Raw genomic sequence first — 57,671 nt, forward strand, 5'->3', positions numbered from 1 at the left:
ACCTTCCACAGGAAAAGAAGCGCGGGATGACGATTGACCTTGGCTTTGCCTACTTCAAGCATCAGGACGGGACGCCTGTTGGTGTCATCGATGTGCCGGGCCATGAACGATTTATCCGCAACATGGTGGCGGGGGTTTGGAGCCTCGATATGGTTCTGTTTGTCGTTGCTGCCGATGAAGGCTGGATGCAGATGTCAACCGACCACCTAAAAGTGATCGCATCGATGGGGATCGAAAACGTGACTTTGGTGATCTCTAAGTCTGATCTTGTCGATGATGAGATGCTGGCATTGGTCGAGGAAGAAGCCCTTGAGCAGTTTTTAGAGATAGCAGGCTTTATTCCTGACTCCGTGGTGGTCTCTGCTCATCAGCAAAAAGGAATTGATGGGCTACGTCAGCATATCTGCCGTAAGCTGGATAATCACCAGGAAAAAGCTAGACAGCGTATTGCGAGTGAACGCCAGGGCCATTTGTATATTGACCGTGTTTTTACGGTCAATGGTGTCGGTACTACTGTCACCGGCAGTTTGTGCGGCGGTGAGTTTCATGTAGGGCAGAAGTTGATCCTCCAACCATCAGGCAGGGAAGTGCAGGTAAAAAGCTTGCAGTCCTATCATCAAAATATTGATACTGCTGAGCCGGTATCTCGAGTTGCAATTGCCCTTAAAGGGGTGAAGAAAAAAGAGGTTGAGCGCGGCTTTTGCCTGATGGCGTCGAAAGAAACTGGTTTTGTTACCGATGAGTTGATTGTGAGATTAGACAGCCTGCTCTTTGAGAACAAGTGCCGTAATAACAGTGAAGTCGAGGTCGCATTCGGCACCTTTAATACGCTTGCCAAGATCTTTGTGTTTAAAGGGACAAACCTGGCGCGCTTGCGTCTGAAAGAGCCTGCCTGTTGTTTCTGGAATCAACGGGCATTGCTGATCCAGCATGGTGGCAGCCGGATCTTGAATTGTGGGGCTGTTGCCTGGGGAGGAGCGGTTGTTAAGCAGCACCGTAATAAACTCTATGATCTGCTAATGGCGATGCCTGAACATCCAGCATGGGAAGACTATGTAACGATTAATATGTCGCTATATGGTTACGCCAAACGCGGTGATCACCAGCTTGATGAAGTCGGATATAAGGTTTGCGGCGACTGGTTGTTCACCGAAGATTGTTACAACAACTCTCATCGGCAGATAGAGTCAATTCTCAAGCAGGAGCAAATTGATCTGTCTGCTAACGAGCTAAGCGGCAAGCTCCAGCTGCCGATTGCTGTGTTGTCATCCCTGTTACAGCAGTTTGTCGAGGAAGGGAAGCTGAAACAAAGCGGCGAGTTATTCTCACTGGGTAACGGGCGAAGTGAAGCGCAGTTATCGCCTACGGCGAAACAAATTCTAGAACGGATGAGTCAGGCTGAAAAGCAAGGTTATGAGGCGGATAAAGAGAAAATCCCAGGCGCTCAGAAAGAGCTTCGCAACCTTGTTAGACTAGGCTTTGCCGTGCCGCTAGAAGGCAAAATTTACTACGAAAAAGGTCTTTACGATAATCTGGTCAATGACATTATTGAAGGGCTAGAAGTCAATGAGCGCTTTAAGATATCTGATGCCAGAGATCGGACTGGCTTGTCACGCAAATATATGATCCCTGTGCTGAACCGCATGGAATCTGATGGCTGGATCAAGCGTATCGAAAATGATCGTCAGGTGCTAAGAGCTCTCGAGCCGGTTGTAGCGTAAGGTTATTAGCCCGTTATAAATGAAGAAGCCTCACAATGTGAGGCTTCTTTGGTTTTAGCTAATCACTCAAATTACTTAGTTAGGTCGAAGTTCATCCAAACCATACGGTGGTCAGAAGAGACGCCTTTGCTGATACCCAGCTCTTCGTCGTATACCAGGTGGTAGCCATCTTCATCACTAGCAGGCCAGAAGACGCCTGAATCCGTAACAGTAAGATTCTGTGATGGGATAACGTGATCCAAGCGTAGTCCGCTCTTACTCGTAATATGCTCGATGTAAGGGGTATCTTTGTTGTCACCGGTACAGATCCCTAGATCGAAACACTCTTGGCCGCCTTTGCTTGTTGGTGTTTGGTAGCCAATAGTTGCACTGATATTAACAAGTGGATTCTTCAACAGATCATTGATTGCGGTTAAGTCACCATCCCCTTGAATCGGATCCGCGTTTAAATCACCAGCTACGACAAACTTGCTGTCTGCCGGCAAACCACCATAGACATTATTATCGTCATACATGTAGTTTTTTGATTCAACGTAGTCATTCCAGAATTCAATTTCAGCGTGGTTACGCTTGATATTGTGTTCTGCGATGTTTTCCCAGATCGGCGGTGTTGGGTGTGAAACTAAAAAGTGGATAGTCTCCTCACCGGTAGGTGTTGGAATAATGACAGGAATATCTGCGTGGTTTTTAGATGAGAGTGGGAATTGCTCCCAAGCTTCGTCTTCGTACCATTTACTCTTACAAGTCATCCCTTCAGGGAATTTGCTCGGATCGTCACACTGAACGATGCGGATGCTTTCTTCATAGCCAGGCATATCTTTCCATTTGAAGTTCTGGAAAGTGCGCACGTTACTTTCATCAATCTCAAACTGTGAGAATACAGCAAAAGCATATTGGCCGTGATAGTTACCAAAGCCCCATGCGTCATCCTTAATGTCTGTCTTTTCACCGTCATTGTTCAGGTCAAAGCCGCTTGCTTTACCTGTGTTGGTAGCAATGTTTTTGCGGTATTCAAAGCTAATTGGCTCAACTTGGCTATTTTGTGCATAAGCAAGGTAGTTGTTATGGAAGCCATCAAGGGCTCTCATATCTTTTCCTGTACCTTTGTTATTAAATTCTGCCAGCAGGAAGACATTTGGGCGAGTACGTTGAATCGTTTCTGCCACATTTCGGATTTGAATTATTTTTTGTGCGGTTGCTTTTTTAGCTTCTGTCAGTGATTCGTCGTTATTCTTATAGCGATTAATCAGAGCTGTCTGATCATCGCGTGTCATCGACATTTCAAAAACTAGATCTTCATACGTATCACGATCAAAGGACAGGTTATAAGTCGCGAAGCGGGCTTCAGTATACGTTTCGGTTGTGCTGTTGTCGCTGTTACAACCAGTTAGCGCGGCAAGAGCAATCGAAGCAGCAATAACACTACGAGCAAATTTCATTTTCATTTCCGTTAATGTGGTAAGACCACGGCTAATGCTACATTTTTCTATGAAACTGTAATTGGGTGATTATGTGGCATGTGATGAAGATCATGATATTCCATTCCGCATGTATAATATGCAGGCAGTTGGATGCTTTGGTAAACGTTTGCTTGTTGGTTATTTGTGCGAGCAAGCGTTTGCTTTGTTGCTTTTTGATAATGATTGGTTATGAGCTGTGGCCGCGCGTATTAGCTTAACTAAGCACTTTATTGCTATGCTTTTTTTTGGGGTTTGTAAAATCATTGTCAGATTTGCTCTGAATGGGAGTTATCGGCTAGGGGAATAATCGGGATATCTGTATTCTTCTGCCAGGTAATTATTTATTGAGAGTTTTATCAATGCAAAAGTTGGTAGTAGCCGGGCTGGTTAGCCTTGCATTAGTGGGTTGTGGTTCTGATTCGTCAGGTAGTAATAGCAATACAGGGACATTTAATCTGGCTTTCTCAGATGCACCTGTTGATGATCTGACCAAAGTTTGTGTTGCTTTTGATCAGATCTCGGTAAAGCACACCAACGGTAGCGAATCTAGTTGGGGCACGACCTCCTTTGCTGCCGATGAAAGCTCTGAAGAATGTATTCCTGACGGTATGCTCATCCCTGAAGATGCAGACGGTAATCCAGAATTTATGGTGATCAACCTAATGGCCTATCAGGGTGAAAATTCTCTGCAGGTGCTTAGTGACGAGCTCATGCAAGCTGGCAAATATAACCAAATGCGGCTATCGGTATTGGAAAAAGGCAGCTATTCTGACGGCACTCCTTATTCGCATGTTGTGACTGATACGAATGATACTCAGGGAATTCGAGTACCAAGTGGTGAGTTAAAGCTTGATGGTTTTGAGGTTACTGCGGAAGCAACTCAAAGATATACTCTGGAATTTGATCTGCGTAAGAGTATGGTTGAAAACGCTAACGGTTATCAACTGAAGCCGCGTGGTGTTCGCCTTGTAAACAATGAAGATGTCGCGACCATTTCGGGAGCTGTGCTAGAAGAAAGCGAAGCATGCGGTGGTGTTATCGAGGATGCTTTTGTCTATGTCTATAACGCACCAACAGATACTCATGGTGATTTGGCTTCTGAATTCGAACCTTACACTTCAGCGGCGGTTGATCCAGTAAGCCGTGAGTTTGAAATTGGCTATGTGCCTCTGGATAATTACAATATTGCACTTATCTGCAACGGTAGTGAAGATGACCCAGAGAAAGCGGGTGACTACCTGGATATTTACAGTGTCGTGGAAGATGAACCCCTGCCGGCTTTGGGTATGACGATATATTTCTAACTCGCCCCGATATCTAAGCCCGCTGATTCAGCGGGTTTTTACTGTCAATAACTGCCTTAAAATCAACCAATTATTCTCCGAGCTTCACGTTTTTCCGTATCTAAAGGGCGTAGAATCTTTCGTTATCTCCTACGGGAGCCAATGTCAGCCCTCCAATCTTCTGTCATCACCACAGATAAATCATCGAGGACTGATTGCCGAAAATTAGACTGGAGGGATACCATGACGATAGGCAAATACCTGCGTTGGAAAGATGAAGAAGGTAATGAATTTAGACCTGTATCTTTAACAGGGACCGAACTGCTCAACGACCGGACACTCAATAAAAGTACTGCATTTACCTACGAGGAAAGAGAGGCTTTTCAGTTGAGTGGCTTGTTACCTCCGCGCGTGCAGACATTCGATGATCAACTCAATCGCGTTTATGATGGATTTAGAAACGCGTCTACTGATATTGAAAAATACCTTTTCTTGCGTGCACTGCAAGATCGAAATGAAACCTTGTTCTATGCGTTGTTATCTCAGCATATCGAAGAGATGACACCGATTATTTATACCCCTACGGTAGGTAAAGCCTGCCAGGAATTTAGCCACCGTTATCAGAAGGCTCGTGGTTTATACATTACCGAAGACAATGTCGACAACATGGGTGAACAGGCTCGTCACTTTACCGGTAAAGATATTAAAATCATCGTGGTGACGGATAGCCAGGGTATCTTGGGGCTCGGTGACCAAGGTGTCGGCGGTATGGGTATTCCTATTGGTAAGCTATCGCTTTATACGCTGGGGGCGGGTATTCATCCGGCTCACTGTTTGCCGATAGCTTTGGATGTTGGTACCGATAACCAAGATTTGCTGGATGATCCAATGTATCTTGGTGTGCCTCGCAAGCGTATGCGTGGCGAGGAATATAAAACCTTTATCAACAAATTTGTTCGTCAGGTTAAACACCATTTTCCGAAAGCGGTGTTGCAGTGGGAAGACTTCAGTAAATCGAATGCTTTCGATAACTTGTCTGATTATGAGGAATTTCTTCCGTCGTTTAATGATGATATCCAGGGCACCGGTTCGGTGGTACTCGCGGGTATTCTTGGCGCGGTTAAAATTAAAGGCGAGTCTTTGGTTGATCAGACCTATGTGGTTTATGGCGCCGGTGCTGGTGGTGTAGGCGTTGCCGATCAAATATTTGCCGGCTTGTTGAAAGAGGGCTGTTCCCATGCTTCTGCCCGTGATCGCATCTTTATTCTCGACTCTCAAGGCTTGGTATTTGATGATCGTGATGGGCTGGATGAGTATAAGAAGCGTTATGCTAAGCCACGTTCACTGGCAGAAAACTGGCATACGGAAGAGCTTGGCAAAGTGTCTTTGACCGAGTTGATTAATAACCATCCTGTTACCGTGCTGCTTGGCACTAGCGGTATTGGCGGTGCGTTCAAGGAAGAGCATATCCAGAAGATGATGGAATACACCAAGCGCCCAATGGTGTTCCCGTTATCCAATCCGACCGCGAACTGCGAAGCCCTACCGGAAGATATCTATAAATGGAGTGACGGCCAGGCAATTGTTGCGACGGGTAGCCCATTCGACAATGTGATTTACAATGGTCATGAGTACCGTATTGGCCAAGGCAATAATGTCTTTATCTTCCCGGGTGTAGGTTTAGCTGCAATTGCCTCCAAGACGAAGAAAATCACTTTGGATATGTTCACGATGGCATCTTATGCGTTGGCGGAATGTGTATCTGAAGAGGACTTGGCTGCAGGTTGCGTTTATCCGAGGATCAGTGAGCTGAAAGCAGTATCGCTTCGTGTCGCGACGAGTATTTTAACGAATATGCAGGCGACGGATCCGATGAGTATCTTGCGAGGTAAAGATGTTAAGCAAGAGCTAGCTGAACATATGTGGGAGCCGGTTTATTTGCCTTACCGTAGAGTCTAACCCTCTCCAAACTTAGTGCTATAAAGCCCAGCTTTTGCTGGGCTTTGCTTTTTGCGCCAAAGATTTTGCTTTTTAGGTCAGTGGCTTAATACTCGATCTGACTCCTATCAAATAAAGCTCTCAAAATTTAATATTAATTTATTGAGTGCTCAGAATTTATGACATCTCATAAACGAAGCAAAGTCGAGGAGGTGTGTGATGATCATGTCTTTAATCCTTTCAAAGCTTAAGCAGTTAGCCATCTTTAGTCTCTATGCCGTGGTTGCAATAGGACTATGGCTAATGATGATGCACCATATTTTTGCTTTAATCCGATAAAGAGCCATTTCAAGGCGCAGGGTGCTGAGTGGTCAAAGCCTTACATTTGCCTGTTTCTCTGCGCCCATAATCCAACAAAAATAAATGTTACTACCACAATACAAAATAGCCACTGGCTCGGTATTTGGCTTAACTGCCTGGCAAGCCAAGGGGCCGCTGACACAATTAAGAAACCATATCCAAATGCATTGACTAAAATAAAGGCCAAGGTACGTAACACAAAGTTAGTACCAGATAGGTGTCGTCTGAGGAGCCGGTTAATGTCTGCGCCAAATATTACCAGCAGACAGGCAACCATAGCTGTTGAAATTTCGCTTAGCCAGGGGCGTATGAATTGACCAGAGTCGGCGAGCAGTGCAATTAATGTATTCATTATGTATCGATATATAAAGCGGCGGATAATGACCAGAATACTGACTCTGGTTAAACTTAAAAATGACACTAATGCTTGCTTGTAAGGGTGATCACATTTAGCGGGTGGTATCAGAGCAAAAAACAGCCGATACACCTTAGTATGTGAGACGTGATTGAAGTAACAAACTTTGCATCTGTCAGAATAAACAAAGATAATCCGGGATTAAATTACGGCTATAGGCATGCTTTCTTGTTAACTATCTCCAACACTGTCCAACTTGCTGACTGGGAAATTGAAATTACGGCGATTCGTGCTCAGGGGGCGGGTGGCCAGAACGTCAACAAAGTTTCCAGTGCAATTCATCTGCGTTTTGACATTAAGCGTTCATCACTTCCGCCTTTTTATAAAGAGCGTTTGCTGAAGTTGTCTGATCACCGAATAACTAAAGATGGGGTGATCATCATTAAGGCACAGCAATATCGTACTCAAGAGCAAAATAAAGAAGATGCGTTAATGCGGTTGAAGGAATTAATCCAGTCTTCGGCGGTCCAGCAAAAAGCGAGACGGGCGACCAAGCCGACAAAAGGGTCTCAACGTCGTCGAATGGACAAGAAAACCCAGCGTGGACAAACCAAAACCTTACGTGGCAAGGTGAAGTTTTGAGCAGGTTAACACTTTCGCTTATTATTTCGTGAAAGCTCGCCCGATAGCGTTTAGTTTCACCGTTATCATGATGATTTACAAAGGTGATATGGATGTCTGAAAAGAAAACGTGCCAATTGCTCCAGCTTTTTTTCCGAGAGTCTGAGCGCGCAAGATTACTCGACGTAGATGCATTGCCCGAGCTTAACTCACATGAGCAAACAAGCATGCATGAGTGGCTGGCAGGTAAACGGAACTTTTCTCGCGATGAAATATCACCGCAGCATTGGATAAAGACATGTAGTGCGGGTTATATCACTGAATTGATCTTACACCCAGATGGTTCACTGGATGAATTTACGCTATTTAACCGCCAGCGTACGGCGGGTTTCTGGGAATTGGTTGACGGGGTCATCGAAATTGAAATCTATAAAGGTGAAAACCGGTATCGCAGCGCCGTTATTGCCAATAAAAATACCAATATCCACTCTGCCATTGAGTATAAGAATGGCGAACTGCACTCCTACTTAAAACTGGCACAAACCCGACCTGTCATCTTTTAGTGTGTTTTCACTGGCAAATTGTTAATGAAACTGGTATTCATTTTAGTGTATTGAGATGAATATCCAGCTGATAAGTGAGAGCCTGAACTGTGAATACAAGGACGAATACAATCAATTCGGTTGCTGTCGTTGGCGGCACGCATGGTAACGAATTTAGCGGTATCTACCTGCTGCGCAAATGGCAGCAGAATCCCCAAGTGATCTCCCGAGACTCGTTCTCCTCCCAAATGGTTTTTGCTAATCCGAAAGCGTTTGAGGAAAACAAGCGCTACCTCGATTGTGATATGAACCGCCAGTTTAGTCTCGATGATCTGAACAATCAGGATCTGGCCAACTATGAGCAAAGTCGCGCCAAAGCGATTAATGCTCAGTTAGGTCCTAAGGGGAATGCCAAGATAGACTTCATTATCGACTTGCACAATACCACCAGTAATATGGGACCATCCCTGATCCTACTTCAGAGCGATGCGTTCAACCGTAAAATGGGGGCTTATGTTAAAGCTAAAATGCCCGATGCGGTTGTGGTGCTAGAAGATCAATCTTCTGTTGAAGAGCATTATTTTCTTAGCTCGATCACCAACCAAGGTGTAATTGTTGAGGTTGGCCCTCAGCCACAATCCGTGATCCGTCAGGATGTACTCGATTGGATGGAGGAAATGACTCAACATATTCTGGACTATGTCGAACTTCACAATACCGATGCACTGCCTGAACTTCCGGCTAGCTATGAAGCATATAAATATGAAGAGACATTGAAGTTACCGGAAGATGCAAACGGAGAACGTATTGGAATGGTACACAAGAATGTCCAGGATGCCGATTTCAAACCGCTGCATGCCGGTGATCCGATTTTCACATTGTTTGATGGCACTGAAGTTTACTGGGAAGGGGACTACGAAGCATATCCTCACTTTATCAATGAAGCAGCCTACTATGACAACAACCTTGCGATGTCGCTGGCTAAGAAGGTAGTTGTCGAGGTATAGCACGCGGTGGTGAAGTAAAGCAGTTCCTAGGGGCTGCTTTTTTGTATTCATCTGTGAGCACTTTCTTTTGGCTTAAAGTGCTGGTTATATCTATGCAAAAAAGCCAACTTGATATTCGAACGCTATCAATTCAAATACTGGCTTATGATCCACTGGTATTCTATATTGACGGAAGGAATATGAGATAAATTTTCGCCGTTATTTAGCTAGAGTAGTGATTGTTTTTTAAACTAGAATAAATTCATATTTTGGCTTTAAAGATATATTCGTTTGACTTTTATTGATTGGTAAGTGATTAATTAAACGTATCTATTTATTTAGTAGAATGCTTATAACACAACTGATGCGTGCTGATTCATATCTGTGGGAATAACGGTCGTTTGGTTTTATTTTTGTACTAATGTTCATTGTTAAAGAAAGCAAGGAGTTCAATAGTGAGTTGATGAAAATGGTACAAACAAGAATAATACTTGATGAAATCGACATATTAACTTACTGATATTACCATATTAAACATGTTGAGTAGTGACTTGGTGTTATGTAAGCTATTGCAATAGCAAGCTGGAACTAATGGTCTTCTCGTGACAAATTGCAATTGTATTAATAAAAAAAGAATTAAACGAAATTTTTGGCAACGCATATTTTTCAATGCGGTTTTCCAATGTAAGAAATGCGGTAAGGTATTTAAGCTATGAGTAAGAGCTCATTGTTAATTAAAAAGAAGATTAGATATAAATCTCAGGCCGTATTAATGAAAACAAAAAAGCATTTTTTGAAAAGATATGATGTCAATCAGGAAAAATCTGAGTTCAAATTCTAAATAAATACTATTTTTATATATTTTTATTCGTATTCTAAATTGTTGATCTTTTGTGTTTTATGATTGATTTTAATAAGTGCATTCAAGAAATTAATGGTCTGCAAGACAGTCAGAGAAAAGTAGTCGAGCTTCAGAAGCTTGTTCGACTTTCTATAATGCATTGTAATAGTAAACAGACAGCTGTTTTATTGGATATGTTAGATGGGGCACAAAGAGATTTCGAAGTGACCTACGAGAGCACAAGTGAACATTACTACTAGTGATAGGCTACAGTAACCTCCGTAATCCCAATCCTCCAAAGGCCGCACAAGCGGCCTTATTTGTATTTGAATAAACTAGTCTGTTTCACAGTTTTCAAATATTTCCGTATGTACTGCAAGCTCCTCTCCTAGCCAATAAGCGCCGCTGGTATGATCTGCTAAAGCATTGCTTGTCACCGGGTGAATCAGGACTGAAAGGCCGGCGCGGTGTTGGTCAAGCCATTCGATAAAACCGTATTGATTGTCGTTGAAATGGACCTCGAACATCGGTTTGTCATGTGGGCCGACACGTCTGTTTACCAGAGGGAAAATGGACGTAACGTCGATTCGACTCAACTTGATTTGCTGGTAGATTTGTTCGGCAATGGGCTGTTGAGTGAGATCAAAATAGATATGTGCATGATACATGTCTTCGCCTCAGTGTCTTTTTCATTACTTTTTACTAGTGTATGAAACTGACCGATTGACACCATAGTGATGAGCCGATGAATTTGTTCAGCTATTTTGAACGATTCTACACTGGGAATAGCTGTGAACTGACTCCCAGCGGTGTTCTGAATGGTTAGATAATTAATGGAATTGGTATAACTTAATGAAGTTAATAATCCACTGTGCAACAGAACAAGAATCAGTGGGTTGCTCTAATGATGCGAGTGCTATCTCTGCGGTTTCTTCCGGGTAGTTATCACGGCGGAGTCTGATTAAATCGTGAGAATATTCGGGGGTAAATTCTGGGTGGCCCTGAACACCCAGAAAGTGAGTACCGACTTGGATCATGGCATATGGGCAAAATTCACTGCCTGCCAGCGTAATAGTATTCGGCGGCGGTTCGGCAATTTGCTCCTGGTGGCTGACAATTAGAGAATAGCCACTGTTAGAACCCGTGAGCCAACTATGTTGATTAGCCTCCTCCAGGTTGAACTTTACATCGGCTACGCCAATTCCCCAGCCGTTGGCCGACGGGCAGGCTTCTCCGCCCAGCGCACGGGCAATCATTTGGTGACCGAAGCAGACCCCAATAAATGGAATGTGCTGCTGGTAGAGCTGGTGGATGAAGGCTTCAAATACGCTGATCCATTTGACTTCGTCATTGACGCTGAACTTGCTGCCTGAACTGATGTAGGCATCGCATTCATCCAGTGCCATCGGGTATTGACCGTCGATGACGCGGTAAAAGTTCAGTATTACGCTCGGGTCAACCTGACCGAACAGGTTGCTGAACATTGCTGGGTAATTGCCGTGTTTGGCCTGCAGCTCCGGCCTTACGTCATCGCAAAGTAAGACGCCCAAAATCATACTTTTCCTCGCTTAGTGCAGTCTGCCGTCAACTGCACGGGTAACAATATCGGCATACTGCTCGGCGGTTAATTGGATTGGGTTGCCGGCGGCTGCGGGATCTGAAACGGCCATGGCTCCAAGACGTATAGCCTGCTGGCTATCGATACCTATTTCGGCCAACGTGTTGGGGATATGTAGCTCGGCTCGTAGGGAAAGTATCCAATTTAATACACCGTCAAAGCTGGGGTGCGGTAACGCGAGGTATCGACCGAGCCGGTCCATTTTTTCGTTGATATGGGGTCGGTTGGCCACCAGGACGTAGGGCATCAGAATGGCGTTGAGTAAACCGTGGTGTTTGTTATAGAGCGCACCCAGCGAGTGCGACAGGGCATGCATGCCCCCTAATCCTTTCTGGAAGGCAGTTGCCCCCATTGTCGAAGCAACCAGCATTTGGGTCCGGGCGTTAGTATTTAACCCGTCAAGGTAAGCGACAGGAAGGTAATGCATGATCATTCTCATTGCTTCGAGCGAGATAGCATCCGCCATCGGGTGATAAGTGTGGGAGCAAAAGGCTTCTAGGCTGTGGGAAAGAGCATCCATACCCGTGGCTGCGGTTAGCTCCGGTGGTAGCTCGGTTATCAGAAACGGGTCTAAGAAAACTTGTATTGGCATCATTTGAGGGTGAAAAATGATTTTTTTTACCAGCTTGGCTTCGTCGGTAATGACAGCGGCACGCCCAACCTCAGCGCCGGTACCGGCAGTGGTTGGTATCGCTATTACAGGAGCGATTAATTTGGGGTCTGCCAGTTTCCAGTTTTCACCTTGATCTTCGAAATCCCATAGTGAGTGCGATTGTTTGGCGACTAGTGCTATGGCTTTGGCGGCATCGATACTGGAACCTCCTCCGAAAGCAATAATACCGTCGTGCTTGCCGTTCAGGTAGTGTTTGACTCCCGCCGCGACATTTCCACTGGTAGGGTTCCCTTGAATATCGTTGAAAAGCTCTAGTTTTAACTCGGACTGCCTGCATCGGGTCAGGGTATCGCGAACCATTTTGCTAACAGCCAGGGTTGGGTCGGTAACCATCATGGGATTATTAATCCCGGCCTCCTGACAGTAATCAGCCAGGTGGTCCGTGCAGTGCTCACCAACGGTGATGGATGTGGGGTAGTTCCAATGCGCTTGGTGCATGTCTGTAGCTCCTACAGGTGCTTGATATGGAAAGACTTGGGACGAGTGAGGGTTTCAAAACCTAGCGTTGATAGGGCATAACCGCGTCCGGAATGTTTGACTCCTGTCCAGGCTAGGGCGGGATCCAGATAGTCACAGCGATTGACAAAGAAGGTGCCAGTTTCTAACTGTTCACCAAGGGCTATCGCTTTGTCATAATTTTGCGTGAAAATACTGGCAGTCAGCCCAAACTCGCTGTCATTCATCAGCACTATCGCCTCATCATCTGAGTGGACTTTTTGTACTGCTACGACCGGGCCAAAGGTTTCTTCTTTCATGATACGCATTTGATGATTTACGCCGGTGAGCAACTGAGGCGCCAGGTAAGGCGTGCCTTTTTGGCTCTTGGGGAAATCAGCCTCTTTGACGTGCGCCGTTGCTCCCATATTTACGGCTTCTGTGATTTGTTCGCGGACAAATTCAGCGGCACTGGTACGAACCAGAGGGCCCAGTGTTGTGTGTTGTTCCAGCGGTGAGTCTAACTGGTAGTTGTTGATGATCTGTGTGGCTTTTGCCACAAACTCGTCGTGTATAGACGCGTCGACATACACGCGCTCAATACCGCAACATGACTGTCCTGAGTTAAAGAGTGCGCCGTCAACGATGGCTTCAGCGGCCTGGTTGAGGTTGGCATCTGCCCGAACATAAGCAGGGTCTTTGCCACCAAGTTCCAGACCGATGCCATGAAAGTGTCCTGCCGCTGCTCTTTCGACAATTTGCCCGCCTTTTACTGAACCGGTAAATACCACATGCTGGATATGTTCACTGGCAATTAAATACTCGGTATGAGCATGGCTAAGATAAAGGTGTTGAAAGACGCCATCAGGCAGGCCTGCGTCATTGAATGCTTGCTGAAGGCGCTCCGCGCATAACGGGGTTTGCGAGGAATGTTTAAGGATAACGGTATTGCCGGCCAATAAAGCGGGGATTATTGAATTGATAGCTGTTAGATAGGGGTAGTTCCACGGAGCGATGACAACCACTGTGCCGAGTGGCTCACGTTTGATATACCGTGTAAAGCCTGGTTTAACCTCTAGATTAACCGTCGCTAGCGCATCATCACAAATGGCGATCATATAGCGTGCCCTTTCTTCAAGGCCTGATAGTTCGATACCGCTATAGCGAATAGGCCTGCCCATCATCCAACTTAGTTCACAGGCAATCATTTCCCTGTGGTCTAGCAAAGCGTCAATGGCTCTGCTGCAATAGAATTTTCGTTCTGCCAGTGATGTCAGGCGCCAGTTTTCTTCTGCAAAATTGGATTGTTCTATTGCTTGCTGAACATCTTCTTGGGTGGCTAATTGCTTGCTCACAATAATTCTGCCATCAACTGGTGAGACGGTATGCTGGACTGTGTCTTTCCCGTCGGGTTCTGTCATGCCTGCTATCCTCAGATAATTTCAAAATAGCGGTTTAGCTCCCAGTCGGTCACATGCTTTCTGAATTCCCGGTCTTCCCATTCCCTGGAAGCCGCGAAGTGATCAACAAACGCATCACCAAACAACTCTCTTGCAGCCTGAGAGGCTTTAAAGCACTGCGTGGCATCCCATAGGGTACGGGGCAGCGCTAACTCTCGAGGATGAGCTTGCTCATAAGCATTACCTATTACAGGTGTATGAGGTTCCCATCCATGAGCTATGCCATATAACCCTGAGCCCAATGCAGCGGCCAGTGCGAGATAAGGATTGGCATCAGCCGCACCGATGCGATATTCAATACGCTGGGTTTTGGCAGAGCCGGAGATGACTCTTAGTGCGGTAGTGCGGTTTTCTACGCCCCAAGTTGCATCCGTTGGGGCCCAGAAGCCTGGAATCATTCGGCTATAGCTGTTTACGGAAGGGGCGATCATACAGAGCAGTTCTGGCATCAGGCGTTGCTGGCCGGCAAGAAAGTGGCGCTGTAGTTGGCTCATCGTATGCTCTTGGCCTTGGTCATAAAATGCGGATGAGCCATCTTTGTTTTGTAGCGAAAGGTGGATATGGCCACTTTGCCCTGGGTAGTCATCGCTCCATTTAGCCATAAATGTGGCAAGCAAATCATTCTTTTGAGCCAATACTTTCATATAGGTTTTGAATAGTGCTGCTTTGTCTGCAGCAGCCTCGGCATGGTCAACTGAAATGGCCGCCTCGATGACACCCGGTCCGGTTTCGGAATGAATTCCCTCGATGGGAAAGTCCATGGTTTCTGCCATGGCGAGAATAGCTTTGTACAAGTCAGAGTATGTCGAGTTGCGGATCATCGAGTAGCCAAACCAGTCCGGGGTAATGGTTTCAAGGTTTCTGAATCCTTTCTCCCGTGCCGAGTGTGGTGTCTCTTTGAACAGGAAGAATTCATATTCAAGGGCAGCAAATGCATCAAAGCCCATCTCAGTGGCTTTACTGAGGACTTTTCTTAAGGCGGCGCGAGGGCAGACTGCTTCAGCCTCTCCGGCAAATTCGGCAATGAATAGCAGCATGCCGTCTTCATCGAGTACTTCACGGCAGCTTTCCGGAATGATACGGACCGGGGCATCGGGATAACCGGTATGCCACCCCGTATAGCGTGCATTGTCATACAGCTGGTCTTTGACATCCCAGCCCAGAACGACATCGCAAAAGGCAAAACCGTGGTCGAGTGAAGAAAAGAACTTGCTCTTCGACATGTATTTTCCCCGCATGACGCCATCGTTATCAAACAGCCCTACTTTGACATGAGTAAGTCCACGTTCTCTGATAATGGCCTTGGCATCTTCAGGGGTTTTAACGCTTCTCGGTTCCATATTGCAGGCATCCCTGTAAAGTCTGTTTAGCAAGCCGCCGAATTGGGTTATATCGCTTGTGCGCTTTCTGGATCTTCTGCGCCCAGTCTGCCCATCGAATTTATAGGTGGCTGATATATTTAACCTAGGAAGCAAGGGGATATTAGTCAACTATGAACAAGGGGGATTTTTCTTTGCGCTATAGTTATACCAAACAGAATATTTCTGTTGTGTAGAACTACTATACCTTCATCAATTTGGGGTGTTTGCTAATGGCGGCTACTGCTCTGATGGGAGAGGATGGTGGTTCAGTTGGTATTGTAGTAAGGAGCTAGCCATGTCTAGGAAACTTCTACAAGCTTATTGTCTTCGGCCCGCCCGGGTAGCTTGGTTTAATCAAGACAACCGCCTCTGCAATAACTTTCCTTCTTAATGTCCCTCTTTGATAGTTAGCTACGTTGCATATTTAGTTTATGCCTGTGTATGGATAAACAAATGGGGGTGATGATGAAACGTATTCCAGAGCCTTTTCGAATCAAAATGGTTGAACCTATCCGGTTGACAACCCTTGCAGAGCGGGAAAAAGCCTTGGAACAGGCTGGCTATAACCCCTTCGCTTTAAAAAGCGAAGATGTGTATATCGATTTGCTGACGGATTCGGGGACTGGGGCGATGAGCGATTCGCAATGGGCTGGGTTAATGCTGGGGGATGAGTCTTACGCAGGAAGTCGTAACTATTTTCACCTTAAAGATGCGGTACAGGATATTTTTGGTTATAGCGATTTTGTTCCCACCCACCAGGGGCGAGGTGCCGAGCAAATATTATTTCCATGCCTAGTCGAAAAAATGCAGCGAGAACGTGGCGGAGCCCAGCCGGTATTTATATCGAATTACCATTTTGACACCACGGCCGCTCATGTCGAATTTACAGGTGCCATGGCCATTAACGTGGTTGATGAACGGGCGTTTAATACCGAGCAGCCTTATGACTGGAAAGGTAATATTGATCTACAAAAGTTAAACGACGCTGTCAGCCACTATGGAGCGAGTAATATCGCTGGGATTATTATGACCGTTACCTGTAACAGTACTGGTGGCCAACCTGTCTCTATGGCTAATCTTAAAGCCGTATATCAACTTGCCCAGTATCATCAAATCCCCGTGGTCATGGATTCAGCCCGGTTTTGTGAAAATGCATGGTTTATCAAGCAACGGGAAGCGGGCTATCAGCATACACCGATTAAGCAGATAGTGTCTGAGATGTACCAGTATGCCGATATGCTGACATTATCGGCGAAAAAAGATCCAATGGTTAATATTGGCGGGCTCTGTGCTATTCGAAATGATCGGCCTCTGTTTCAAGTCGTGCAGACACGATGTGTGCCGTTGGAAGGTTTTGTTACCTATGGCGGAATGGCGGGAAGAGATATGGAGGCATTAGCTCGTGGCCTTTATGAGGCTCTCGATGAGGATTTCCTGACTTACAGGATCAAACAGGTAGAGTATCTGGCTTGCCGGCTTAAGAAGGGAGGTGTACCCGTCCAGTGGCCGGCTGGTGGACATGCTGTTTTTGTCGATGCCAAGAAAATGCTACCGCATATTCCCCCCGAGCAATTTCCGGCTCAGGCATTATGCAATGCGCTGTATCTCGAAGCGGGCATTCGTGCAGTGGAGATTGGTTCCTTGCTGCTAGGGCGTGACCCTGTCACAGGTGGGCAGAAGTCTTCACCGATGGAATTTATGCGGCTGACTATTCCGCGCCGGGTCTATACCAATGATCATATGGATTATATTGCTGACGCACTGTTCGAAGTCGCTAGAAAGGCTGAAACCTTGTCAGGGCTGACATTTGAATATGAACCGCCCGTCTTACGGCATTTTATGGCTGTGATGAAACCTCTTTCAATTTAGGGGCTGTCTATTTTTCTCCTCAAGTTTTATCTGAAGGCATTCTTTGCCATACGGGGAAATGCTGAAAGATAAACCGGGCATAATTTCTGTGATGCTAATCCCAACGTGATAAAGGTCTCAGATGAATGTTAACCCACTGACTATATTGGAAGTGATCCATAGCTGACGAGGTGTACTCGTTTGTAATGATGATGACAAGGAGTGTTAACATGAGGAGAAAAGCGTTAGGAACGCAGTGGTTACTTGTTTTGGGGTTATTTAGTGCTTGGTCGTTTAATTCCTGGTCAGCTGATGAAAACTCGGTACAGTTGGTTTTTTCAGAGTCTGGCAAAACTGTTAAATCTTTAGCCCTTAAGAATTTGAAGAAACAACTATCAACACGCCAAGTCGATATCTACGATCCTCAGTATGGTAAGAATAAACGTTATCTTGCATTCTCACTTCATGATGTTATGGCGTTAGCCTATGGTAAAGGCTGGGAAGGCCAATTAGCGACAGATGTGAATTTCATTGCGTTAGACGGCTATCAGGCTGTTGTCTCTTTTGACAAATTACTCGAAGAAGGGGGCTATATCGTTTACTACGATAGGGATTATCCTGACTGGGAACCTATTGGACATAATCAAACTAATCCCGGCCCGTTTTATCTGGTTTGGTCGGGTAGTAAGCAAACGCCGAAGCAGGCCTTTCCCTGGCCATATCAACTAGCAAGGGTTGATACGGTAGAGTTTAAATATCGATATCCTAAGGTATATCCACAAGGTGTTAAAAAAAACAGCAATGTATACAGTGGGTTTAGGTTGTTTAAAGATCGCTGCATGAAATGTCACGCTTTAGATCAAGATGGTGGAAAAGTTGGACCGGATTTAAATGCCCCTATGAATATTCTCGCTTACCGAGAGCCTGCGGTGTTACGTGAATATATTCGTCAGCCATCTAAATTCCGATATACCCAGATGCCGGATCATACCGACTTGTCTTATCAGCAGATAGATAACCTACTTGAATATCTTAAATATCAAGGGAAAGTAACTAAACAATAAATTTATGATTATTTTAAAAGATAGATATGCCCCCAAACAACCTCAAGATGATCGTTTGGGTAGTGATATAAAAGAAAGCTTTGCTTGTTGCTCGTGCTTCAATAGATACCAATGGAATAGAAATTAGTTTTACGTCCCAAAAAACTGTGCTTCAATACCCCTCAAATAATAAAGTTAGTTGTAAAAGGAAGTTTTTATGTCTCTTATCATCCCTATGGTGATATTTATGCAACAGCGGATGGCTGAAGCGGGCAACGCCGAGGATGCAAAGGCGATGCAAGAATATATGAAAACAGAGCAGCCATTTTTCGGGGTAAAAGCACCAGAGCGCAAAGCCATATTCAAACAAGCGCGTGAGCATACTAAGGTGAGCACGTTTATCGAGTATAGCCGCTTGGTGCTATGGCTCTGGTCAGGTGAAAACCGTGAAGAGCAGTATCTGGCGATGGATGCTGCCGAGTACTATAAAGCATTTCGCACTAGAGAAGCGTTCGACATTTATGAAGAAATGCTACTGGGCGCCAACCACTGGGATACGGTCGACAAGATATCTTCAAACTTGATTGGTCCGTTGGTTAAAGATTATCGCGAATTAGAACAAAAATTGATTGAATGGCGCGGCTCAAACAATATGTGGTTACGCCGGGCTTCGTTGCTGGCTCATCTTAAACATAAAACAGAGACAAATGTTCCTCTGCTGGAAGAGACCATATTAATGTTGGCGCATGAAGATGAATTTTTCATTCAGAAAGCGATAGGCTGGGTATTGCGTGAGTATTCAAAGGCGGAGCCTGAATATGTATCTGATTTTGTTGCTAAGCACAGTGACAAGCTAGCCCCACTAAGCAAGAGGGAAGCATTGAAAGTGATTGAAAATGTATAAACGATAAGAGTTATACCCGGTTATTTAGCGCTAAACGTAAAAAAGCCATCAATGATGGCTTTTTTTGCATTCGGGCTATAGCACTTTAGAAGTGCAGGCGAATAACGGACTCTGCGACACATCCTGGGCGACGGATACCTTCAATTTCTACAGTGATTTCCTGGACAATCTCAAGGCCGCGTTTAATCGGCGTGACAGATTGAATTTTGGTACTGGCACGAACACGGTTACCGGCTTTCACTGGGTAAGGGAAGCGAACTTGGTTAAGGCCAACGTTAACGGTCATTTTTGCCGTAGGGAACTTCTGATTGTCAGGGTCAACACTGTCCGTTAGGACTGAAAGCAATGACAGTGTCAGGAAGCCGTGTGCAATCGTTGTTTTAAACGGAGACTCTGCAGAAGCTCGTTCTGGATCAGTATGAATCCATTGGTGGTCTTCCGTTACTTCAGCAAAGTTGTTGATGCGGTTCTGATCGACAGTAAGCCATTGGCCAACATGGATTACATCTCCGAGGGTTGACTCAAGCTCTGCCATTAGCTTTTCAGCTTCAGGTTTCATTACAATCGGAGCCGGTTGAGCAACGGGTGCTGGCTGAGCGTCCGGGGTTGGTTGCTCAACGGCATCATCATTAGATGCGAGTTTGTGATCTTTAATCAACAAGCCAAGCTGGCTATTATTTGCTTTGTTAACAAACTCAAGCCAGTAGTCACGCAGGGAAGGTGATAGAAAGTCTTTAAGTTCAAACGGGTGTAGTGATAGGACATCACGTTTTTGCTTAAAAAAATCGACTACTTTCATGACTATGTGACCTTATTAATATGTGTCTTGAAGTGGCTGAGGCGCAGTATTGTAACGGCTATACAGAACAATAAAAGTCATTTCGTGGCCCAGATCTCATTTCAATGCTCATCGGATGAGTGTTTTTCTTTATATATCAACGCTATATGAATTCATAGTGTTTAGTGTAAAAATTCTAATAGTTTGCGTTAATATCAACTAAATAGCATTAGTTCTCAATAAAACACTATTTTCAGCGAACACTTGTACACGAAAAACGCTATTTTAAGCGAACACTTGTAAGCAGAAAATATGAGGCGAATAAGATAAAAGCAAAAAAACACATCATATTAAAAATACGCAATAAAATAATCATAGTGCAAATTGAAGATGTTTTCTTGAACTATTCTCTAATAAGTGTGCTTTTTTTATTCGCTTGGATTAAGGCGTCTTGTTTTTGTGTGCCGTTCTCAAATCCAAGATGCAGAAGAAGAGTTGATATACCTAGCCACCTTGAAGTCATTTGGGTATAGCGACTAACCTTAAAGGATATCCGACAAGCTTGGTGTCCCTGTGTTGTTCAAGCTTTGCAGACTATATACTGCGATTACTCTAATTTATCTGCCATACGCTTTCGTTCAAGCCGCACCTAAAGATGAAATTGTGTTTGCGCTCGATAGCTATGTGAAGAAGTCAGTGCAGCAAGGTATTCCTGGCGCATCTTTGGCAGTTGTGGTCGATGGTAATATTCGTTTATTACGTGGCTATGGGGTGACGAAGAAAGGCGGAAAAACAAGGGTTAACTCGGCAACAGTTTTTCCTCTGGCTTCTATTTCCAAAACATTCGCTTCGGCTGCGACATCAATACTGGTAGATAAAGGCCTCATCGAGTGGGATACCCATGTGGTCCCTTATCTCGATAACATTGAATTTAGCGACCCAACATTAGGAAAAACCGTTACCCTACGGCATCTGCTGTCACAATCGACAGGCCTAATTGCGCAAGCATACTCTAATTTGCTTGAAGATAACGTCAGGTATACCCGTATTCTCCAGATGTTGAAGCGGGTTAAGTTTGTTTGTACCCCCGGCAATTGCTATAGCTATCAAAATGTTGTCTATAACCTGAGTGCCGACATGCTGGCTTTGGCCTCGGGGACTGACTTTCCAACTCTGGTGAAGGAGCAGGTATTTATCCCGCTTAAGATGAACCATGCATCCTACGGTATGGACGCATTCAAGCAGATGCAAAACCGGGTTGTTCCCCATGTTAAAGTAAAGTCAGGTTTTGCAGCTGTAAAGCCCGTGAATTATTACTATAAAGTGCCTGCCGCTGCGGGCGTGAATGCCAGTGCTCAGGATCTGGCTAAATGGATGTTGGCGCAATTTGGCCACAACCCTTCAGTTCTCCGCCCCGCATCTTTGGAAATCATGCACAAGCCTCATATTCGGGCAAATCAGTATCGCTATCGGGCTAAGCTGAGTAATGTCTACTATGGCTTGGGATGGCGGACGTTTGACTACAGAGGGATCAAGGGGTTTGTTCATCATGGTGGCTGGGTTAAAGGGATCCGAACCGAGATGGTATTTAATCCTCTTACGCAGACAGGCATGGTTTTTTTGACTAACTGTGAAACGGACGTGGCACGAGAGATTGTGCTAGAGTTTCTGGAACTGTATAGAAAACACGTTGAAAAAGAGTGAAGTAAACTCGCAAAAGGTATGATTTTGTAATTACGCATGAACGCTGTAAAATTGAATGCGAGATATGCCTGTATTTAGCGAATGGCAGCTCAGCAATTATTGTTAACCGTAGGAATAATGTTATGGCTAAGAAACGTAAGTTGAAGCTGGTACAAACTGCCAGCGTTGAACAACAAACCGAGCAAGCAACTGAGCTTGGGCGAGGTACCATCCAGGATAATGCCCTGAAAGCCGCTGTTACCAGCAAGCTATTTAGAACCCGTGTTGTTAAGGCGAAAAAAGGCAAGGGGAGTTTTCAGCGTAAAGTTAAGCACGGAGGACGAGAGTCCTATTCAATAGCAGCTTAAAAGCCGCTATCGCATAGGACTTTCGGCCTCTTTATTCAAGATAACCCTTTTCTAAATTAAATTTCTCTATTTTTTAGATGGATAGTACGAATTAAAAAGTGATGTACGATCCAGATCATCAGTGAAGCCACAATAACTACAATAAAGATCGAATTGAACCGATATAAAATCGAGAAAAAAGCATCTTGTTGTTCGGGAACAAAAGCGGTGGTCAGCGGAATAGTAAGTGCTGATATAGCAGAGAACCCGATACTCGCTTTAATGGTTCCTGTGGTTAACCAACGACAGAAAATGCCGGCGGCAATCGCGTAAGCCAGAATAAACAGCAGGCCGTTGTTTGAGAGGGTGTATAAGCCTAGCTGTATCAACATTGCGGCGAAGCAGCCTATGAAAGTGCCGATAATGCGGATTTTGGCCGCGCCGAGAGCACCAACCAGAGTCATAGGAGCAAGAACGATGATGATCGAGGCCTGGGCTCCAGAAGAGTCTTGCAAGTCAGCAACCTGAAATAGAATAAAGGCCGACATTGCCACGATCCAACCGAGTGCTGCTTGGCGAATCATGCCGAGGGGATCTCGGCGTTGATTGTTTACTGTGATAACTGGTGGCTTAACCTGATCAGTCTGAGGCTCTGGAAATAGATAGAATGCCATTGCGGCAATCGGAATCGCAGTGATTGCCGCTATCCACAATCCGATAATAAAGTCTTCCAGGTCAAAGCTGTTATAACTACCATAGTTCAATAAGATAGAACCTATTAATAAACCGACATAGCCAAACAAATAGGTGCTTTTGTGGCCCATCGCAAAGCATTTAAAAAGCAGCATGATGCCGACTGCCACGGTCATGAGCATTGGGTAGGGTTGGAGAAAGCCGATAATGGCTGTGACTTGCAGGCTGCACCAAACAATACTCAGGAATACTTGAAGTAATATGCCCAAATGCCAGTGCTCCATGCGGCTGAGAACAAACATTGGTAACAATGTGGCAAACATACCGTTTGACCAGCCAAAAACCATACTGATGGTCAGGCCTAAGACACAGCCGAACCAGATACGAAATGTCTTCATGATTGATTATCCCGGAATATTAAATGTTGTTTGAGGGTTATCAATAGATGTAGTGAAACAGGCTTACTAGGTATATTTGAGCTTTAGCCAGGGGTGCCCAGATGGCATGGTTTTCCGGGTATAAAACAACGGTAGCTCGTGATCCGACAAACAGTTGTTTTGGCAGCTTTTCATTACTTGTCAGATTGACGCGAACCCGTTGGGCATCCCGAACCCAGCGGTTGTTTGTTTCAACGGCGGTTAAGAGGCCGTTTGGATTTTGCTGTGCAGCGGCAACACCAAAATCTCGGCTATCGATAGCCAGCGAGAAGGTCTGGCCGGGTAAGGCATCAAAGGTGACCAGAGCCTTTGAGTGCTTTGATAACAGTGCGATAGCTTTTTCCCGAAAGTCAGCAGTAACCCATAAGGTGTCGGTGGGAATAAAAGTGAGCAGTGGTTTATTGGCGCTTGCAATGCTACCTGCTTCTAACTGCAAATTGGTGATCACACCGTCAGTAGGGGCTTTTACCTGAGTATGAGATAAGTTCAGCTGTGCTTGTTTTAGGTTGTTTTCGGCGGCCAACACCATGCTGCTTTTGCCAGGTTTTGTGCCAAGTTGAGCCTGGATCGCTCGCAGTTCTTGCTGCCCGGCGTGGAGGGTCGATAATGCCACGTTCTGATTGGTAAAAGCCGTATCTAATACGGAAGCTGAAACCAGTTTTTTACCAGCGAGTTGTTTTATACGCTTGTATTCGCTACTGGCATTGGTGTAAGCGGCTTGAGCCGTAGCAACTTTGGCTTCGGCAGCTTCTGCTTTTGCATATAGCGAGGCTTCTTGTTCGTTGGCTTGTATTAATGCGACTCGGGCTTGTTCAACCGCCAAATCATATTTTCGTGGGTCAATCGTAAATAGATTGTCTCCGGCATACACATTTTGATTATTGCTTACCTGTACGTCAATAATGGTACCGGAGACCTCTGGCGCTATCTGAATCACATAGCCCTGTACCCGACTTTCCGTCGTTAGTGGGGCATGCCTGTCTGCTACCACAATGTATGCGGTAAAGAGAATAAAAATAATAATGAGCGTTTGCATCCATCGGCGAAATGTCAATTCTGCTGTTTGCATGGGGTATCCAAAGAAAAAAAGAAGAGCGTAATTATAGAAACTGCTGATTAGTTTAAATAGAATGGCAAATAAGACATTTGCGACCTATTGGTAGGACAATGAAAGCAAATATGGATGACCTGTACCTTTTTGTTTTGACGGTACGGCATGGCGGGATCAGCGCAGCCGCCAAGGCTTATTCCTTGCAGCGTTCCAAAGTGAGCCGCCGGCTACAAGAACTTGAAAAATCCTTGGGATGTCAGCTGCTTATTCGTACAACAAGGCATATAGAGCTGACAGACAATGGTCGTTTGCTGTATGAAAATATTAGTCAGCCGCTAACAACGGTGAATCAGGCTGTCAACTTGTTGGAAAATCAGCAAAAAGAGCTACAGGGTGTATTGCGTATGGCCATTCCGGCTGCGCTTATCACATCAAGCATGTTTGCCTCATTGATCGATCAATATTCGGCGAGTTTTACGAAAGTATCTCTTGATATTGTGCATTGCCAAGACAGTGTTGACCTTAAGCGGGACAATATAGATCTGCAGTTGTTACCGAGCACCTGCAAGGTGGTAAATGAAGACTATGTACAGCAAACGCTGTTGCCTTTTCCGTGTTGTTTGGTGGCTTCTCCGGCATATATTGCAGCAAAAGGAACCCCCAATCGCTTAGATGACTTATATGATCATAAGATTCTAGTCAGCCGCTATAACTCTACTGCTTTGTCTGATGGGTTAACGATTGGTTTGTGTTCTGATGATTTGCGCTTAGTTCAACATATGGCGAAATCCGGGCATGGAGTTGCATTGCTACCAGTGATTCTAGTAAGGGATGCGCTAGCAAGCGGAGAGTTGCTACCTGTTCTCACCAATGAATCTTTCCCTGAAATCAAGCTGACTTTAATCTACCCGTCAAAAGCTTACCTCCCCGAAAAGACCCGCGCGATGGTTAAGTTACTACGTGATACTTTCGTCAGTAGAAAGTAGCAGTATGATAAGAAGAGGGTGGCCACAGAGCAATGAGGCTGGAAGCTTAAGCTGAACCACCCGCCGCACTGCTTGCTTTGGTTCTGAACTTATCAAGACTACGTTGGACTTGTTTCACGGAGAGGGGTTTTACGAGGTAATCTTGGGGTTGGTGTGACAACACTTGTTTAACAACATCGGCGTCGCTTTCCGATGTAATAATAGAAACAGGCATATTGGGTAGGTTTTTTTTAATAAAACTCAGTAACTCCAAGCCATCTAGAGGTTTATCGATGTTGAGATCTAAGAAAACAGCATCAATCCAGCTATTGGAATCAATCAATATCTTCTGAGCAGCCGCAAGGCTACTGACTTTGATGATATCTTTCGGGGTGGTACACTTTCGAATAATTTGAGCCAATATCTCGGCCATCAGCTTGTTATCTTCAACAATTAAAAATCTGTTCATCTATTTACCCAAGTGACTTCGAGTTGCAAGGTTCAGAATGAGCTCAGGTTGTCCAATTCATGGAAAATGAGTGTAGGAATGGTGCTCCCTTTCAAGCTCATTTGACACCGAAGTGGGTATGCTGACTCACTCCCAAAGGGCGAATTTTATTGTCTTCTATACTGCGTTACTGATTCTTAATGTAGAACCACTGTGTCTTCAAAACAGTGCCTGGTTTAAAAGAGAATAAATTCTCTCTGAACAAGCACCTTGAAGTCACTTGGTGGTAATCACCAACTACAGCATATTGATTTTTATGCATATAAGAATAGAACGTAGTGCCTTGCTTAACAAGCAGCGATGTCGAAGTTTTCAACCAAAGTATAAGGTGACTAGCATAATTGAAAACTTGGTAACTTATTGTTTGAAAGCATTTTAAGTTGTTTTTTCTAAAGTCGTTGTGTTACAGCAAAAAGCGACCATTGTTGGTCGCTTTTGTTGGTCGAAGCGTTTTGATTGTGTCGGTGTAGTATTAGGTCTTGAACTTATTTAGCTCTTTATGAAGATCCGTTGCTTTGCCTGCCAGTTCCTCGCTGATCGTGACCGAGGACGTCATGCTGTCCATGACATCCGTCGCGGTGTCGTTAATCACGACAACATTACGATTGATCTCTTCGGCAACAGCACTTTGTTCCTCAGCCGCAGAAGCGATCTGGTTGTTCATATCGTTGATCACATCAATGGCTTCATTGATTTCTGCTAGTGCGCGCTGAGCGGCCTGAGTTTCCTCTTTGGTGTCCATCGCTTGCTGTTGGCTTTGCTGCATCAATACCACAATTGATTGAGTTTCTTGCTCTAAGCGGCTGAGCATTGTGCGAATCTCTTCCGTCGAGGACTGTGTACGTGTTGCCAAGTTGCGCACTTCATCAGCGACAACCGCGAAACCACGGCCTGCTTCACCCGCGCGAGCCGCTTCAATTGCAGCATTGAGGGCTAGCAAGTTGGTTTGATCCGCAATGCCGCCGATTTCAGATAAAATGCCTTGAATGGCGGCACTTGATTGAGCCAAATTCTGAATTTGCCCCTGAGCATCATTAACCCGAACAGCTAAATGACCAACAGCCTCTGCGGTGTTGTTCATTTGCTCCATTCCGCTCATGCTGTTTGACTGAACTTGGCTTGCAGCTGCGGCAGCTTGTACCGCCGAGCCAGCAACGTCTTGCGCCGTCGCACTCATCTCGTTAATTGCCGTAGCCAGTGAATTAACTTCGCTTACCTGAGCTATCAACTTTTCTTTAGAGTCTGCGGCTTTGGCTTTGCCTTCAATGGCACTGTGATCAACTTGATCGGCTGTCTGCATGACGGTGTGCAATGTTTGTTGTAGACGAATTAAGAAGGTGTTGAACCAATGGGCTAACTGGGCTGTTTCGTCTTTGCCTTTGACCTCAAGTCGGTAGGTAAGATCACCGTCGCCTTCGGCGACATCTTTAAAACGTTCTACGAGATTAGAGAGGATCTTGCCCAACGAGTTGGCAATCATTGTCATTGCGGCAATACCAAATAAGGCGGCAATTAGGCCAGCCCAAAGGCCTTGTTGGATTGCATTGTCATTTTGTTCGCTGCTCCAGCTTTCAAACTGGGTAATGCTTTGAGCCAGCTTGCGACTAGGAACGGAAACCATCACTATCCATGGTGCCCCAGAGGTATCAATAGAGGTAATGGCATACTCATCAGAGCCAATAGTGATTAGGTGAATGTCACCACGACGGATAAGTGATTGAATCTCTGGCCACCGAGACGATAATTCACTACTGACTTTTTTACCGACTTGAGCCGGATTGCCACTGTTTGCCAGTACCGCACCTTTCCAGGATGAAATGATGACATTGCCTTCGCCGTCAAATAAGTCTTTGGCTAAAGCTTCACTTTGTCCCTGAAGTTCAGCAAGGGAGAGGTCGAAGCCCAGTGAACCGATGATTTGACCGTTCACTTTGATCGGCTGGCTGATTGTAGTAATGAGCTCCTGCTTACCTCGCACAGGGTACATGTAGGGTTCCATCACGAAAGTCTTTCCGGTCTCGAAAGGCATTAAATGCCAGTCATCAGTCCGCTCACCATTATTATTTAACGTGGTGTTTGTGAAGCTTTCCATCGCAACCGGATCAAAGCTGTTGTTCGTATTTGGTGAAAAGAATGGGGCTAGGTAACCCTTGCTGTTGATAGCCTGCGCTGCATTTAGTTCAGAGCTTTCTGGCCATGTTTTTTGCTCCCATACCATGTAACCGGCAAAGACTGCGCGATCCTGGGCTTCTAGTGCTGCGGTAAATTGTTTAACAATCGTGTCGGCACCTGTTGCGCTTTCACCGCTTAATTCAATAATAGAGCGAACCTGATTTAAGTTTGCAAGAACCGGAAATAGTTGATTTGCAATTGCTTTGCCTTCTTCTGATGCTGTAGACATCAGTTGAAGGTTGGTTGCATCGTTAAGTTGAACTTTAACCTTATCGGTTACTTGCTGATTGACATTGGTGAATGCGCTTGTCGTCATTCCCATTGCGATAAGTAATGTAAATGCCATCGCAAAACCAGCGCTGATGGCAATACGTGTTCTTATTGTATTAAACACGAAGAGTCCTTGTATTTTTATATGGTTATATATATTGCTGCTTATTGTTCTATTTGTTTATTACGTTACGTTTTAAAAACTGAAATAAAACGGCCAAATGCGTAATAAAAATTCCAATAATGGATTATATACAAAACAGATTAATAGAATATGTGTAGATATTAATGTGGTGTAGTCGTAGATTAATGGCTGTTAATATTTGGTGGGGTGTCAAAATATTGGTCTTGATGTCAAAATACAGACGGGCTGTATTATATTTAATTGATATGTTTAATCAACAATTTAAAAATAGCTTGGCAGGGATATTATTTTTTATGTCGCTATGAGGGCCTGTTTATCGAACAGGGGCACACTTATAGAGACTAAAAGTTTTTTAGGTCCAAACTAATTGCCTGGGATTGATAGAAGCTGTCGGTGAAGCATTGTGCCTAGTATGTTTTTGCTATGGGAGCTGCGAGAATAAAAACGTTTTTGTGACCCTACCTCTATGATTTCAGTCTATTATTATCATATCTGCCTCTATACCTTAGTGGCTCTGCGTAAAAAATATTAGCTATTTTTGTTCCGAGGCCAAGGTTATGGCGCTAGAACCTCTAAAAGAAGCAATAAAATCGGGTGGCGTAAGTCAAAATACGGTAACACCCGAACCTGCGCCCAAAACAGCTGCTATAGGGTTAACGCAAAAGAAAGCGGAGGAGTTACTTCGTCAGCATGGTGCGAATCGCCTGCCTGAGCCGCCAATGCCAAGTTCGATACAGATTTTTTTTCGCCAGTTTTTAAGTCCTTTTATCTATATTTTGGTGATCGCCTCGGTTGTTTCGTTTCTTTTGGGGCAGAACCCGAGCGGTATCTTCATTATTGTGGTGTTGCTTCTGAATGCCGCTATTGGGACCATTCAAGAATATTCAGCACAACAGTCTGCTGCCGCATTGCGTAATTTGGTGAAAGGGGTTACTCATGTTGTTCGGGATGGCATAGCGCGAACGATTGATGTTGAAGAGCTTGTTCCGGGCGATCTCGTGTTGCTCTCTTCAGGTGATAAAGTACCGGCAGATGTACTTTTGCTCAGTAGTCAGAATCTGGCGGTGGATGAATCGATGCTTACTGGCGAGTCGTTGGCGGTGAGTAAAAATTTTCACGCCGAAGTTGATGACGACGCTCCTTTGTCTGAAAGAGTAAATCAGTGTTTTGCCGGCAGTATTATTACCCATGGGCGTGCCCAGGCGATTGTTACTGCCACTGCCACCAATACTGAAATTGGGCGTATTGCTCGGCATGTTACTCAGGAGAGGGTTTCAGAGCCGCCGTTAATGATCCGTATTCGTAGTTTTACCTATCAGGTTGCCGGCGGCATTTTTGTAGCTATTTTAGTGTTAACTATTATGATGCTGCTGAAAGGTGGTTATGACACCGAAGCTATTTTGTTAATGACCATAGGTTTAGCGGTGTCGGTGATCCCTGAAGGCTTGCCAGCCGCATTGACGGTTGCCTTGGCGATTGGCATGAGGCGAATGGCAAAAAACAGTGTCATTATTCGCAAATTGGTTGCGGTCGAATCTCTTGGGTCATGTACTTTTATTTGCTCGGATAAGACAGGCACCTTAACGGTTAATGAATTGACGATTCGTCAAGTGGTTTTGCCTGACAACAAGGTGTTTCGGGTAACAGGGGAAGGTATTTCTCCGGGGGGAGAAGTGTGCGGTGATACAGAACAACAGCATCTGCAACAGTTATGCATTGCCGGTGTGTTAGCCAATGAAAGCCACCTTAGCTATGCCGGAGGAGAGTGGGTTTCAGACGGCGATATTGTCGACGTCGCTTTTTTGGTATTGGCGAAAAAGTTAGGGCTGTCGATCACCCAATTGCGAGAACAGCAGACGCAATTGGATCTTATCCCCTATGAGCCGGAAAAAGCCTATTGTGGCAGTTTGAATCAAGATGGCGAGACTGCATGGCTATACGCCAAGGGCAGTCCTGAAAAGATGCTCAGTATGTGTAATCGGATGGAAACTTTGCATGGGCCAGTCGATATTGACACTGCGCTAATTGAGCAGCAATTTGAATCACTGGCACAACAAGGTTATCGGATCATTGCTTTAGCGAAGAGGGAGGTAGTTGAGAACAGCCATACACGCTTGGAGCAGATGAATTTTCTCGGTATGGTCGCGATGATAGATCCGTTACGCAAAGAAGCGTTTGATGCAATTACTCGATGTCGTGAAGGCGGCATTGAGGTGGCGATGGTCACAGGAGATCATCCTTCTACGGCAAAGTCAATTGCAATGGAATTAGGGTTATGCGAACAGCACGACGCCGTTGTCACCGGAGATATGATCCATCGGGCCAGTGCTCAGGGGCCCAAAAAAGCCGATGAACTTATTCGACCTATCCGGGTTTTTGCCCGTATAGAGCCGCAACAGAAAGAGCAGATTGTTGATAGCTTTATGCGTCAGGGGCATTTTGTGGCAGTAACTGGCGACGGCGTCAATGATGCACCAGCAATGAGGCAGGCCAATACCGGTATCGCGATGGGCCGGCGAGGAACGGATGTTGCGAAAGAAACGGCTGATCTGATCATTACGGATGATAACTTTGCCTCCATTGTTTCCGGTATTGAGCAGGGTAGGGTTGTTTATAATAATATTCGCAAGGTGATTGCTTTGCTGGTGGCAACCGGATTCTCAGCGCTGTGGCTGTTTTTTCTCTCGGTGGTTGCCGGACTGCCGATGCCGATGGTGGCGGTACAACTGTTATGGCTAAACCTGATAGCAAACGGCTTGCAGGATGTCGCATTGGCTTTTGAGCCGAAGGAAGGCCATGAATTAACAAGTAAGCCAAGAAACCCCAGTGAACCAATTTTTGAAAAAATGATCATTGAGCATGTGGTTATTTCTGGCACGGTGATGGGGGGATTAGCATTTATTCACTATTACCTTGCGCTCGATGCCGGTCAATCTGTCGAGCAGGCGAGAAATCTTACTCTGATGCTTATGGTGCTGTTTGGTAATATACATGCGCTGAACAGCCGCTCCGAAACCCAGTCGTTGTTCTCCCTGTCGCTTTTTGCCAACCCTTTCTTGATGCTGGCGGTGCCCATTGCTCAGCTGGTCCACATTGCTGCCATGTATACACCGGGGATCAGTGATGTGTTGGCAATCCAACCCATTTCTCTCGCACAGTGGAGTCAGTTACTCATCATTGCCTGTAGCTTATTGGTTGTTGAAGAGCTTCATAAATGGTGGCGCAGGCGACATTAAACTGTTTTCAATCTCAGTTAACTCATTTTGAGCCCCCATCTTGATATTGGTGGGTACACTGTATTCATATATAAAGGCTATTTTTTGGCTCCATTTATAAAGGACTTATGTGCTTTGTTCATCTGTTTAATGCGCGAGATAATGGCCGCATTGATACTGTTGGGTGGATATTGTTTTTTGTTATTTAATTTGCCCATTTGCAGTCCGGTAAGCAGGGTCATTACTTGATCGACATGGTCTACGGTCCAAATATGAAAGCGCTCTTCAGCAACGGCCTGGCGAACTTCTTTATTTATCATCAGGTGGGCAAGATTGGTATTGGGTATGATCACACCCTGTTCACCGGTTAATCCGCTGGTATTACAAATGTCAAAGAAGCCTTCGATTTTCTCATTAACTCCCCCAATGGCCTCAATATTACCGTGTTGGTCGATGGCGCTGGTGATGGCAATATTCTGTTTTAATGGAATTTGGGCAATAGCTGACAAAATTGCACAGAGCTCGGCTGTCGAGGCACTATCACCATCAACTAGCCCGTAAGATTGTTCAAAAGTGAGAGTGGCCGAAAAAGAAAGCGGCTGCTTTTGTTCATATCGCTCACGCAGAAAAGCCGTTAAGATCATGACGCCTTTGGAGTGGCTTGCCCCGCTGAGATCGACTTCTCGTTCGATATCGATAACATTACTTGGCCCTAGGTGTACTGCAGCCGTTATCCGAGTTGGGCGACCGAACATATTTTCATCGACGCTAATAACTGATAGCCCATTAACTTGTCCTATTTGCTCACCCTGAGTGTCGATCTTATGAATTCCACGATGAATGCTCTCGGTGACACACTCTTTAAGATAGCCAGTTCTGAACTTTTTGGCCTCAATGGCTTGTTGAACTGCCCCAAGGTTGATCACGTCAGCCTGGTTTTTCTCAGCCCAGTAGTTAGCTTCGTGTAAAAGACTGCTAATGTCGCCTCGGTGGAGAGTGAGCTTTTCACCGTCTTCTACCAATCTTGCTGCAAACTCAATGACTCTGGCGACAGCCATACGATCGAGAGGGCGGGTCTTTTCGTCACTTTGAAGTTGCTTGATAAATTGTGCATAGAGCAAGCATGATTCCGGAGTTCGATTGATATCTTCGGAGCAATCGGCCTGCACCTTAAACAACTGGGCAAAGTCAGGATCATAGCGTTTGAGCAAGTAATACATATTGCGGTCACCAACAAGGATGACTTTGATGTCAAGGGGGATGATATCGGGTTCTAAGCCAGCTATAGCATTGACGCTGAGCAACTGATCCAAAGGTTGGAGCAGAAGCTCCTTTGACTGGAGTGTGCGCTTGAAAACGTCCCAGACGAAGGGTTTGTTGAGCAATTGAATGACATCGATAATTAAGTAACCTCCGTTGGCGCGGTGAAAAGCACCAGGCTTAATTAAAGTAAAGTTAGTAACCAATGTCCCCAGCTCACCTTGGTGTTCAATACGCCCGATTAAATTTGCATAGGTAGGATTATTTTCATAAATAATCGGAGATGAGCCAGTTTTGCTGTTATCAACAATAATATTGACTTCATATACGGTAAAAGGACTGAAGCTGAGCTTTTGACCGGTATACTCATTGACCTCTGTTTCAAGGCTTCCACTGAAAAGCGGAATATTATTAAGAACATGTTGCTTTAGGTTGTTAATATGCTCTTTAACACACTCGATGGCCATTAAATCTTCTGGTAGCTGACCGACAAGATAGTCAAGTGTTATACCTACAAATTGTTGTTCTAGCAGTTCTTTTTTTTCCCTCATTTCCTGATCCCATAGGGGAACTTTCTTGAGGAGGTTGACGAGTAAGAGCCGTAAATCTTCGATGGCTTTATCGATGGCTTTTTGTTCTTTCGCGGGCAGTTTTTTGAATTCTTCTTTACTGATGACTTTGTCATCCTTGACTGGATGAATAAGGTAGCCGTTACGGGATCTTTTTAGGATACAGTTTTGCTGTTTTGCCTTTTCTTCAATGGACTTAAATGCGGCAATTTCTCTTTCATTGAGCTCGTTTTGGAGTTGCTCTGTATTATGGATATAGTCTTCATTTTGCAGCAGCGTGGGGACAGTCTTTTTTAGTTCTTCGATAAGGTGCTGAATTTTTTGTTGTAACCGCTTGCCCATTCCCGCAGGCAATTGCAATGCTACGGGTTTATTGGTCTCATGGAAATTATTGACGTAGCACCAATCTGATAGGGCTTTCTCTTTATCCTTATGATCTGCAATAAGTTGTTGGGTTATTGCGTGCTTACCATAGCCTGCAGAACCCATGACATAGATATTAAAACCATCTGATGGGATTCCGATACCTAGTTTTATGGCTTCAATGGCGCGCTCCAAACCAAGCGGTTGGTCCATTGGCTCGATATCATCGGTGGTCTCGAAGTTGAACTGTTTCGGGTCACAGGGATGAAATAGGTCGCAGGCTTGAAGTTTTCTCGCTTCAGTTATAGGTGTGGCTCGAGATGAATGGCGAGTGCGAGCCGGGGCTAGTTCCTTGTTGTATTGGCTGGCTTTGGGCGAAAAATCATTCATAACAGTTGGCCACCGATTATTGTTATTCGTGTTATACCGCTAAGTATAATAATCAAAAGTGTTTTTTTCTGACTTTAGGTGAAAATTTAGACCTGAGGGATGATGGGAATGGCTGTTGTGGGAAACTATTAAAGTCCAACAGTCAAAATTGAGCGGCTTCATCTATTATTTACGAGGGAGGCGTTTATGATTGAGTTCGACAAATTATCCGATTTCTTTTCTGGTTTTTATGACTTTAAGCGAAGTGATGAATTTATTTATCTTGATTTTCATTTACATACAATTGCTCCCAATGGATTCAATACGTCCCCGTTTCTAATTGAATTTCTTAAAGGAAAAAAATATCTTATCTCAATCACCGACCACAATGATATCAGAGGAGCTATTTCCGCCTATGACTTGGGTATCAATAATGTACCGGGGATTGAGCTTGGGTGTGAAGATGGTTTCGAGATTTTGGTCTATTTCAAAAAAATTCAGGAGCTTGAAGACTTTTACATTGGTGAGGTCGAAAAGAACAAACACCCATATAGGATGACCAGAACCAATAAAGATATATACTACTATCTTGAATCACTGGTAGGGCGGAATTGTCATATCTCTATTCCGCACATAAATGGGCTTGCACAAAAAAACTACTTGAATAATAAGCCCTATATAAAAAGTGTGTTGAATCGTGTTGATGCTGTTGAAACCTATAATCACTCCCTTCCTAAAAATAGGAATATCAACGCACAGGTAATTAGGCAAAATTATCAGCTTCAGGCAACATTTGGCAGTGATGCACATGTTAACCATGAGCTACTGTCATTCTACCGCTTTCTGAATTCAGAAGAAAAAATCCATCATAAACTGATGGATAATCTGTATAAGTTACCGGTGGTTTCGGGAGCTGCCTATAAGGATATGCTTTTTAGGCTGAAAAAGTGGCCTCGGTGACGCTTGCCAAATTTTTCCTCTCATACAAAAGGGCAAAACGGATGTCGTTTTGCCCTTGTATTGTACCTAAGTAATCTTGCGTTACTTAATCAACTTATTTGATGCGTCTCGAGCACGCTCTATGCGATCGCACGCGAGTGATCACGCTCTTCTTTGTTTTGGTAACGTTCACAGTATAAGACCATAAAGTCTTCACGAATCAATTGTTCTAGCTCAGATGCGCGCTCAGTTGGACAAAACAACATGAAATGAACCAGCTGTTCACCTGTGTTGGTCGTCGTAATGTGAATATGTGGCTCGGCGCCCGGTAGATCGACGCCGGCATGCCTTTCAATAACATGGTTATAACGTTTGGCGACATCGATAAAATCTTCACTGTGGTCATCAATTTTTGCCAGCATGATAGGCAGCATTGGATATAGGTTAACTGTTTCCCGGATCGTAATTGAGAAGTTGTGATACACATAGCGCTTCATAAAGTTAAGGTTCTTGACCGGAACGCTAAAGAACATGCTATTGGGAATCGTCGCAGTTTTTCCTGTGTAATGGTATTGCCCATGGTGAAGGTCAATCTCTTGAATTACGGTAGCCATTAGGTTGTGCTCAATCACTTCACCGCATAATGATCCCACTTCAATCCAGTCACCAATTTGAAATGAGCGTGAACTGGCGCGCTGTATCGATCCGGTAAAGCACAGGATAATCTCTTTGGATGCGACAACAACGGCTACGGCAATAGCGGTTAGCGATAAGGCAAACTCACTGATCTCTGATTGCCACAGAATAAAAAGTGTCAGCAGTACTAACGTAAAGGTGCCGTTTTTGGTCCGTGAGATCCATTTACGCTGCTTTTCACTTAAAAAATTAGTATCGCTACGGATCTGGGTAATCGTCAGTCGTCTAATCATAAGAACAAATGCAATGATTAGCACACTGAGCAGGAGTTTATGCGTCAGCAGGTAAGTGACTAAAAGTTCTAATTTTTCCACAGCTACAACCAATATGGATACGACAATAATCGATGATTATAACGACACCATTCACCGAGGGGCATTACTTTTTTACGAATATTGGTGCCGGTGTCATTATTACTCAATATTTTGTTTCTAACACAATTTGGTGAAGAGGGCTGGAGACAATACCGCGATTGCTTATCTCGACTAAAATAAGATCCTGTATAACCCCAAGTTTCATTGTTGGCCGTAAAGCCACGCCGATGCTTTGTTGTAGATAGTTAAGGAGTCATGATGAATGACATCGAAAAACAACAAGTGATAGATCTATTGAACAACATCATGGAGGTGGAGTTGGCTGGTGTTGTTCGCTATACCCACTATTCCTTAATGGTGTTTGGTTATAACCGTATTCCGATCGTATCCTGGTTAAAAGGAAATGCAGATGAGGGGCTTGTCCATGCTCATAAAGCCGGGGAGCTTGTCACTTTATTGGGCGGGCATCCATCGCTAAAGGTTGGTCCGCTATTGGAAACACAAAAACACGATATTGGCGATATCTTGAGGGAAAGCCTCGGGCACGAAAAGTCAGCCCTTGCCTTGTATTATAAACTGCTTCATTTGGTTGAAGGGAAGTCGGTGCTGTTCGAGGAGTACGCCAGGGAAATGATTGCGACCGAAGAGCTCCATCTTGATGAGGTTGATAAAATGCTGAGAAAGCCTGGTGATATTACCCCTTGCCATAAAACCTAAAGGGGGCGTCTATCGCAGCTGTTATTTTAAGCAGAGCTAGTGAAAAGCTGTGTGATTTGGTGGGCCAAATAAGTAATTTTTAACACCCTAGCGTATTCTTCTGCAGCATGGATGCTGCTCAATTTTGACTGCACTCTTCTTCTGTATTGTTATACCCAAGTATCTTGAGGTAATTTGGGTCTAGAGTACTGAATAGTCTCCCTTCATTTTCAGATCGGCTGTTCTTTCTCATTTTCATAGTTTAATTAAAACACGGTAGGTTATGACCCACGATAAAGCCGATAGCTCTAAAAATAAAAGAGCATTAGAAACACTCTTGCCATTTCTGCGCTTTGTAAAGCCCTATAAAGCCATGGCTGTTGCTGCGCTGTTGGCCTTGTTAGTGACTGCAGCTGTTACTCTGGCTATTGGTCAGGGAGTAAGAATGGTTATCGACAATGGGTTTATTGCCGGGTCGAAAGAGCAGCTGGGGAGCGCAATTGTGGTGATGGTCATTTTGATCACCTTGCTGGCTGTTGGTACTTTTACGCGGGTATATCTGATGTCCTGGCTGGGTGAGCGAGTGAGTGCAGATATTCGAAAGGCAGTCTTTGAGCGCTTGCTAGGCTTTCATCCTAGCTACTTTGAAGAGAATCGTAGCGGCGAGCTAATGTCGCGCCTGACTACTGATACGACATTGCTACAGTCAATTATCGGCTCATCCTTTTCGATGGCACTGCGTAGTAGCCTTATGCTTATTGGCGGTTTGATCATGTTGGTTATCACTAATCCGAAGCTCACGATGATGGTGATGGGTTGCGTCCCCGTTGTGCTAATGCCGATGCTGTTTTACGGGCGAAAGGTACGGCGGCTGGCTCGAAAGAGTCAGGACACCATTGCTGAGGTTGGTACCTATGCCGGCGAGATTATTCAGAATATTAAAGTGGTACAAAGCTATACCCGAGAAAGTCAGGAAAAGCAGGCGTTTGGTAATGAAGTCGAGAATGCTTTTGCTGTGGCCCGACAACGAATCAAGCAGCGTTCGATATTGATTGCGACAGTGATATTTCTGGTGTTCGGTGCCATCAGCATTATGCTTTGGATTGGCGGCATGGACGTATTGGCTGGAAGGATCAGTGAGGGGGAGCTGGCGGCCTTTGTTTTTTACGCCATCATGGTGGCGATGTCCCTGGCAACGATTTCTGAAGTTTATGGCGAGTTACAGCGGGCATCAGGTTCCGCAGAACGTCTGCTTGAGTTGCTTGCAGTGGAAAGCGCAATCCAGGCCCCGCAACAGTTGGCGCCTCTTGACGATTTTGCCGATACCGTTATTGCCTTTGAGCGGGTGGATTTTTGTTATCCGTCACGGCCAAATAGCCCTGCTCTTAAAGGTATTAATCTTGGTATTAAAAAAGGGCTGGTGGTTGCTTTAGTCGGGCCATCTGGAGCAGGTAAAACGACCCTGTTTGAATTACTGCAGCGCTTTTATGACCCTCAGAATGGCGAAATCCGGTTCAAAAACGCCCCGATCCAGCAACTCGATCCCAAGCACCTTCGCCAGCAAATGGGGATGGTACAGCAGCAGCCGATCATGTTTAGCTCCGATGTCTGGCACAATATCCGCTATGGTCGCCCCGATGCTTCGGATGAGGAGGTGATTGTGGCAGCTAAGCGGGCTCATGCCCATGAGTTTATTCTAGAATTGCCTGACGGATATAAGAGTTATCTTGGCGAGCAAGGGGTTCGCTTGTCTGGTGGACAAAAACAGCGTATTGCCCTTGCCCGAGCTATCCTCAAAGATCCAGAAGTCTTGCTATTAGATGAGGCGACCAGTGCCCTGGATGCTGAGAGCGAGTTTCATGTTCAGGCTGCGCTGAATGAGTTAATGGAGAATCGGACAACCTTGATTATTGCTCACCGGCTTTCTACGGTCATTCATGCCGACATGATAGTGCTAATGGAGGATGGGCGAATAAAGGCCTGCGGGACTCATGAAGAGTTGTTGAAACAGTCCGAACTGTACCAGCGGCTGTGCGAGCTGCAATTTGAACCTTATGAGAACGAAAAAAGCCAATGAGTTGATAACATTCCTTAGCATTGAAGCGGGTTGTACTAGTATGACAGCTATATTTAGTCATTAGGTGTGCAAACTCTGAACTTTGATGTCGAGGTGGCGACATGTGTTTCTTTTTTAGCCTGATACCAGCAACGTTTTGGTTGGTTATCGGCTATGTTGTCTTGTTTATGTCCTCTAAGGCGAACGGTCGCCTGCAGCTAGTTGGCCGGATTCTGGCAACATGGGTGTTCATGATTGCTGGCGTTGTCCTGTTAGTGGGTTTTGTTGTTACCGTCAGTGGTCTTTGTCCGTTTTCCGATATGTTGCACCACATGGGTTATCGGAGCTGACGTGAGTGATATACCGAATGAAGATTTCAGTCATCGGGTTATCAACTATCGCTGGTGGTTTATAGCTACAACAATACTTATTTTTCTTGTCACTGCCAGTGGTGCTCGCTACCTGACGATCAACAATGACACCCGTGTTTTCTTCAGCGAGGGAAACCCACAGTTCAAGGCTCTGGAAGCGCTGGAAAACACCTATACCAAAGATCAAAGTGTTGTTTTTGTTATCGCACCGAAGAACGGCAATGTCTTTACCCGCGAAACCCTCTCGGCGATTGAGGAACTGACCGAGAGTTCTTGGCAAATCCCTTATTCAAGCCGGGTCGATTCCGTCACCAATTTCCAACATGCCTATGCCGTTAACGATGATCTTATTGTTGCCAATTTGGTCGAGAATGCGGACCAGCTGAGGGATGACGAGCTGACTCGAGCCCGGAGTGCGGCGCTTGCCGAGCCGCAACTGGTTAATCGCCTGCTTTCCTCCTCAGGGCATGTAACCAGTGTTTTCATTAACTGCCTTTATCCAGGAGAGTCACTGGATGAGGTATCACAGATCACTGCATTTTCACGTAACCTTGCCGAAGAATTCCGTAGTAAATATCCCGATCTCGATATCTATCTGTTCGGCAGTATTATTATGGACAATGCCTTTGGTGAAATAGGGCTCGATGACATGATGACCTTGATCCCGTTCATGTACCTGACATTGATTGTGATCATCGGTTTGTGTCTGCGTTCGGTCATTGCGGTCTTCGCTACGTTTCTGATCATTCTGATGTCTATGATGACCGGCATGGGATTAGCCGGATGGCTGGGGATAAGCCTTAACGCAGCCTCAATTGCTGCACCGACAATTATCATGACTCTTGCTGTGGCTGACAGCGTGCATATTCAGGCGTCAGCCTATCAGTTGATGCGTGAAGGCCAGTCAAAGCATGAGGCAATTGCCGAGTCTCTCAGGATTAACCTTCAGCCAGTGTTTCTGACCAGCATTACCACCGCTATTGGCTTTTTGTCGATGAATTTCTCTGATGCCCCGCCATTTAGAGATCTTGGCAATATCGTCTCTATGGGGGTAATGGCTGCCTTTGTCTATTCCGCTTTGCTTCTTCCGTCGCTACTGAGTGTGTTGCCACTCCGGGCAAAAAAAAGCGAGCGGGCTGTGAACGTACCGTGCTGCAACAGGTTGGCATGTTTCATTATCAGAAGGCGCAAAGCTGTGTTTTGGAGTTCGCTATTGGGGATTACGTTGTTAAGTGTCGGCACCTTACGGATAGAGCTGAATGACAGTTTCCTCTACTACCTCGGCGAGCGATATCAAGTGCGCCAGGCTGGTGATTTTTATCAGCATAACCTGAGTGGTGCTGATGTGATTGAGTACTCCCTTAATGCAGGCGAATCGGGAGGGATCAACAATCCCGATTATCTGGCAACCGTGGAAGCCTTTGCCAATTGGTATCGTGAGCAGCCCAAGGTTGTGCAGGTAAGTACCATTACCGATACGGTGAAACGCCTGAACAAGAACATGCATGGTGATGATGAGACATATTACCGTATCCCGGAATCACGGGAGCTTGCTGCCCAGTACCTGTTGCTTTACGAGTTATCGCTACCTTTTGGCCTCGATCTTAATAACCAGATCAATGTCGATAAATCGGCAACTCGGATGTCGGTGATAATCAGGGACACAACGACCCGCGAGATTCGAGAGCAGGATGAAAGAGCGCGGCAGTGGCTGAAGCAGCATGCCCCACCAGGCATGTTTACCTATGGTTCGGGGCTGTCGGTGATCTGGGCGCACCTCTCAGAGCGCAATATCTACAATATGCTCGGAGCCTCTTTCGGGGCCCTGATGCTGATTTCTTTGCTCCTTATTTTTGTCCTGAAGAGCGTTCGCCTTGGGCTTGTCAGTCTGCTTCCCAATCTTGTTCCGGCATTGATGGCATTCGGACTGTGGGGGATGACGATAGGGCAGGTTGGGCTCGGCTTATCGGTCGTTGTTGCGATGACTTTGGGTATTGTTGTTGATGATACGGTGCATTTTATCAGTAAGTATCTGCGTGCCCACCGAGAGCATGGCATGAATCCCGCGCAGGGGATTCAGTATGCATTTCATACGGTTGGGACGGCAATGTGGGTGACAACGGTCGCACTGGTTGCGGGCTTTATGGTGCTGACGCTTTCCGGTTTCAGAATGAATTCCGATATGGGACTGCTCTCAGCCGTGACTATTTTGTTGGCACTGGTTATGGACTTTTTATTCCTGCCAACCTTGTTAATGATCACTGGCAAACACCGGAAACAAGGAGAACAGCCATGCGAAAAATGCGAGTAGTCGTACTATTTTTAACACTGTTGCTTCCGATAACAGTAACGGCCGTAACGCCTGAGCAGAAAGGGCTCGAGATTGCGCGGGAAGCCGACCGGCGGGATAGCGGCTGGAATGACTCTGAGTCGAAGCTGACGATGATCCTGCGCAACCGTCATGGTGATGAGAGCCGAAGGGAGATGCGAGGCAAGTCCCTTGAAGTTCAGAAAGACGGTGATAAAACACTGACAACTTTTGATACCCCAAAAGATGTAAAAGGTACGGCTTTTCTCAACTTTACCCATAAGGTAGGGGATGATGATCAGTGGTTATATTTACCAGCTCTCAAACGGGTAAAGCGGATTGCGTCGCGTAACAAGTCGGGATCCTTTGTCGGTAGTGAATTTGCCTATGAAGACATATCGAGCCAGGAACTTGAGAAGTACACCTACAAGTGGTTGCGGGATGAGATCTACCAAGGGCGAGATTGTTATGTGGTTGAGTCTTATCCGGTTGATAAAAAGTACTCCGGCTATACCCGATTGGTCAGCTGGATAGACAAAGCTGAATACCGAAGTTGGAAGATAGAATTCTATGATCGTAAAAAGTCCCATTTTAAGACCCTGACCTTCAAGAACTACAAGCAATATTTGGGGAAATACTGGCGTCCCGGTGAGATGAATATGGTGAATCATCAAAATGGTAAGAGCACGCAGTTGATTTGGCACTCATATCGATTTCGCACGGGACTTAGTGACCGAGACTTTACCAAGAATAGCCTAAAGAGAGCCAAATGAAACCGTTGCTGATAGTAATACTATTGGTTCTTCTGGTATCTGCCGAGATAAAGGCGGCGACTGTCGAGTACTCCGGTTATGTGGCTACTGAAACAAGCCTGTTTGCACAAGCCACGAAATTTTCCGAGCAGAGTCAGCATAGTGTCTCTGTTGCTACGCAGCCTGAGCTATATCAGGAATGGGATAGCGGAACGAGTTTTACTTTTGTTCCGTTTGGACGGCTGGACAGTGCTGATTCAGAGCGGAGTCATGTTGATATTCGTGAATTGAATGTACTGTTGCTTGACGGTAACTGGGAAATGCGGCTTGGGCTTGGCAAGGTTTTTTGGGGAGTGACCGAGTTTGTTCATCTGGTTGATATTATTAATCAGACAGATCTAGTAGAGAATATCAATGCCGAGGAAAAACTGGGTCAGCCGATGGTGCACTTTACGCTGATTAAGGATTGGGGGGTTGCTGAGCTGTTCGTTCTGCCTTATTTCCGTGAACGAACCTTTCCCGGTGTAAACGGGCGCTTGCGTACGGAATTGGTTGTGGATACTGATCGTGCCCGTTATGAAAGTAGTGCCGAGCAGCACCATACCGATTTATCTGTACGCTATAGCCATACTTACGGTGAGCTGGATCTCGGCTTGCATTACTTTACTGGCACTGGTCGTGAACCGACTTTGCTACCACTAAGCGATAGTGGTGGCCAGCTGGTGCTAATTCCATTTTATGAACAGATTAATCAAATTGGAACAGACATACAGTTGGTGGCTGGTGAGTGGCTGTGGAAACTGGAGGCACTGTATCGAAATGGACAGGGAGATGGCTATACTGCGGTAGCGGGAGGCTTTGAATACACCTTTGTCGGTATTGTCGACACTGCGATGGATCTCGGTGTCATTACCGAATATGTTTATGACAGCCGAGGCAACCGTGCAACAACACCGTTTCAGAATGATGTGGTTATCGGCCTGCGGTGGGCTGTCAATGATCTCAATGATTCCACCTTGCTGGCCGGCTGGCTGCAGGACCTGGAGAATCCGGCAAAAATCTTTCAGATTGAAGCCAGCAGACGCCTTAGTGACCAGTGGAAGGTTGAGCTGGAATTACGTACTTTCCAAGACCTACCGAAAAGCGATCCTATATATAGTTTGAGTGATGATGATCATCTGAAGCTTGAGCTTGCCTATTATTTCTGAACCCGTTTAATCCTGCTAGTTTCGTGATATTCAGCTGACTGATTCGGTGCTGCTTTCTCACGCTGTTCTTAGTATCAATGGCTTATCAATCTTCCTGTTTATGATAGCTCTCGCTGCGCGAATACGGCGCTGGTACTACCAATACTCTCAGCTATTGATAATTATGGTGATATGGTCGCTGTAAGTATATAGTCGCCGTGAATGCATTGTGATGGCGTAATTTTGCCTCATGATCCAGATCTCACGAGAATGATATTTTAAACAGTTAAGGACAATGAAAGTGAAGAAAACAGTGTTAGCAGCATTATTAACTACGGCTCCGTTTATGGCTTCCGCTGACGTGGTGTTGGGCGGGGATGTTGAAGTTAATATGTGGCAACAAACACATAATTTTGCAGGTTCTGAAGTGGATGGTGATGACACTAGTTACACTTTTGAAGCTTCTCTTGAGCACATTTTGCCTCTTATTCCAAACTTTAAACTAGGTCAGTCTTCTGTCGATAATGATGACTATTCATATACTAAGCGTGATTACACCCTGTATTATGAGTTTTTGGACAATGATTTAGTGTCGGTCGATGCGGGCGTCGGTATTACAGAATTTACCGATGGTGAACTAAACGTTGTTATATCTGAAGATTTTAGCGGTTTTGTTCCTCACTTATATGCGGCAGCGGAAGTGGGTATCCCTATGACGCCGTTGTTTGTGTTTGCAAAGGGCTCTGGTATTGGATATGGCGACAATAACTTGATTGATGCGTCTGTAGGTATTCAATATTCGATTGGCCTTTATGCTTTTGATCTTGAACTTCAGGCGGGCTATCGAGTTCACCAACTTGATTTAGAAGATTTTGATGACTTAAGTGTTGATCTGGATGCTAAGACGGATGGTCTGTTTGCTGGTGTAAACTTCGATTTTTAAAGACTAGCTGGCATAATCTTGATTATATTTTCACCGCACTTATGTGCGGTGAAATTTTAGGATTGTGTACTGCTCTAGGGGGCGGCATCGTTATTACGCTTGGGGCTCAGACAAACCATCAGGTTCTTTGGCCGCATAGTGATGGCAAACTCTTCTTCGACAACAACCTCCAGTTCTGGGGGGGAAATATCAAAGTGCTGACAGAGCATAGCGATAACCATTTTTACCTCCATAAAAGCAAGTGACTCTCCGGGGCAATGGCGAGCTCCTCCGCCAAAGGGAAAATGCGTTGTCGCTTTATGTGGGCAAGCTTCAGTTGCCACCGCCTGCTCTAACCAGCGCTCGGGTATAAATTGCTGTGCATTTATAAAGCGCGTCTCGTCGAGTCCACCGAGTCGGGTCAATAAAAACAGGCCAGTGCCTGCAGGTAGTTCTGTGCCATCGGTTAGCGTCAGTTGGTCTGCTGTTTCCCCCGAGATCATAGGGGCTGTTGATTTCAGCCGTAGGGTTTCTCGTGCTGCGGCTTCGAGATACGTTAGTTCATCAAGTGCCTGAACCGTGATGTGCCCGTTATGCAGGGATTTAACCTTGTCGACTTCCTCGTTAATTTGATGCTGCACATCTGGCCTCTGGCTGAGAAAATACAGCATCCAGGCAATAAGGTTCGAAGTTGTATCTTCGCCTGCGAGCAAGAGTGTCAGAATGTTGGCAAACAGTTCTTCATTGGTCAGGCGATCATTGTCGTCATCAGAGGCCAGCACCATGGCCTGTAAGATGTTTTCTGGCGCTTCGACGAGATGAGGTTTTTTCTGCAGCTCTTCTCGGGTTTGTGCAACGATTTCAAATGCATAGTTTTTTACTTCCACCAACGCTTTGTCTAATTCCCGATCTTGTTTCAACTTAAAGTACTGCCAGTAGGGGAAGGGCATTTTGGTTCGGCTGTTTAGTTGTGGAAAAATGACTTCGAGGTGTTTCTGGAGTCCATCGCCATCACTTTCCAGAAGACGTGTGTCATGCCCGAACACCAGTGATGTGGTGATATCGACGGTAAATCGGCGTAGGTCATCATGAATGGCGATATTGTGATCTTGCTGAGTTTGTTGAAGCAGGCGGCGGTGAAGCCTTTTGGTTGTTTGTTCTAGCAAAGGGAAAAAGGAAATCAGGCTTTTCTTGCTAAATGAAGGCATGATGAGCTTGCGCTGTCGCTTCCAACTCTCGCCATTAGCAGAAAGTACGCCGTGAATACCGAGCTCTTTGAATACTTGTTCTAGATTTTTGGAACGATTAATAGATTTCGGCCGGCGGCGCAATAGGTCTTTGACCATCACGGGATCCGATATCACCACAAACACCTTACCGGCAAGATTTATCCTAAAAATATCGTCATACTCCAGACTCCACTTTTCCAGTATCTGGTGTATCTTGCTTGACTTTAGTTGCCGGAAATTGCCAAGCAACGGCCATCCTTTGGGCTGGGGCAGTTCATCCAATGTTCTTTTGACCAACTGATTAGACCGTATTACAGACTCCGTCATGTTTCACTCCTTTTGTGTAATAACCAGCCCTTATTTTTAACAAGCGGTTTGGTAACCATTAAGGTGACACATCGTACCAGTTGATAAGTATAGTTAGGTCTGAGCAATGGAAGACTAATTTTCCTATTTTGCTCAGTATTTCGATGAGATCTAATTGAGCGAATCAAGTAACATGCCGCCATCGTTAATAATATTGTCTGCTTTATGAAAATGAATTCAGCCCAGGGAGTGCCGCAAAATGATGCGCTTCCACGTCTTAAAAAAGCATTTATTACGGGCATTTGGGCAACACTCGCCAGTATCTCAGTTGGTTTTCTATTCAAAATTTGGCTGGCACAGTGGGTGCCTAAAGGGGATCTGGCGCTGTTCAACAGTGTGGTGGATATTATTTCGCTGTCACTGATTCTGATGACGGGTTTTCGATCATCAATGGTGGTGAGCTACAGCCAGACTCAAAACGATAACGATATCATTAATATATTTCGCTTTTGCTTGATTATCATGGTGCTGATCACCTGGGGGTTGGTGCTCCCCTATATCAAGCACGAATTACATATCAATGTTAGCTATCTGCAGCTGGTCGGAATAATCTTTAGCATGGGACTCAAGGTATATTTCACTAACCTGGTAGCTATGTACCGCCTCTACAGTATTTCCAACAGGGTCACTTGGCTCGAACCGTTAAGCAATGTGCTGCTGTTCTTAATGTGCTATTACCTACTTCGGCTGGATGCGCTCTCATCGTTGTTTTATAGCATGAGCCTGTCGTCTTTGGGTGTGGCTATATACATGTATGTACACCGACGCAAAGAGATAGCGACCCGTCCGTTGGCTGCCGTGCACTTAGATCCCACACTTATCAGTTACGTAAAGAAGAGCTTTACGGCCTCGCTGGAAGCCGGAGCCAGTATCTTGATGATATACATTACTGTACTGCTTACGATTAGCCATTTTAGTATCGATGAGCTGGGTGATTTCCAGGTCATTGTAAGACCGGTATTTACTTATCTGACCATGCTGTTTGTGTTCCCGATCTACCGTTTTGTATTGCCAGAGCTGGCTGTATGTGTACGAAAAGAGCAGCATGAGCAGGTTCGCTCTATTCGTCGCTGGGTATTCAGGCTGGCTTTTATCGTCGGGGCGGTGTTCTTCCTAACTATGCTGATAGGCGGAGAACAAATCGTGATGTGGGTTTTCCCGCCAGAGTATATTGGCGCGGTGCCGGTGTTGTTCCACTTCTCGATATTTTTTGTATTTATGATGCTCAACGCTTACCAGTTGGCGTATATCAAAGCACACGGCCATTTTACGCAAAGCCTGATTATTCGCATTAGCGGCATTGTTACCTTGGTGGCGGCGTATTATTTGCTGGCGGTGTTTACGACTAATGTGGTGGCCATTATTGTCGCCCTTGGTATGGGCTATGTCATGATGTTCATTCTCTCGAGCATTGCTGAAAATCGGATACTACGTGGATACCGCGAAGCAATAACGGCTTAGCAGCCAACCGCAAAATACTGTTCATAAAAAAGCCTCATAAGTGTTCTAATGCTAGTGGCAGTATATGAGGCTTTTTCATTATTGGGCGATCACTTAGGCATCATTCGACCATCTGATACAGGCGGCGAGGACGACCGCCGGTCTTGTAATTAAGCACCAGGCGGATCATGCCTTCTGATTCCAAGAACTCCAGATAGCGTCTGGCGGTAATACGGCTGACATTCATGCGCTCGCCAATATCATCGGCAGAGAAATCATGCAGTTTTTCATTGCGCAATATGGACTTTAGCGAAGCGAGAGTGGTGGCATCAATGCCCTTGGGAGTCTGGCGTAACTGCTTGACAGGCGCTTTGCGAAACAGTTGGTCGATATCATTTTGATCCACTGTTGTCGCGCGTGACAGCGTCTGTTTATATTGCTTGTAGTCTTCTAGGGCCTGATTCACCCGCGACATGCGGATTGGTTTGACAAGGTAATCCGCCACGCCCAGCTGGACGGCTTTTTCGACGGTCGCCGTTTCACGCTCCGCGGTCGTCATGATGAAGTCGCAATCTGCATGTTGCTCTCGTAGCTGGCGAATGACATCAATTCCGTTGCCGTCGGGCAGGGTAATATCGACAAAGATCAGTGACGGTTTGTAGGCCTCGTAGTGCAATAGGGCATCGGCACAACTTTCGCTGGCTGCAACCACCGTGAAGTCAGGGTGTTGGTTGATGGTTGATTCAAGTGTATAGCTGGCTCGAATGTCATCTTCAATAAGCATGACTGTGGTTTTAGTCATCATGGGCGATTTCATTTTTATCTAGGTAAATGCTAAATAGCGTGGTGTTCTGCTCGGTACGTTCCCAGTCGATACTACCATTAAAGTAATCAACAAGCTGTTTGACCAAGTACAGACCAATGCCGTTCTGTTCGGTATCGTCTTTGGAGCTTACGCCGAACTCTAAGATACGATCGGTAATATCCTGAGGTACACCAGCGCCGCTGTCTTGGATCTCCAAAATAATATGATGGCTGCGGTCACTTAAATAGACCTGTATCTCAGGAGCTGCGTTCTCTCTATTTTGCCATGACGCGAGCAGGGCATTGTCGATCAGGTTGCCGAGAATGGTGACAAACTTTTCCGAGATGTTCTTTTCGTAACTCGATAAGTTGGTATCGATATCAATGGTGAACTTGACGCCAACCTCCGAGGCTTTATTGAATTTTGCCAGCAACAGGCCGGCAACCGCACTGTCAGTGACCGACAGAACGATACTGCGAATAATCGACTGGTAGCGATCTGTCTCTTGCTGGATGAAGTCAATGGCTTCGTCGTACTTCCCGACTTGCAGCATGCCCGACAGAACATTGAGCTTATTGGAATACTCATGGGTTTTGCTGCGTAGCAATTCTGCGTAATTCTTGAGGTAGGTGACCTCGCGTTCTAATTCATTTTGCTCAAGGTTGGCGAAGAATACGATCACATGGCCGAGTGATCCTTTTGGACTATTGATCGGGTATACATTGGCTTTGTATTTGAGCTTGCCGATAGTGAACTCGTCCTGGTGGAATGCTCCGCGGTTTGCCAATACCAAGTGGCTTAACGGGGTGGAGTAGCGTGATAACGGTTGGCTGACATAGTCGTAGCGCCCCAGAACCCCCATCGACAGCATCTTGATGGCACTGTTATTTATGGCGGTGATGTTCATGTTGTTATCAACGGCAATAATCGCGTCGCGAATACTGTCCAGGATCATTTCATGCTCGCGAAATTTGTTGACGATAAACTCGGGCTCGTAATCGAGGAAGGTTCGTTTCATTTTGAAGACAAAGGCACCGGTAATACCGATTCCCAATAAATAGACGATCCCAACCAGTAGGCCGATATGACCATATTGCTGATACAAGATGTCGGTCATTTTATCCGAGAGGTAGCCGATGCTGACTGCGCCGATGATCTCGTCGTCCAAGAAGATTGGAGAAAAATTGCGGATAGCCTTGCCAAGTGAGCCGGATGCTACGCTACTGAACTCTGTACCTCGTTCAAGGGCGGGTTTGATATCGTCACCAATGAAGTGCTTGCCGATCTTTTCAGGATTTGGGTGGGTGAGGCGCATAGCATTCTTGTCGACCACGACCATGTAGGAGGCATCGGTACGTATCCGAATATCTTCGACGTAACTCTGCAGATCGAAGCTTTGTTGATTGTTTTTGGCATTAACGGCGTTAATAACCACGGGATCATGCGCGACAACCCGTGCTAGCTCTAAACCTCGGGCTTGAATGCCTTCGATATGCGAATTTTGCAGCAAGAAAAAAATGGCAGTAGTGACGGCGATAACGATAGAAGAGGTGGTCGCAACCGTGGTTAAGGCCAGATAACTCTTAAGTTTCATGATTATTATTCGACGGCTTGGGTTGTGAGGGGAGGAGTATAACTGAAGATATACAGTGATGGATGTATTGTTATGTCTGTGTCCCCCAAAGTAGCTTGGGTATATAGTACGAGCTGACGGCTTTTCCGCCAGCTCATGGGCGATAGGTGGGGTTACTTGAGCAGTTCGATGATCAAGGTGGCGAGGATCAGCATAAAGGCGCCGCCGATCCGTGACGAGATCTGGGCAAATGGCATTAGTTCCATTCGCTTACTCGCCGCTAGCACGGCAACATCACCTGTACCGCCCATATTTGCCATACATAGCCCCGCAGTGATTGCAGCTTCAATTGGGTGGAAGCCCATTAATCGGCCAACAATACCGGCTCCAATAATTGCGCCTAGCACAGTTGCGAATACCAAAAGAAAGTAAACCAAGTTCAATGACGCAATGATCTGGTTTAGATCGGTATACGCAACACCGATGCCGACAAGCAAAGCGGGTGTTAGGTTATCAACCACGAATTTGTACCAGGCATGTGCGGCTTTTTCTAGTTCGCGAGGCATGAAGCCGGTGACCTTTACAACGGCCACGAAGATGATCATTAGTGCGTAGGTGTGCATGCTAATGATGTTGCTGAGCATAGTACCTACGAAGAACATGGTGATAGCAAGCAAAGCACCTACACCCAGAACGTTAATCGAGGTCGGCTGCTCTTGCTGCTGGGTATCCTGCTGTTGTTCACTGCCACGCATCAGTTTGCCGTTGCCTGTCAAAGAAGGGTAGAACTTCCCCAGTTTGTCGAGCAGACCAGCCATTACGATAGCGATGGCATTACCAATAGCCAGTGCCGGTACCATTTTTGAAAGTAGCATTTCTGCAGACATGCCTGTGTTACCCGACATAATCTCTACCAGTGGTACGGCACCTGCTCCCATGCCGCCGCCCATGATCGGCAGCGAAATAAGCATGACCGAATCAAAGAAGCCGTGACCCAGCACGCTGCCAACCAGTCCGGTAAACAGGAAGGCACAGGCAACACCACCGAGAATAACCGGAATGTATTTCAATGCCGCTTTTTTCAGAACATTGGTGTCCATGCCCAGAATTGAACCGGTAACCAAGCTGGCGATAAAGAAGGATAGGAAGCCGCCACCTTTTACAAACGTGGTGATGGTGTCGGCTGTTTCATGGGGAATGATGCCACTGTGGAAAATGTAGGAAGAGCCGAAAATGATAACAATGGCACCGCCACCAAAGAATTGGTTAACGATAGGGGTTTTGTCGCCAGCCACGTTAAGGATATAGCCGACAACGGCCATTACGCCGATCGCACCAATGATACCTGTTGGGATTTCATTCTGTACCGTCGCAAAAAGAATAACGGCGGCAGAGAGCGCAAAAATGACGTTAATCATGCGCTTGTCGCTTTGTGTCATCGCGTCGTTGGAAAACATGGTTCACCTATTTTGTAGGGTTGTTTTGATTTTTGCGTAGTCTAACAACACTTTCGGGGAGGTATGTTGAGTGGTCTGTTTATGTAACTATCTAAGGCTTTTGTAACTTTTGTAAGTGGTTTTGAAAATACTGAACAAAGCGAAAGGAGAAAGGTGTGCAGGTCGATTTTGGCTGGATTAATCTTAAATTATCCAAGGTGTAATTGGCTTGGAGATAATTTGCGAAAAGGCCAAGTATGCGTGTCCAGTATCAGTCTGATTTACATTTAGAGTTTATGCCGGAGCCTGCGGATTACTCGATTCCGCAGACAGACGCTGATGTGATTGTACTTGCCGGTGATATTGGGGTGAGGTGTGATGTTCGTTATATCGACTGGGTGCTTAGCCAAACCCGCAATAAATTTACCATTGTGGTGGCAGGCAACCACGAGCCATACCAGTCAACATGGCAGAAATGCATACGAAGCTGGCGTAATGCAACGCGAGGAACACATGTTCATTTCCTGGAATGTGAGTCGATAGAAGCTTTCGGCGCGCGTTTTTTAGGAGCAACACTGTTTACTGACTACGATCTCTTTGGTAGTCATGATGAATCAATGATCTGTGCCGCAGCTGGGCTAAATGACCACCGTCAGGTTTGTGTGGAGCCGACATTCCGGGCTTTTACACCCAGCGACGCGCTGGAAAAGCACATTGCAGCTATCGACTTTTTGGAAGCGGAGCTTGGCAAACCATACATTGGTAAGACAGTGGTGGTAACTCACCATGCCCCAAGCCCGCGCTGTCTCGCTCAATCTTTCCGCGATCATTATTTGGCCCCTGCCTATGCGAGCGATCTGGAACATATTATGGTGAAGCATGAGATCACGGCTTGGTTTCATGGCCATCTCCACTATAGTGTTGATTTCCAAGTTCACCATACCCGTGTGCTATGTAACCCTAGGGGATACTGGCCGCACCAGCTTAATGCTGACTTTGAGCCTAGCAAAATTGTGGTGATTTGATGGCTGGGGTCACTCTGAACTCTGCTTCTGAAAGTAACTAGGGATAGATCCTAGGGTATATCCCTTATTTTATAAAACAGAAATTAAATCGACGCGATGTGTTGAAAAAACGATTAATTTTTAACTCAAGGACTCAAATATTTAAATTCGATATGGTTGGCTATTGCCCATAAGAATAGAATGCGCTCGAAACATCATTTCAATTAATAAGCAATAAAAAAACGGGAAATGACATGAGTAAAATATTATACCCGCTTGTCGGTATGAGTTTGATGGCGTTAAGTCCATTGAGTTATTCATCCAATTTGCAGCAGAACGATCCCATCTCAGATATTATCCAATCTACAACACCATTTTATCAGCAACAGTGTCATTTATATGGCGTTGTGAATAATCTTCCCAAAGATTGTAATTATTATGTGTTGAATCTAAGTGACGTCAGCAAAGAAGATAGAAAATTATTCACTGCGAAATTGTTGGGCTTAGGGGTAGAAAGTGAAACAGTATTAGTCACCAAACCCAACAACCTCAAAAAAAGGCAAATATACTTATTGGATACGCCTGATGTTGACTACATGCTTTCTAGTCTTGTCAATGACTTAAGTCAGGTGAGCCGGGTTAGGCGCTCGACATCCCAAGAGAATGGCAGTGTCATGGAGTTTATTCTACATAGGCGCTTTAATGTCGAAAGAAAGAATAAAGGCAATGTAACCTTAAAATATAAGGTTCGTTTCTATAGCAAATCCCCATTTTATGCCGGTTCTGGCGACAAAGATAAGTATGTAGAAATTGTTCTTGCCGAAGGCTCAGGCGTTGATATGGGTATGGAAGGCAGTTGGTCTGATATCTACCGCCGTTGGTACCATAACAGTAATACTAGTTATGTTTATAATGAGTATCTTGATGCTGTCGATGTCGATATTAAAGTGAATGACAAAGCCAAGTTATCATCAGGCCAAATTTATCTGAATGACTTGTATCCAAGGATGCAGGATCAAGTGGAATCAAAAATTGAAAAAGAAACCAGCACCAGCATTAAAGTTGGCCTTGGTTTTTCTCCGAAGATCCCGATCAAAGATATCGAATATAAGTTTACCGACAAATATAGCATCACCAATAAGAAAGAATTTGGCCTGGTCACCAAAACTAATAGTGACGGCTATAACATTAAGTATGTGAACAACAAATACGGCTCGTCAGTTTCTGCAGTAAACGGTTTCTGTAACTTGGGGACGGCTGACGGCTGGTGCTGGGATTATGACGAACGTCGTGGTAATCCTTGGGACTTTGATAAGCTGAGAGCCAATAATCCATTGGCAGTAAGTGGTTTACGCCCGGATTTTGTTGCGAAAATTGCCGGCAGAGAAGGTATTTCCGGAACCTCTGATATTAGAGTTAAAACGACGGTAGATAGCCTGGCGCTATTTGGCCACAACAACTGGGTTATTGGTCGACGTTATGCATCGGGTAGTCAGCTTTGGACTTCGAACACTAGCGCTGATCCCGATTGGAAAGAGTCTAGGGATTTTGAAAAACTATCATATACAGATCAGTTTAATGTGACGGTTGACTGGAACAGTCCTTGGTTCCTGGGGGCGGATTCGGTCACGATCAAATCGACGTACCTGAGTCAGGATTCCGCACAGTGCCTGACCGTGCTTAATGGTAGTACACTTGGATTCCGTGACTGCATTGATGGTTCTAAATCCCAGTCCTTCGTATATGATCAGGAAAAACGATACCGCAGCGTTGCCAATATCGAGCAGTGTTTGGATACTTCTGGTGGGACCTTGTCACTGAGTTCAAACTGCTACGCTGACTTTGCACCCAATACCCAAGTTTGGTATTGGCAGGAACCTAATGGTTTTGCTAACGACGTGCTCTTTACTGTGAATCATGATCGAACAATTAACGCGATTGATGCATCGTCCAGTACGCCAACTCTTGTTACACTGGACGACAATGAAGAAAAGCCGGAAGGAGCGCTATATACCAGCCGGTTTACGGATTTTAGCACCATACGTCCTTAATTAGCTGCGAATACTGGCTCATTAGTGCTTGCTTGCATTGATAAGTGAGTGATTGCTATCTAAAACCACTCCGTTTGACGGGGTGGTTTTTTACTTGTTTGGTTTTACAAAACATTACACAGACTGACACTGGCATACCTATAAAGTAGTATCATTGTGGTGAGCAAGAGCAAAGGAGGCTACCATGATGAACTCGAAAATTACCCTCGTTGCGGCTATTGGTCTTTGCTTAATATCAGCGACAAGTTTGGCGGCGATGAACAAAGGGATGCCATTTAGCAGTAATATGCCCCAGTTCAACGAAATAGACCAGAATCAGGATGAAACCATCAGCCCTGCAGAGTTTGAACAGTTCCGTCAACAGCGGATTAGCGAACGCGCTGCAGAGGGACGTATGATGAAGAACCTGAATCAAGTGAACAAATTCGACGTCATCGATGCAAATCATGATAATTTGATTGATGCCGAAGAGTTTAGTAATCACCAAGCCAACCGCCGTATGGCTAACTGGTAAGTAAGCTATAGTAGTCAGCAAGCTGAAGCCGTAAGCCCATTTCTGATGGGCTTTTCATTGCCAACCAATCGTGTCCTCCTACTCAATCTCTTCATTCTAATTCTCTAGAATGGGGCGAATCCAACCTTCTAAATTCATCTTGTAAATTAGGTGCCTGTTATTTACAGCCGCCTATAGACCTCAATCACTTGGCAATTGATTTTAATTGTGAATATCAAGCTGTTGCTTATGGGGGATGAGGTATAAAATGTTCAAACACGCCTTTGGAAGGCGGTGGTAATCGTTTGCTGATGGAGTAGAACATGCGCCAGTTAATAAAAAATGCAACAGTCATTGACGGAAGCGGCTGTGCTGCTTTTGGCGGTGATGTTTTGATTGACGGACAGATGATTGCGGAGGTCGCTCCGACTATATCAGCTGCAGTTGATGAGGTGATTGACGCAAAAGGCGCATTTGTTACTCCCGGATTTATTGATGTGCACAGCCATGCCGATTTAGCAACATTTATACCACAGGGTTTTAAGCCCAAAATACTGCAAGGGATAACCACCGAGCTGGTGGGATTGTGTGGCCTTGGTGTTGCCCCGCTCCCCAAAGCACTCCAACGGGAAGTCAGGGATCGGCTTATTATCGGCAACCCGCCAATTGATTGGACATGGGATGATTACCCAAGTTTCGGTGCTGCCCTCGAGCAGCGTGGGTTGGAAGTTAATCTGTCCGCTTTTGTTCCGCATGGCCTGTTGCGATACCAGATCTGTGGCAACAACAGCATACCCATGAATGCAGAGCAGCGAACCAGACTGGCTAGACTGACGGATGAGACACTGGCCGCGGGTGCCCGTGGTGTCAGCATGGGGTTGATTTACCATCCGGCACTATTTAGCGATAAGAAAGAGTTATTGGCGGTCGCTAAAGTCGCGGCACAACACCGCAAACCTTTGGTTGTGCATGTGCGTAGCGAAAGTGATGAGATCTTAGAAGCGGTGAAGGAGATGATTGCACTGTCGCAGCAGGCAGGGTGTCAGCTGCATATATCCCACCTGAAGCTGATTGGGCGTCGTAATGCAATCAAGTTAGAACCTTTACTCTCACTCATCGACCGCTATGGCCTCACCTTCGATCAGTACCCGTATCATTATGGCAGTACGACACTTTTTTCGATTTTACCGCCGGCTCTTATTCGTGAATATGCGCCTGATGCTCTGATGAAAGCATTACAGACTCAGCCTATAAGGAAGCAGGTAAGGGACTGGTTTGCAGAACGCATTTTACCTCAGGCTGGTGAACCATGGGATAATTTGCCCGCACTGGTTGGGTGGGAGAATATCCTGATTTGCGAAGTAGAAAGTCAATCTGCGCGACGATGGTTGGGACGTTCGATAACCGAATGCGCTCAGCGGACAGATCAGCACCCGGTTGATTTCGTCCTTGACCTGCTGATCAGCGAGCGCGGTAATGTACGAATGATCGATTATTTTATGGATGAGGCGCTGGTGGAGCGAATTTTTCAGCATCCGCGTGGGATGGTAGGTACGGATACTATTTTCGGTGGGCGACTTCACCCAAGGGTGAGCGGGACATTTCCGCGCATCCTTAACCAATTTGTCAGGCGGCAACAGCTGCTACCGATTGAGCAGGCCATTCGTAAGATGACTAATCTAAGCGCAGAGACTTTTGCGCTTCACCGCCGCGGAAGAATTGCCCCTGGTTACTATGCCGATATCAGTGTGTTTGGCTCCGAGTTTACCGATCACTCAACCGTTGAACAGCCTGAAGCCTATGCCAGTGGTTTACACGGACTATGGATAAATGGCAGTAGGAAGGTTGCGGAAGGAAAATACATGGCAACCCGATCTGGTCAGTTGTTACATCATTGGACGGATAAGGCCAGCTAATATCTTTGCATTACGGGATAAGTAAGAAGGTGGTTTGTATACAAAATCAGGACAGGGGAGCCTTTACCTGTATTAACAAGCATACGTCATCAGCGCTGATGTAGTTATTTTTGGGCGTCGCTATTATCGCTAAACGAACTACTGCCTAGGCTGCGTGCACCTTCTTCTTGCTCTCGTTCTTTGGCTTGCTTTTCGTGTAGAGCTTCTATCAGCTTACGGTCTAGCTCGGCAAAATAGAGATCCTCTTCAGCCTTTCCCCTTAAGAGCATTTTTTCGTTAAAGACAGCCATACTTAATCCCTCAATCAATCCACTCCTTCTTTTAATAGTAGCTGATCGAATGGCAGTTATTTGGGGGAGTCGGCGAGGTGAGCACTTTGTGCTTAAATTTCACATAAGATTTGATTTGAAGCAGGTTTGAAATTCTTCTTCCAGATCATCTTCTGTGTTATTCATCATGTTCATAAGAATGATTTATGTTTGACTATCAAACAGAACATGAAGTTGCATGCGAGATCTTAGTTGCAGTTTAGGGGCATTCTAGTGATTAAAACGTTCAATAAATCAGCACTTCTTTCTTATAGTACTTGCCTAAAATTCAGTTCATGCTAATTTCTCATCACAATTAATTTTTGGGATTACAATCATGCCAAAGGCAAGTGAAATTAAGAAGTTTGCAGCTATCGAACATAACGGTAAGGTGTATCTTGTTAAGGAAATTAGCAAGCTAACTCCAAGTGGCCGTGCTGGAGCAAGCCTATACAGAATGCGTCTTTATGATGTAGCAACAGGTGCGAAGGCGGATGAGAGCTTCAAAGCTGATGAGATGATCAATCTTGCTGAT

The 57,671-nt window shown here is 45.4% G+C and carries 47 protein-coding genes (2 of these 47 only partly in view); 28 read left to right on the forward strand and 19 right to left on the reverse strand.

Going from position 1 to position 57,671, the window contains the following annotated elements:
• Nucleotides 1-1,721, forward strand: the 3' portion of a protein-coding gene (gene selB, locus MD588_RS07670) for a selenocysteine-specific translation elongation factor (RefSeq protein WP_265696475.1). It extends 85 nt beyond the left edge of the window; the window shows 1,721 of its 1,806 coding nt (coding positions 86-1,806); its start codon lies beyond the left edge, outside the window; the stop codon is at nucleotides 1,719-1,721.
• A gap of 71 nt (nucleotides 1,722-1,792) precedes the next feature.
• Here the strand turns inward: selB and MD588_RS07675 are convergent, their stop codons facing one another.
• Nucleotides 1,793-3,160, reverse strand: coding sequence for an endonuclease/exonuclease/phosphatase family protein (locus tag MD588_RS07675; protein WP_265696476.1), 1,368 nt, complete (start codon nucleotides 3,158-3,160; stop codon nucleotides 1,793-1,795).
• Between the two features lie 73 nt (nucleotides 3,161-3,233).
• Here MD588_RS07675 and MD588_RS07680 point away from each other — a divergent pair, with 73 nt between their 5' ends.
• The 3 genes from MD588_RS07680 to MD588_RS07690 all read left to right on the forward strand — a co-directional run bounded on the left by MD588_RS07680 (nucleotide 3,234) and on the right by MD588_RS07690 (nucleotide 6,423).
• Complete coding sequence (locus MD588_RS07680; protein WP_265696477.1) at nucleotides 3,234-3,374, forward strand: hypothetical protein; 141 nt, start codon at nucleotides 3,234-3,236, stop codon at nucleotides 3,372-3,374.
• A gap of 166 nt (nucleotides 3,375-3,540) precedes the next feature.
• Nucleotides 3,541-4,485, forward strand: a complete 945-nt coding sequence (locus tag MD588_RS07685; RefSeq protein ID WP_265696478.1) for a DUF4382 domain-containing protein — start codon at nucleotides 3,541-3,543, stop codon at nucleotides 4,483-4,485.
• Nucleotides 4,486-4,707: 222 nt separating this feature from the next.
• Entirely contained in the window at nucleotides 4,708-6,423 is a 1,716-nt protein-coding gene (locus MD588_RS07690; RefSeq protein ID WP_265696479.1) for an NAD-dependent malic enzyme, read from the forward strand.
• Between the two features lie 358 nt (nucleotides 6,424-6,781).
• Here the strand turns inward: MD588_RS07690 and MD588_RS07695 are convergent, their stop codons facing one another.
• Complete coding sequence (locus MD588_RS07695; protein WP_265696480.1) at nucleotides 6,782-7,114, reverse strand: DUF3392 domain-containing protein; 333 nt, start codon at nucleotides 7,112-7,114, stop codon at nucleotides 6,782-6,784.
• Between the two features lie 231 nt (nucleotides 7,115-7,345).
• On the opposite strand from MD588_RS07695, the gene arfB reads away from it, so the two are divergent.
• From arfB to MD588_RS07710, 3 genes are all read left to right on the forward strand, one after another.
• Nucleotides 7,346-7,759 carry an alternative ribosome rescue aminoacyl-tRNA hydrolase ArfB gene (arfB, locus tag MD588_RS07700; RefSeq protein ID WP_265696552.1) on the forward strand — a complete coding sequence of 138 codons (414 nt, stop codon included), beginning with the start codon at nucleotides 7,346-7,348 and terminating at the stop codon, nucleotides 7,757-7,759.
• Nucleotides 7,760-7,851: 92 nt separating this feature from the next.
• On the forward strand, nucleotides 7,852-8,301 hold the full coding sequence (locus MD588_RS07705) for a hypothetical protein (protein ID WP_265696481.1): 450 nt from the start codon (nucleotides 7,852-7,854) through the stop codon (nucleotides 8,299-8,301).
• Between the two features lie 89 nt (nucleotides 8,302-8,390).
• Nucleotides 8,391-9,287, forward strand: a complete 897-nt coding sequence (locus MD588_RS07710) for an aspartoacylase (protein ID WP_265696482.1) — start codon at nucleotides 8,391-8,393, stop codon at nucleotides 9,285-9,287.
• Between the two features lie 1,155 nt (nucleotides 9,288-10,442).
• Here the strand turns inward: MD588_RS07710 and MD588_RS07715 are convergent.
• The 5 genes from MD588_RS07715 to MD588_RS07735 form a co-directional block, all read right to left on the reverse strand.
• Nucleotides 10,443-10,775, reverse strand: coding sequence for a DOPA 4,5-dioxygenase family protein (locus MD588_RS07715; RefSeq protein ID WP_265696483.1), 333 nt, complete (start codon nucleotides 10,773-10,775; stop codon nucleotides 10,443-10,445).
• A 162-nt stretch (nucleotides 10,776-10,937) separates the two neighbouring features.
• Complete coding sequence (locus tag MD588_RS07720; RefSeq protein WP_265696484.1) at nucleotides 10,938-11,663, reverse strand: glutamine amidotransferase-related protein; 726 nt, start codon at nucleotides 11,661-11,663, stop codon at nucleotides 10,938-10,940.
• Between the two features lie 12 nt (nucleotides 11,664-11,675).
• On the reverse strand, nucleotides 11,676-12,836 hold the full coding sequence (locus tag MD588_RS07725) for an iron-containing alcohol dehydrogenase (RefSeq protein WP_265696485.1): 1,161 nt from the start codon (nucleotides 12,834-12,836) through the stop codon (nucleotides 11,676-11,678).
• Nucleotides 12,837-12,847: 11 nt separating this feature from the next.
• Entirely contained in the window at nucleotides 12,848-14,254 is a 1,407-nt protein-coding gene (locus MD588_RS07730) for an aldehyde dehydrogenase family protein (RefSeq protein ID WP_265696486.1), read from the reverse strand.
• Between the two features lie 11 nt (nucleotides 14,255-14,265).
• Nucleotides 14,266-15,633 (reverse strand): glutamine synthetase family protein, encoded by a 1,368-nt coding sequence (locus MD588_RS07735; RefSeq protein WP_265696487.1) that lies wholly within the window; start codon nucleotides 15,631-15,633, stop codon nucleotides 14,266-14,268.
• A 486-nt stretch (nucleotides 15,634-16,119) separates the two neighbouring features.
• Between MD588_RS07735 and MD588_RS07740 the strand changes: the two genes are divergently transcribed.
• From MD588_RS07740 to MD588_RS07750, 3 genes are all read left to right on the forward strand, one after another.
• The gene (locus MD588_RS07740) at nucleotides 16,120-17,523 is read left to right on the forward strand and encodes a tryptophanase (protein WP_265696553.1); all 1,404 of its coding nucleotides are present in this window, start codon (nucleotides 16,120-16,122) and stop codon (nucleotides 17,521-17,523) included.
• Nucleotides 17,524-17,732: 209 nt separating this feature from the next.
• Nucleotides 17,733-18,566: a c-type cytochrome gene (locus tag MD588_RS07745; protein WP_265696488.1), complete on the forward strand. Its 834-nt coding sequence runs from the start codon at nucleotides 17,733-17,735 to the stop codon at nucleotides 18,564-18,566.
• A 196-nt stretch (nucleotides 18,567-18,762) separates the two neighbouring features.
• On the forward strand, nucleotides 18,763-19,449 hold the full coding sequence (locus MD588_RS07750; RefSeq protein ID WP_265696489.1) for a DNA alkylation repair protein: 687 nt from the start codon (nucleotides 18,763-18,765) through the stop codon (nucleotides 19,447-19,449).
• Nucleotides 19,450-19,534: 85 nt separating this feature from the next.
• On the opposite strand, the gene MD588_RS07755 is transcribed toward MD588_RS07750, so the two are convergent.
• Complete coding sequence (locus MD588_RS07755; protein WP_265696490.1) at nucleotides 19,535-20,248, reverse strand: MaoC family dehydratase; 714 nt, start codon at nucleotides 20,246-20,248, stop codon at nucleotides 19,535-19,537.
• Between the two features lie 642 nt (nucleotides 20,249-20,890).
• Between MD588_RS07755 and MD588_RS07760 the strand changes: the two genes are divergently transcribed.
• Nucleotides 20,891-21,931, forward strand: a complete 1,041-nt coding sequence (locus MD588_RS07760; RefSeq protein ID WP_265696491.1) for a serine hydrolase domain-containing protein — start codon at nucleotides 20,891-20,893, stop codon at nucleotides 21,929-21,931.
• A 122-nt stretch (nucleotides 21,932-22,053) separates the two neighbouring features.
• The gene (locus tag MD588_RS07765) at nucleotides 22,054-22,278 is read left to right on the forward strand and encodes an alternative ribosome-rescue factor A (protein WP_265696492.1); all 225 of its coding nucleotides are present in this window, start codon (nucleotides 22,054-22,056) and stop codon (nucleotides 22,276-22,278) included.
• A 56-nt stretch (nucleotides 22,279-22,334) separates the two neighbouring features.
• On the opposite strand, the gene MD588_RS07770 is transcribed toward MD588_RS07765, so the two are convergent.
• Nucleotides 22,335-23,348 carry a DUF2955 domain-containing protein gene (locus MD588_RS07770; protein ID WP_265696493.1) on the reverse strand — a complete coding sequence of 338 codons (1,014 nt, stop codon included), beginning with the start codon at nucleotides 23,346-23,348 and terminating at the stop codon, nucleotides 22,335-22,337.
• Between the two features lie 40 nt (nucleotides 23,349-23,388).
• On the reverse strand, nucleotides 23,389-24,456 hold the full coding sequence (locus tag MD588_RS07775) for an HlyD family secretion protein (protein WP_265696494.1): 1,068 nt from the start codon (nucleotides 24,454-24,456) through the stop codon (nucleotides 23,389-23,391).
• A 98-nt stretch (nucleotides 24,457-24,554) separates the two neighbouring features.
• Here MD588_RS07775 and MD588_RS07780 point away from each other — a divergent pair, with 98 nt between their 5' ends.
• Nucleotides 24,555-25,424 carry a LysR family transcriptional regulator gene (locus MD588_RS07780; protein ID WP_265696495.1) on the forward strand — a complete coding sequence of 290 codons (870 nt, stop codon included), beginning with the start codon at nucleotides 24,555-24,557 and terminating at the stop codon, nucleotides 25,422-25,424.
• A 46-nt stretch (nucleotides 25,425-25,470) separates the two neighbouring features.
• Here MD588_RS07780 and MD588_RS07785 read toward each other — a convergent pair whose 3' ends face one another.
• Complete coding sequence (locus MD588_RS07785) at nucleotides 25,471-25,872, reverse strand: response regulator (protein WP_265696496.1); 402 nt, start codon at nucleotides 25,870-25,872, stop codon at nucleotides 25,471-25,473.
• A 511-nt stretch (nucleotides 25,873-26,383) separates the two neighbouring features.
• Entirely contained in the window at nucleotides 26,384-28,477 is a 2,094-nt protein-coding gene (locus MD588_RS07790; RefSeq protein ID WP_265696497.1) for a methyl-accepting chemotaxis protein, read from the reverse strand.
• A gap of 578 nt (nucleotides 28,478-29,055) precedes the next feature.
• Between MD588_RS07790 and MD588_RS07795 the strand changes: the two genes are divergently transcribed.
• Nucleotides 29,056-31,734, forward strand: a complete 2,679-nt coding sequence (locus tag MD588_RS07795; RefSeq protein ID WP_265696498.1) for a cation-translocating P-type ATPase — start codon at nucleotides 29,056-29,058, stop codon at nucleotides 31,732-31,734.
• Between the two features lie 77 nt (nucleotides 31,735-31,811).
• Here the strand turns inward: MD588_RS07795 and MD588_RS07800 are convergent, their stop codons facing one another.
• Nucleotides 31,812-34,295: a Lon protease family protein gene (locus MD588_RS07800; protein WP_265696499.1), complete on the reverse strand. Its 2,484-nt coding sequence runs from the start codon at nucleotides 34,293-34,295 to the stop codon at nucleotides 31,812-31,814.
• A 186-nt stretch (nucleotides 34,296-34,481) separates the two neighbouring features.
• On the opposite strand from MD588_RS07800, the gene MD588_RS07805 reads away from it, so the two are divergent.
• On the forward strand, nucleotides 34,482-35,234 hold the full coding sequence (locus MD588_RS07805; RefSeq protein ID WP_265696500.1) for a PHP domain-containing protein: 753 nt from the start codon (nucleotides 34,482-34,484) through the stop codon (nucleotides 35,232-35,234).
• A gap of 119 nt (nucleotides 35,235-35,353) precedes the next feature.
• Here MD588_RS07805 and MD588_RS07810 read toward each other — a convergent pair whose 3' ends face one another.
• Entirely contained in the window at nucleotides 35,354-36,223 is an 870-nt protein-coding gene (locus tag MD588_RS07810) for a mechanosensitive ion channel family protein (protein WP_265696501.1), read from the reverse strand.
• 258 nt (nucleotides 36,224-36,481) lie between these two features.
• Between MD588_RS07810 and MD588_RS07815 the strand changes: the two genes are divergently transcribed.
• The 7 genes from MD588_RS07815 (at nucleotide 36,482) to MD588_RS07845 (ending at nucleotide 44,536) form a co-directional block, all read left to right on the forward strand.
• A complete protein-coding gene (locus MD588_RS07815; protein WP_265696502.1) occupies nucleotides 36,482-36,940 on the forward strand; it encodes a ferritin-like domain-containing protein in 459 nt (152 codons plus the stop codon).
• A 262-nt stretch (nucleotides 36,941-37,202) separates the two neighbouring features.
• Nucleotides 37,203-38,996, forward strand: coding sequence for an ABC transporter transmembrane domain-containing protein (locus MD588_RS07820; protein ID WP_265696503.1), 1,794 nt, complete (start codon nucleotides 37,203-37,205; stop codon nucleotides 38,994-38,996).
• 101 nt (nucleotides 38,997-39,097) lie between these two features.
• Nucleotides 39,098-39,325: a hypothetical protein gene (locus tag MD588_RS07825; RefSeq protein ID WP_265696504.1), complete on the forward strand. Its 228-nt coding sequence runs from the start codon at nucleotides 39,098-39,100 to the stop codon at nucleotides 39,323-39,325.
• A 1-nt stretch (nucleotide 39,326) separates the two neighbouring features.
• A complete protein-coding gene (locus tag MD588_RS07830) occupies nucleotides 39,327-41,657 on the forward strand; it encodes an efflux RND transporter permease subunit (RefSeq protein WP_265696505.1) in 2,331 nt (776 codons plus the stop codon).
• Nucleotides 41,639-42,427 carry an outer membrane lipoprotein-sorting protein gene (locus MD588_RS07835; RefSeq protein WP_265696506.1) on the forward strand — a complete coding sequence of 263 codons (789 nt, stop codon included), beginning with the start codon at nucleotides 41,639-41,641 and terminating at the stop codon, nucleotides 42,425-42,427. The genes MD588_RS07830 and MD588_RS07835 overlap by 19 nt, the downstream gene beginning before the upstream one ends.
• Entirely contained in the window at nucleotides 42,424-43,614 is a 1,191-nt protein-coding gene (locus MD588_RS07840; RefSeq protein ID WP_265696507.1) for a hypothetical protein, read from the forward strand. Before MD588_RS07835 ends, MD588_RS07840 begins: the two co-directional genes overlap by 4 nt.
• A 280-nt stretch (nucleotides 43,615-43,894) precedes the next feature.
• Nucleotides 43,895-44,536, forward strand: a complete 642-nt coding sequence (locus tag MD588_RS07845) for a TIGR04219 family outer membrane beta-barrel protein (protein WP_265696508.1) — start codon at nucleotides 43,895-43,897, stop codon at nucleotides 44,534-44,536.
• A gap of 74 nt (nucleotides 44,537-44,610) precedes the next feature.
• Here the strand turns inward: MD588_RS07845 and MD588_RS07850 are convergent, their stop codons facing one another.
• The gene (locus tag MD588_RS07850) at nucleotides 44,611-46,071 is read right to left on the reverse strand and encodes a cytochrome P450 (protein WP_265696509.1); all 1,461 of its coding nucleotides are present in this window, start codon (nucleotides 46,069-46,071) and stop codon (nucleotides 44,611-44,613) included.
• A gap of 204 nt (nucleotides 46,072-46,275) precedes the next feature.
• Here MD588_RS07850 and MD588_RS07855 point away from each other — a divergent pair, with 204 nt between their 5' ends.
• Nucleotides 46,276-47,571, forward strand: a complete 1,296-nt coding sequence (locus tag MD588_RS07855; RefSeq protein ID WP_265696510.1) for a lipopolysaccharide biosynthesis protein — start codon at nucleotides 46,276-46,278, stop codon at nucleotides 47,569-47,571.
• A gap of 100 nt (nucleotides 47,572-47,671) precedes the next feature.
• Here MD588_RS07855 and MD588_RS07860 read toward each other — a convergent pair whose 3' ends face one another.
• From MD588_RS07860 to MD588_RS07870, 3 genes are all read right to left on the reverse strand, one after another.
• Entirely contained in the window at nucleotides 47,672-48,355 is a 684-nt protein-coding gene (locus MD588_RS07860) for a response regulator (protein WP_265696511.1), read from the reverse strand.
• Nucleotides 48,345-49,949 (reverse strand): ATP-binding protein, encoded by a 1,605-nt coding sequence (locus tag MD588_RS07865; protein ID WP_265696512.1) that lies wholly within the window; start codon nucleotides 49,947-49,949, stop codon nucleotides 48,345-48,347. The genes MD588_RS07860 and MD588_RS07865 overlap by 11 nt, the downstream gene beginning before the upstream one ends.
• A 152-nt stretch (nucleotides 49,950-50,101) precedes the next feature.
• The gene (locus MD588_RS07870) at nucleotides 50,102-51,385 is read right to left on the reverse strand and encodes a 2-hydroxycarboxylate transporter family protein (protein WP_265696514.1); all 1,284 of its coding nucleotides are present in this window, start codon (nucleotides 51,383-51,385) and stop codon (nucleotides 50,102-50,104) included.
• Between the two features lie 236 nt (nucleotides 51,386-51,621).
• Between MD588_RS07870 and MD588_RS07875 the strand changes: the two genes are divergently transcribed.
• From MD588_RS07875 to MD588_RS07890, 4 genes are all read left to right on the forward strand, one after another.
• Nucleotides 51,622-52,389, forward strand: coding sequence for a metallophosphoesterase (locus MD588_RS07875; RefSeq protein WP_265696515.1), 768 nt, complete (start codon nucleotides 51,622-51,624; stop codon nucleotides 52,387-52,389).
• A gap of 233 nt (nucleotides 52,390-52,622) precedes the next feature.
• Nucleotides 52,623-54,419 (forward strand): RICIN domain-containing protein, encoded by a 1,797-nt coding sequence (locus MD588_RS07880; protein WP_265696516.1) that lies wholly within the window; start codon nucleotides 52,623-52,625, stop codon nucleotides 54,417-54,419.
• A 184-nt stretch (nucleotides 54,420-54,603) separates the two neighbouring features.
• On the forward strand, nucleotides 54,604-54,933 hold the full coding sequence (locus MD588_RS07885) for an EF-hand domain-containing protein (RefSeq protein WP_265696517.1): 330 nt from the start codon (nucleotides 54,604-54,606) through the stop codon (nucleotides 54,931-54,933).
• Nucleotides 54,934-55,235: 302 nt separating this feature from the next.
• Nucleotides 55,236-56,828 (forward strand): N-acyl-D-amino-acid deacylase family protein, encoded by a 1,593-nt coding sequence (locus MD588_RS07890; RefSeq protein ID WP_265696518.1) that lies wholly within the window; start codon nucleotides 55,236-55,238, stop codon nucleotides 56,826-56,828.
• 104 nt (nucleotides 56,829-56,932) lie between these two features.
• On the opposite strand, the gene MD588_RS07895 is transcribed toward MD588_RS07890, so the two are convergent.
• Nucleotides 56,933-57,118 (reverse strand): hypothetical protein, encoded by a 186-nt coding sequence (locus MD588_RS07895; protein WP_265696519.1) that lies wholly within the window; start codon nucleotides 57,116-57,118, stop codon nucleotides 56,933-56,935.
• A 355-nt stretch (nucleotides 57,119-57,473) separates the two neighbouring features.
• Here MD588_RS07895 and efpL point away from each other — a divergent pair, with 355 nt between their 5' ends.
• A protein-coding gene (gene efpL, locus MD588_RS07900) for an elongation factor P-like protein EfpL (protein ID WP_265696521.1) crosses the window boundary here: on the forward strand, nucleotides 57,474-57,671 show its beginning. 369 nt of this gene lie beyond the right edge of the window; only the first 198 of its 567 coding nucleotides appear in the window; it begins with the start codon at nucleotides 57,474-57,476; its stop codon lies beyond the right edge, outside the window.

Source organism: Photobacterium obscurum (assembly GCF_026191635.1).
Classification (GTDB): Bacteria; Pseudomonadota; Gammaproteobacteria; order Enterobacterales; family Vibrionaceae; genus Photobacterium; species Photobacterium obscurum.

What these genes read in the sequence shown, in the direction of transcription:
- MD588_RS07840 (WP_265696507.1), top strand. Translation starts at nt 42,424, where the DNA reads ATGAAACCGTTGCTGATAGTAATACTATTGGTTCTTCTGGTATCTGCC.
- MD588_RS07685 (WP_265696478.1), top strand. Translation starts at nt 3,541, where the DNA reads ATGCAAAAGTTGGTAGTAGCCGGGCTGGTTAGCCTTGCATTAGTGGGT.
- MD588_RS07855 (WP_265696510.1), top strand. Translation starts at nt 46,276, where the DNA reads ATGAAAATGAATTCAGCCCAGGGAGTGCCGCAAAATGATGCGCTTCCA.
- MD588_RS07895 (WP_265696519.1), bottom strand. Translation starts at nt 57,118, where the DNA reads ATGGCTGTCTTTAACGAAAAAATGCTCTTAAGGGGAAAGGCTGAAGAG.
- MD588_RS07745 (WP_265696488.1), top strand. Translation starts at nt 17,733, where the DNA reads ATGAGGAGAAAAGCGTTAGGAACGCAGTGGTTACTTGTTTTGGGGTTA.
- MD588_RS07815 (WP_265696502.1), top strand. Translation starts at nt 36,482, where the DNA reads ATGAATGACATCGAAAAACAACAAGTGATAGATCTATTGAACAACATC.
- MD588_RS07725 (WP_265696485.1), bottom strand. Translation starts at nt 12,836, where the DNA reads ATGCACCAAGCGCATTGGAACTACCCCACATCCATCACCGTTGGTGAG.
- MD588_RS07720 (WP_265696484.1), bottom strand. Translation starts at nt 11,663, where the DNA reads ATGATTTTGGGCGTCTTACTTTGCGATGACGTAAGGCCGGAGCTGCAG.
- MD588_RS07690 (WP_265696479.1), top strand. Translation starts at nt 4,708, where the DNA reads ATGACGATAGGCAAATACCTGCGTTGGAAAGATGAAGAAGGTAATGAA.
- MD588_RS07870 (WP_265696514.1), bottom strand. Translation starts at nt 51,385, where the DNA reads ATGTTTTCCAACGACGCGATGACACAAAGCGACAAGCGCATGATTAAC.
- MD588_RS07750 (WP_265696489.1), top strand. Translation starts at nt 18,763, where the DNA reads ATGTCTCTTATCATCCCTATGGTGATATTTATGCAACAGCGGATGGCT.
- MD588_RS07835 (WP_265696506.1), top strand. Translation starts at nt 41,639, where the DNA reads ATGCGAAAAATGCGAGTAGTCGTACTATTTTTAACACTGTTGCTTCCG.
- MD588_RS07820 (WP_265696503.1), top strand. Translation starts at nt 37,203, where the DNA reads ATGACCCACGATAAAGCCGATAGCTCTAAAAATAAAAGAGCATTAGAA.
- MD588_RS07740 (WP_265696553.1), top strand. Translation starts at nt 16,120, where the DNA reads ATGAAACGTATTCCAGAGCCTTTTCGAATCAAAATGGTTGAACCTATC.
- MD588_RS07675 (WP_265696476.1), bottom strand. Translation starts at nt 3,160, where the DNA reads ATGAAATTTGCTCGTAGTGTTATTGCTGCTTCGATTGCTCTTGCCGCG.
- MD588_RS07875 (WP_265696515.1), top strand. Translation starts at nt 51,622, where the DNA reads ATGCGTGTCCAGTATCAGTCTGATTTACATTTAGAGTTTATGCCGGAG.
- MD588_RS07865 (WP_265696512.1), bottom strand. Translation starts at nt 49,949, where the DNA reads ATGAAACTTAAGAGTTATCTGGCCTTAACCACGGTTGCGACCACCTCT.
- MD588_RS07800 (WP_265696499.1), bottom strand. Translation starts at nt 34,295, where the DNA reads ATGAATGATTTTTCGCCCAAAGCCAGCCAATACAACAAGGAACTAGCC.
- MD588_RS07765 (WP_265696492.1), top strand. Translation starts at nt 22,054, where the DNA reads ATGGCTAAGAAACGTAAGTTGAAGCTGGTACAAACTGCCAGCGTTGAA.
- MD588_RS07775 (WP_265696494.1), bottom strand. Translation starts at nt 24,456, where the DNA reads ATGCAAACAGCAGAATTGACATTTCGCCGATGGATGCAAACGCTCATT.
- MD588_RS07890 (WP_265696518.1), top strand. Translation starts at nt 55,236, where the DNA reads ATGCGCCAGTTAATAAAAAATGCAACAGTCATTGACGGAAGCGGCTGT.
- MD588_RS07825 (WP_265696504.1), top strand. Translation starts at nt 39,098, where the DNA reads ATGTGTTTCTTTTTTAGCCTGATACCAGCAACGTTTTGGTTGGTTATC.
- MD588_RS07770 (WP_265696493.1), bottom strand. Translation starts at nt 23,348, where the DNA reads ATGAAGACATTTCGTATCTGGTTCGGCTGTGTCTTAGGCCTGACCATC.
- MD588_RS07755 (WP_265696490.1), bottom strand. Translation starts at nt 20,248, where the DNA reads ATGAAAGTAGTCGATTTTTTTAAGCAAAAACGTGATGTCCTATCACTA.
- MD588_RS07850 (WP_265696509.1), bottom strand. Translation starts at nt 46,071, where the DNA reads ATGACGGAGTCTGTAATACGGTCTAATCAGTTGGTCAAAAGAACATTG.
- MD588_RS07860 (WP_265696511.1), bottom strand. Translation starts at nt 48,355, where the DNA reads ATGATGACTAAAACCACAGTCATGCTTATTGAAGATGACATTCGAGCC.
- MD588_RS07715 (WP_265696483.1), bottom strand. Translation starts at nt 10,775, where the DNA reads ATGTATCATGCACATATCTATTTTGATCTCACTCAACAGCCCATTGCC.
- MD588_RS07885 (WP_265696517.1), top strand. Translation starts at nt 54,604, where the DNA reads ATGATGAACTCGAAAATTACCCTCGTTGCGGCTATTGGTCTTTGCTTA.
- MD588_RS07705 (WP_265696481.1), top strand. Translation starts at nt 7,852, where the DNA reads ATGTCTGAAAAGAAAACGTGCCAATTGCTCCAGCTTTTTTTCCGAGAG.
- MD588_RS07880 (WP_265696516.1), top strand. Translation starts at nt 52,623, where the DNA reads ATGAGTAAAATATTATACCCGCTTGTCGGTATGAGTTTGATGGCGTTA.
- MD588_RS07695 (WP_265696480.1), bottom strand. Translation starts at nt 7,114, where the DNA reads ATGAATACATTAATTGCACTGCTCGCCGACTCTGGTCAATTCATACGC.
- MD588_RS07730 (WP_265696486.1), bottom strand. Translation starts at nt 14,254, where the DNA reads ATGACAGAACCCGACGGGAAAGACACAGTCCAGCATACCGTCTCACCA.
- MD588_RS07805 (WP_265696500.1), top strand. Translation starts at nt 34,482, where the DNA reads ATGATTGAGTTCGACAAATTATCCGATTTCTTTTCTGGTTTTTATGAC.
- MD588_RS07785 (WP_265696496.1), bottom strand. Translation starts at nt 25,872, where the DNA reads ATGAACAGATTTTTAATTGTTGAAGATAACAAGCTGATGGCCGAGATA.
- MD588_RS07780 (WP_265696495.1), top strand. Translation starts at nt 24,555, where the DNA reads ATGAAAGCAAATATGGATGACCTGTACCTTTTTGTTTTGACGGTACGG.
- MD588_RS07795 (WP_265696498.1), top strand. Translation starts at nt 29,056, where the DNA reads ATGGCGCTAGAACCTCTAAAAGAAGCAATAAAATCGGGTGGCGTAAGT.
- MD588_RS07735 (WP_265696487.1), bottom strand. Translation starts at nt 15,633, where the DNA reads ATGGAACCGAGAAGCGTTAAAACCCCTGAAGATGCCAAGGCCATTATC.